The 55,546-nt window shown below is 74.5% G+C and carries 59 protein-coding genes (2 of these 59 cut by a window edge); 29 read left to right on the forward strand and 30 right to left on the reverse strand.

The genetic code is table 11. The annotated features are described in order from the left end of the window. Nucleotides 1-88: the start of a phosphotransferase family protein gene (locus O2W15_RS22975; protein WP_269181144.1), read on the reverse strand. 959 nt of this gene lie to the left of the window's left edge; 88 of the gene's 1,047 nt are visible here — the first part of the coding sequence; it begins with the start codon at nt 86-88; the stop codon falls past the left edge of the window. Nucleotides 89-426: 338 nt separating this feature from the next. Between O2W15_RS22975 and O2W15_RS22980 the strand changes: the two genes are divergently transcribed. The 7 genes from O2W15_RS22980 to O2W15_RS23010 all read left to right on the forward strand — a co-directional run bounded on the left by O2W15_RS22980 (nt 427) and on the right by O2W15_RS23010 (nt 5,269). Next, nucleotides 427-729 (forward strand): DUF4193 domain-containing protein, encoded by a 303-nt coding sequence (locus tag O2W15_RS22980; RefSeq protein ID WP_036336978.1) that lies wholly within the window; start codon nt 427-429, stop codon nt 727-729. Nucleotides 730-910: 181 nt separating this feature from the next. After that, entirely contained in the window at nt 911-1,843 is a 933-nt protein-coding gene (locus O2W15_RS22985; protein WP_269181145.1) for a hypothetical protein, read from the forward strand. A gap of 51 nt (nt 1,844-1,894) precedes the next feature. After that, the gene (dut, locus tag O2W15_RS22990; protein WP_269165210.1) at nt 1,895-2,422 is read left to right on the forward strand and encodes a dUTP diphosphatase; all 528 of its coding nucleotides are present in this window, start codon (nt 1,895-1,897) and stop codon (nt 2,420-2,422) included. 2 nt (nt 2,423-2,424) lie between these two features. After that, nucleotides 2,425-3,213, forward strand: coding sequence for a DUF3710 domain-containing protein (locus tag O2W15_RS22995; protein WP_269181146.1), 789 nt, complete (start codon nt 2,425-2,427; stop codon nt 3,211-3,213). Beyond that, the gene (locus tag O2W15_RS23000; RefSeq protein ID WP_269165208.1) at nt 3,210-4,007 is read left to right on the forward strand and encodes an alpha/beta hydrolase family protein; all 798 of its coding nucleotides are present in this window, start codon (nt 3,210-3,212) and stop codon (nt 4,005-4,007) included. Before O2W15_RS22995 ends, O2W15_RS23000 begins: the two co-directional genes overlap by 4 nt. Then, on the forward strand, nt 4,004-4,405 hold the full coding sequence (locus tag O2W15_RS23005; protein WP_052091504.1) for an OB-fold nucleic acid binding domain-containing protein: 402 nt from the start codon (nt 4,004-4,006) through the stop codon (nt 4,403-4,405). Before O2W15_RS23000 ends, O2W15_RS23005 begins: the two co-directional genes overlap by 4 nt. Before the next feature lie 48 nt (nt 4,406-4,453). Continuing rightward, nucleotides 4,454-5,269 (forward strand): DUF3159 domain-containing protein, encoded by an 816-nt coding sequence (locus O2W15_RS23010; RefSeq protein WP_269181147.1) that lies wholly within the window; start codon nt 4,454-4,456, stop codon nt 5,267-5,269. Between the two features lie 25 nt (nt 5,270-5,294). Here the strand turns inward: O2W15_RS23010 and O2W15_RS23015 are convergent, their stop codons facing one another. Both O2W15_RS23015 and O2W15_RS23020 read right to left on the reverse strand, forming a co-directional pair. Continuing rightward, complete coding sequence (locus O2W15_RS23015; protein WP_269165206.1) at nt 5,295-5,963, reverse strand: potassium channel family protein; 669 nt, start codon at nt 5,961-5,963, stop codon at nt 5,295-5,297. Continuing rightward, nucleotides 5,963-6,631: a potassium channel family protein gene (locus tag O2W15_RS23020; protein ID WP_269181148.1), complete on the reverse strand. Its 669-nt coding sequence runs from the start codon at nt 6,629-6,631 to the stop codon at nt 5,963-5,965. Before O2W15_RS23020 ends, O2W15_RS23015 begins: the two co-directional genes overlap by 1 nt. A gap of 190 nt (nt 6,632-6,821) precedes the next feature. Here O2W15_RS23020 and O2W15_RS23025 point away from each other — a divergent pair, with 190 nt between their 5' ends. Next, nucleotides 6,822-8,852, forward strand: coding sequence for an APC family permease (locus O2W15_RS23025; protein WP_269181149.1), 2,031 nt, complete (start codon nt 6,822-6,824; stop codon nt 8,850-8,852). A 76-nt stretch (nt 8,853-8,928) separates the two neighbouring features. Further along, a complete protein-coding gene (locus tag O2W15_RS23030; protein ID WP_269181150.1) occupies nt 8,929-10,149 on the forward strand; it encodes a class I SAM-dependent RNA methyltransferase in 1,221 nt (406 codons plus the stop codon). 15 nt (nt 10,150-10,164) lie between these two features. Here the strand turns inward: O2W15_RS23030 and O2W15_RS23035 are convergent, their stop codons facing one another. From O2W15_RS23035 to O2W15_RS23050, 4 genes are read right to left on the reverse strand one after another with little or no spacing between them, the layout of a single operon-like run. Continuing rightward, on the reverse strand, nt 10,165-10,938 hold the full coding sequence (locus tag O2W15_RS23035; RefSeq protein ID WP_269181151.1) for an SDR family oxidoreductase: 774 nt from the start codon (nt 10,936-10,938) through the stop codon (nt 10,165-10,167). Next, entirely contained in the window at nt 10,938-11,840 is a 903-nt protein-coding gene (locus tag O2W15_RS23040; protein WP_269181152.1) for a dihydrodipicolinate synthase family protein, read from the reverse strand. Before O2W15_RS23040 ends, O2W15_RS23035 begins: the two co-directional genes overlap by 1 nt. 3 nt (nt 11,841-11,843) lie before the next feature. Further along, the gene (locus tag O2W15_RS23045; RefSeq protein ID WP_269181153.1) at nt 11,844-12,854 is read right to left on the reverse strand and encodes a TAXI family TRAP transporter solute-binding subunit; all 1,011 of its coding nucleotides are present in this window, start codon (nt 12,852-12,854) and stop codon (nt 11,844-11,846) included. Continuing rightward, the gene (locus tag O2W15_RS23050) at nt 12,851-14,974 is read right to left on the reverse strand and encodes a TRAP transporter permease (protein WP_269181154.1); all 2,124 of its coding nucleotides are present in this window, start codon (nt 14,972-14,974) and stop codon (nt 12,851-12,853) included. The genes O2W15_RS23045 and O2W15_RS23050 overlap by 4 nt, the downstream gene beginning before the upstream one ends. Before the next feature lie 208 nt (nt 14,975-15,182). On the opposite strand from O2W15_RS23050, the gene O2W15_RS23055 reads away from it, so the two are divergent. Continuing rightward, nucleotides 15,183-15,881, forward strand: coding sequence for a response regulator transcription factor (locus tag O2W15_RS23055; protein WP_269165198.1), 699 nt, complete (start codon nt 15,183-15,185; stop codon nt 15,879-15,881). A 16-nt stretch (nt 15,882-15,897) separates the two neighbouring features. Further along, nucleotides 15,898-17,331, forward strand: coding sequence for a HAMP domain-containing sensor histidine kinase (locus O2W15_RS23060; RefSeq protein ID WP_269181155.1), 1,434 nt, complete (start codon nt 15,898-15,900; stop codon nt 17,329-17,331). On the opposite strand, the gene O2W15_RS23065 is transcribed toward O2W15_RS23060, so the two are convergent. Continuing rightward, a complete protein-coding gene (locus tag O2W15_RS23065) occupies nt 17,295-18,290 on the reverse strand; it encodes a TAXI family TRAP transporter solute-binding subunit (protein WP_269181156.1) in 996 nt (331 codons plus the stop codon). The two genes, O2W15_RS23060 and O2W15_RS23065, sit on opposite strands and share 37 nt — an antisense overlap. 100 nt (nt 18,291-18,390) lie before the next feature. Then, nucleotides 18,391-18,528 (reverse strand): hypothetical protein, encoded by a 138-nt coding sequence (locus O2W15_RS23070; protein WP_269165195.1) that lies wholly within the window; start codon nt 18,526-18,528, stop codon nt 18,391-18,393. Between the two features lie 243 nt (nt 18,529-18,771). On the opposite strand from O2W15_RS23070, the gene O2W15_RS23075 reads away from it, so the two are divergent. Then, a complete protein-coding gene (locus O2W15_RS23075; protein ID WP_269165194.1) occupies nt 18,772-19,041 on the forward strand; it encodes a hypothetical protein in 270 nt (89 codons plus the stop codon). Here the strand turns inward: O2W15_RS23075 and O2W15_RS23080 are convergent. Continuing rightward, on the reverse strand, nt 19,017-19,670 hold the full coding sequence (locus tag O2W15_RS23080) for a class I SAM-dependent methyltransferase (protein ID WP_269181157.1): 654 nt from the start codon (nt 19,668-19,670) through the stop codon (nt 19,017-19,019). The two genes, O2W15_RS23075 and O2W15_RS23080, sit on opposite strands and share 25 nt — an antisense overlap. A 96-nt stretch (nt 19,671-19,766) precedes the next feature. Between O2W15_RS23080 and O2W15_RS23085 the strand changes: the two genes are divergently transcribed. From O2W15_RS23085 to O2W15_RS23095, 3 genes are all read left to right on the forward strand, one after another. After that, nucleotides 19,767-20,135 (forward strand): hypothetical protein, encoded by a 369-nt coding sequence (locus tag O2W15_RS23085; protein WP_269165192.1) that lies wholly within the window; start codon nt 19,767-19,769, stop codon nt 20,133-20,135. Between the two features lie 101 nt (nt 20,136-20,236). Further along, entirely contained in the window at nt 20,237-22,162 is a 1,926-nt protein-coding gene (gene dxs / locus O2W15_RS23090) for a 1-deoxy-D-xylulose-5-phosphate synthase (protein ID WP_269181158.1), read from the forward strand. Beyond that, nucleotides 22,159-22,449, forward strand: a complete 291-nt coding sequence (locus O2W15_RS23095) for a thiamine-binding protein (protein WP_269165190.1) — start codon at nt 22,159-22,161, stop codon at nt 22,447-22,449. Before dxs ends, O2W15_RS23095 begins: the two co-directional genes overlap by 4 nt. Nucleotides 22,450-22,503: 54 nt before the next feature. On the opposite strand, the gene O2W15_RS23100 is transcribed toward O2W15_RS23095, so the two are convergent. Then, a complete protein-coding gene (locus O2W15_RS23100; RefSeq protein ID WP_269181159.1) occupies nt 22,504-23,094 on the reverse strand; it encodes a TetR/AcrR family transcriptional regulator in 591 nt (196 codons plus the stop codon). 77 nt (nt 23,095-23,171) lie between these two features. On the opposite strand from O2W15_RS23100, the gene O2W15_RS23105 reads away from it, so the two are divergent. After that, nucleotides 23,172-23,576 (forward strand): VOC family protein, encoded by a 405-nt coding sequence (locus tag O2W15_RS23105; RefSeq protein WP_269181160.1) that lies wholly within the window; start codon nt 23,172-23,174, stop codon nt 23,574-23,576. A gap of 109 nt (nt 23,577-23,685) precedes the next feature. Here the strand turns inward: O2W15_RS23105 and O2W15_RS23110 are convergent, their stop codons facing one another. Next, on the reverse strand, nt 23,686-25,764 hold the full coding sequence (locus O2W15_RS23110) for a 3-hydroxyacyl-CoA dehydrogenase NAD-binding domain-containing protein (protein WP_269181161.1): 2,079 nt from the start codon (nt 25,762-25,764) through the stop codon (nt 23,686-23,688). Then, the gene (locus tag O2W15_RS23115) at nt 25,761-26,966 is read right to left on the reverse strand and encodes a thiolase family protein (RefSeq protein ID WP_269181162.1); all 1,206 of its coding nucleotides are present in this window, start codon (nt 26,964-26,966) and stop codon (nt 25,761-25,763) included. The genes O2W15_RS23110 and O2W15_RS23115 overlap by 4 nt, the downstream gene beginning before the upstream one ends. 253 nt (nt 26,967-27,219) lie before the next feature. Between O2W15_RS23115 and O2W15_RS23120 the strand changes: the two genes are divergently transcribed. From O2W15_RS23120 to O2W15_RS23135, 4 genes are all read left to right on the forward strand, one after another. Then, entirely contained in the window at nt 27,220-28,287 is a 1,068-nt protein-coding gene (locus tag O2W15_RS23120; protein ID WP_269181163.1) for a sugar ABC transporter substrate-binding protein, read from the forward strand. A 71-nt stretch (nt 28,288-28,358) separates the two neighbouring features. Beyond that, nucleotides 28,359-29,165 (forward strand): ATP-binding cassette domain-containing protein, encoded by an 807-nt coding sequence (locus tag O2W15_RS23125; protein ID WP_269160459.1) that lies wholly within the window; start codon nt 28,359-28,361, stop codon nt 29,163-29,165. 9 nt (nt 29,166-29,174) lie between these two features. After that, nucleotides 29,175-30,458 (forward strand): sugar ABC transporter permease, encoded by a 1,284-nt coding sequence (locus O2W15_RS23130; protein ID WP_269181164.1) that lies wholly within the window; start codon nt 29,175-29,177, stop codon nt 30,456-30,458. A gap of 93 nt (nt 30,459-30,551) precedes the next feature. Further along, nucleotides 30,552-31,088, forward strand: coding sequence for a DUF1697 domain-containing protein (locus O2W15_RS23135; RefSeq protein ID WP_269181165.1), 537 nt, complete (start codon nt 30,552-30,554; stop codon nt 31,086-31,088). 3 nt (nt 31,089-31,091) lie between these two features. On the opposite strand, the gene O2W15_RS23140 is transcribed toward O2W15_RS23135, so the two are convergent. The 3 genes from O2W15_RS23140 to O2W15_RS23150 form a co-directional block, all read right to left on the reverse strand. Beyond that, nucleotides 31,092-32,354 carry a ribonuclease D gene (locus O2W15_RS23140; RefSeq protein ID WP_269165182.1) on the reverse strand — a complete coding sequence of 421 codons (1,263 nt, stop codon included), beginning with the start codon at nt 32,352-32,354 and terminating at the stop codon, nt 31,092-31,094. Beyond that, on the reverse strand, nt 32,351-33,061 hold the full coding sequence (locus O2W15_RS23145) for a LuxR C-terminal-related transcriptional regulator (protein ID WP_036338804.1): 711 nt from the start codon (nt 33,059-33,061) through the stop codon (nt 32,351-32,353). Before O2W15_RS23145 ends, O2W15_RS23140 begins: the two co-directional genes overlap by 4 nt. A 127-nt stretch (nt 33,062-33,188) precedes the next feature. Beyond that, nucleotides 33,189-33,806 (reverse strand): DUF3000 domain-containing protein, encoded by a 618-nt coding sequence (locus O2W15_RS23150; RefSeq protein ID WP_269181166.1) that lies wholly within the window; start codon nt 33,804-33,806, stop codon nt 33,189-33,191. Between the two features lie 157 nt (nt 33,807-33,963). Here O2W15_RS23150 and hemE point away from each other — a divergent pair, with 157 nt between their 5' ends. The 4 genes from hemE to hemQ are packed head-to-tail and all read left to right on the forward strand — an operon-like array spanning nt 33,964 to nt 38,061. Continuing rightward, a complete protein-coding gene (gene hemE, locus O2W15_RS23155) occupies nt 33,964-35,010 on the forward strand; it encodes a uroporphyrinogen decarboxylase (protein ID WP_269167569.1) in 1,047 nt (348 codons plus the stop codon). Beyond that, the gene (gene hemG / locus O2W15_RS23160) at nt 35,007-36,380 is read left to right on the forward strand and encodes a protoporphyrinogen oxidase (RefSeq protein ID WP_269181167.1); all 1,374 of its coding nucleotides are present in this window, start codon (nt 35,007-35,009) and stop codon (nt 36,378-36,380) included. The genes hemE and hemG overlap by 4 nt, the downstream gene beginning before the upstream one ends. Then, on the forward strand, nt 36,377-37,297 hold the full coding sequence (locus O2W15_RS23165; RefSeq protein WP_269181168.1) for a DMT family transporter: 921 nt from the start codon (nt 36,377-36,379) through the stop codon (nt 37,295-37,297). The genes hemG and O2W15_RS23165 overlap by 4 nt, the downstream gene beginning before the upstream one ends. A 47-nt stretch (nt 37,298-37,344) precedes the next feature. Continuing rightward, nucleotides 37,345-38,061 carry a hydrogen peroxide-dependent heme synthase gene (hemQ, locus tag O2W15_RS23170; RefSeq protein WP_269181169.1) on the forward strand — a complete coding sequence of 239 codons (717 nt, stop codon included), beginning with the start codon at nt 37,345-37,347 and terminating at the stop codon, nt 38,059-38,061. 302 nt (nt 38,062-38,363) lie between these two features. Here the strand turns inward: hemQ and msrB are convergent, their stop codons facing one another. Together msrB and O2W15_RS23180 are read right to left on the reverse strand one after the other, a co-directional pair. Continuing rightward, nucleotides 38,364-38,783: a peptide-methionine (R)-S-oxide reductase MsrB gene (gene msrB, locus O2W15_RS23175; RefSeq protein WP_269165177.1), complete on the reverse strand. Its 420-nt coding sequence runs from the start codon at nt 38,781-38,783 to the stop codon at nt 38,364-38,366. A gap of 88 nt (nt 38,784-38,871) precedes the next feature. Then, on the reverse strand, nt 38,872-39,420 hold the full coding sequence (locus O2W15_RS23180; RefSeq protein ID WP_269181170.1) for a hypothetical protein: 549 nt from the start codon (nt 39,418-39,420) through the stop codon (nt 38,872-38,874). A gap of 221 nt (nt 39,421-39,641) precedes the next feature. On the opposite strand from O2W15_RS23180, the gene O2W15_RS23185 reads away from it, so the two are divergent. Further along, nucleotides 39,642-40,100 (forward strand): hypothetical protein, encoded by a 459-nt coding sequence (locus tag O2W15_RS23185; RefSeq protein ID WP_036338783.1) that lies wholly within the window; start codon nt 39,642-39,644, stop codon nt 40,098-40,100. 98 nt (nt 40,101-40,198) lie between these two features. On the opposite strand, the gene O2W15_RS23190 is transcribed toward O2W15_RS23185, so the two are convergent. The 4 genes from O2W15_RS23190 to O2W15_RS23205 all read right to left on the reverse strand — a co-directional run bounded on the left by O2W15_RS23190 (nt 40,199) and on the right by O2W15_RS23205 (nt 42,734). Further along, nucleotides 40,199-40,402, reverse strand: coding sequence for a cold-shock protein (locus tag O2W15_RS23190; protein ID WP_014741881.1), 204 nt, complete (start codon nt 40,400-40,402; stop codon nt 40,199-40,201). Nucleotides 40,403-40,551: 149 nt separating this feature from the next. Next, the gene (locus O2W15_RS23195) at nt 40,552-41,007 is read right to left on the reverse strand and encodes a hypothetical protein (RefSeq protein ID WP_269181171.1); all 456 of its coding nucleotides are present in this window, start codon (nt 41,005-41,007) and stop codon (nt 40,552-40,554) included. A 126-nt stretch (nt 41,008-41,133) separates the two neighbouring features. After that, nucleotides 41,134-41,832, reverse strand: coding sequence for a hypothetical protein (locus O2W15_RS23200; RefSeq protein WP_269181172.1), 699 nt, complete (start codon nt 41,830-41,832; stop codon nt 41,134-41,136). Nucleotides 41,833-41,879: 47 nt separating this feature from the next. Continuing rightward, a complete protein-coding gene (locus O2W15_RS23205; protein ID WP_269181173.1) occupies nt 41,880-42,734 on the reverse strand; it encodes a LysR family transcriptional regulator in 855 nt (284 codons plus the stop codon). 68 nt (nt 42,735-42,802) lie between these two features. Between O2W15_RS23205 and O2W15_RS23210 the strand changes: the two genes are divergently transcribed. After that, nucleotides 42,803-43,711 carry an EamA family transporter gene (locus tag O2W15_RS23210; protein ID WP_269181174.1) on the forward strand — a complete coding sequence of 303 codons (909 nt, stop codon included), beginning with the start codon at nt 42,803-42,805 and terminating at the stop codon, nt 43,709-43,711. 26 nt (nt 43,712-43,737) lie between these two features. On the opposite strand, the gene O2W15_RS23215 is transcribed toward O2W15_RS23210, so the two are convergent. From O2W15_RS23215 to treZ, 8 genes are all read right to left on the reverse strand, one after another. Beyond that, a complete protein-coding gene (locus tag O2W15_RS23215; RefSeq protein ID WP_269181175.1) occupies nt 43,738-44,589 on the reverse strand; it encodes a hypothetical protein in 852 nt (283 codons plus the stop codon). Between the two features lie 30 nt (nt 44,590-44,619). After that, nucleotides 44,620-45,687, reverse strand: a complete 1,068-nt coding sequence (ligD, locus tag O2W15_RS23220; RefSeq protein ID WP_269181176.1) for a non-homologous end-joining DNA ligase — start codon at nt 45,685-45,687, stop codon at nt 44,620-44,622. 56 nt (nt 45,688-45,743) lie between these two features. Further along, nucleotides 45,744-47,303: an alpha/beta hydrolase gene (locus O2W15_RS23225; protein ID WP_269181177.1), complete on the reverse strand. Its 1,560-nt coding sequence runs from the start codon at nt 47,301-47,303 to the stop codon at nt 45,744-45,746. Nucleotides 47,304-47,442: 139 nt separating this feature from the next. After that, nucleotides 47,443-48,516, reverse strand: a complete 1,074-nt coding sequence (locus O2W15_RS23230) for an ATP-dependent DNA ligase (protein WP_269165169.1) — start codon at nt 48,514-48,516, stop codon at nt 47,443-47,445. 126 nt (nt 48,517-48,642) lie between these two features. Next, nucleotides 48,643-50,226 carry an HNH endonuclease signature motif containing protein gene (locus tag O2W15_RS23235; RefSeq protein ID WP_269181178.1) on the reverse strand — a complete coding sequence of 528 codons (1,584 nt, stop codon included), beginning with the start codon at nt 50,224-50,226 and terminating at the stop codon, nt 48,643-48,645. Nucleotides 50,227-50,313: 87 nt separating this feature from the next. Next, nucleotides 50,314-50,844 carry a putative immunity protein gene (locus O2W15_RS23240; protein ID WP_269181179.1) on the reverse strand — a complete coding sequence of 177 codons (531 nt, stop codon included), beginning with the start codon at nt 50,842-50,844 and terminating at the stop codon, nt 50,314-50,316. Nucleotides 50,845-50,901: 57 nt separating this feature from the next. Then, nucleotides 50,902-51,612, reverse strand: coding sequence for a dihydrofolate reductase family protein (locus O2W15_RS23245; RefSeq protein WP_269181180.1), 711 nt, complete (start codon nt 51,610-51,612; stop codon nt 50,902-50,904). Between the two features lie 2 nt (nt 51,613-51,614). Next, nucleotides 51,615-53,366, reverse strand: a complete 1,752-nt coding sequence (treZ, locus tag O2W15_RS23250; RefSeq protein WP_269181181.1) for a malto-oligosyltrehalose trehalohydrolase — start codon at nt 53,364-53,366, stop codon at nt 51,615-51,617. Nucleotides 53,367-53,583: 217 nt separating this feature from the next. Here treZ and O2W15_RS23255 point away from each other — a divergent pair, with 217 nt between their 5' ends. The 3 genes in view from O2W15_RS23255 to O2W15_RS23265 are tightly spaced (each overlapping or abutting the next) and all read left to right on the forward strand, a layout consistent with a single transcriptional unit that may run on beyond the window. Then, nucleotides 53,584-54,609, forward strand: coding sequence for an efflux RND transporter periplasmic adaptor subunit (locus tag O2W15_RS23255; RefSeq protein WP_269181182.1), 1,026 nt, complete (start codon nt 53,584-53,586; stop codon nt 54,607-54,609). Further along, nucleotides 54,606-55,334, forward strand: a complete 729-nt coding sequence (locus O2W15_RS23260; protein ID WP_269181183.1) for an ABC transporter ATP-binding protein — start codon at nt 54,606-54,608, stop codon at nt 55,332-55,334. Before O2W15_RS23255 ends, O2W15_RS23260 begins: the two co-directional genes overlap by 4 nt. Then, nucleotides 55,331-55,546 carry the start of an ABC transporter permease gene (locus tag O2W15_RS23265; RefSeq protein WP_269181184.1) on the forward strand. The gene runs 996 nt beyond the window's last position, so 216 of the gene's 1,212 nt are visible here — the first part of the coding sequence; it begins with the start codon at nt 55,331-55,333; the stop codon falls past the right edge of the window. Before O2W15_RS23260 ends, O2W15_RS23265 begins: the two co-directional genes overlap by 4 nt.

The following is a 55,546-nucleotide window of genomic DNA, read 5'->3' on the forward strand; positions in this document are numbered from 1 at the left end:
CCCGGACCGATCGCCACTTCTCGTGCCCGAGAGCAGTCGCCAGGTAGGGGCCGACGACCCCCGGATCAGCACCCACTGGAGTCCCCACGGCGGCAGGGTAGCCTCTGGCGCTCCTCGGCTCGGCCGGCCTCCCGGAGGTCCCGATGTGTCGGTCTCCGACACGTGGGCACAAACCGGGGCCGGACGGCGTTGGGCGGCTGGCTGGGTGCAGGACGCCGGGACGACCAGGAGGCGTGCTCGCCCACCGGTCGACCCGGACCAGTCCGGTGCACCACCGAGCGACCCGGGACAGGGGCCATGTGGCCCCCGGACCGGCGCGACACCCCCGGCCGCTCCTGGCGGCCGGCACCACCGCCGTCGGCGCCCGCCGCAGACGGCAGACGAGCGGGCCGTGCGCCCGCGACGAAGAGAGAGTGAGGGCACACCATGGCCCAGGACTACGACGCCCCCCGGCGCAACGAGGCCGACGAGCTCGGCGAGGACTCCCTGGAGGAGCTGAAGGCCCGTCGGGCCGAGGCGCAGTCCTCCTCGGTGGACGTCGACGAGACCGACTTCAACGAGGCCCTCGAGCTCCCCGGAGCGGACCTGTCGAACGAGGAGCTCACCGTCCGCGTGCTGCCCAAGCAGGAGGACGAGTTCACCTGCTCGCGCTGCTTCCTGGTGCACCACCGCAGCCGGCTGGCAGCCACCCGCAACGGGCAGCCGGTCTGCCGGGACTGCGCGGCCTGAAGAAGGACCCCGCTGCCCCCCCACCTCGCAAGCTCGGCGCGGGACCCTGCAGCGGGGCCGTTCCAGCACGTCACCTGCTCGCGGCGGGGCCCTGCACGGGGGCCGGTCGAGTACGTCGCCCGGCTCGCGGTGGGACCCTGCGAGGTGGCCGTTCGAGCACGTCACTGTCGAGGGGGAACCGATGAGCCAGCAGCCGCGTGACGTCCCGCCGCCGCGCCCCGTGGGCGGGACGCCGGTGGAGGGCGAGATCGTCGGCGCCGACAGCGGCCTCGGCGCCGCTGCGCGGGCTCTCGCCGACGCCGTGGCCGGGCTGCTCGGCCGGGACGAACCCGGCGTGGGCACCCGCGGACGGGACGGCGGCGGACCGGGCCGGACGGCCGCGGGAGCACGGGCGGCGACCGGTGTGCTCGCCGACGTCGTCTCCGCGGTCACCGCCGCGGCCCGGGACGCGCGGGCCGGCTCCGGGCGCGGGAGCTCCGCGGGCACGGACGACCGCGGTGGGACGACCCGTGGGGGCTCGGCCCCCTCCGGTGTGCTGGGCGACCTCCTGGACGCGGCTGCCCCCCGGCTCCCGATCCGGGACGGGGCCCGGCTGCGGCGGGCTCATCCCGGTGCCTCCGACGCGGAGATCGCCGACGCCCTCGTCGCCCGGGCGGCCCGGCTCACCGGTGGGGTCGGCGCCGCGACCGGCGGTCTGGCGGCGGCGCAGTGGTTCGCGCCACCGTCCCTGGTCGCCGTCCCGCTGGAGCTCGGTGCGCAGACCGTGCTGGTGGCCGCCGTCGAGGTGGTGCTGGTCGGGGAGCTGCACGAGCTGGCCGGCCGGCCGGCGCCGGGCGACGCCCGGGCCCGGGCCGGTGCCTACCTGGCCAGCTGGAGCACCCAGCGGGCCGTCGGGAGCACGTCCTCGGGCGGGCTGTTCGCCGCGTTGAGCACCGCCGGGACGGCTGCGCTGCGGCGTCGGATCACCCGCCGCCTGGCCCGGAGCACGACGTCGGTGGCACCTCTGCTGGTCGGTGCGGCCCTGGCCGCCCGCGGCAACCGCAAGGCGACGGGCGCGCTGGCCGACCGGCTGCGCGCCGACCTCGGGCTGCCGCCGTCCGCTCCCGGCGCCTGACCGCCGGGTCGGCCCGCACGGGCACCGGTCAGCGCGGCTAGCCTCGCCGCCGTGCCCGTTCCCCTGCCCGAGCAGCCCCCGGCCGGCGTGGCCGCCGCGGTCGACGTGCCCGTCGTCCTCGGCGCCGCCGCGGTCCTCCCGGCCTACGCCCTGCCCGGCGACGCCGGTGCCGACCTGTGCGTGGCCGAGGACGTCGTGCTCGCGCCGCACCAGCGCGCGCTGGTGGGCACGGGGGTCGCCGTCGCGATCCCCGAGGGGTTCGCCGGCTTCGTGCACCCCCGCTCGGGGCTGGCGCACCGGCTCGGGCTCAGCCTGGTCAACGCACCGGGCACGATCGACGCGGGCTACCGGGGCGAGATCAAGGTCAACCTGGTCAACCTCGACCCGACCACCACGCTGCGGCTCTCCCGCGGCGACCGGGTGGCCCAGCTGGTGGTGCAGCCGGTGGTGCGGGCCCGGTTCGTGCCGGTCCCCGAGCTGCCCGGCAGCGAGCGCGGCAGCGGCGGGCACGGCTCCACCGGCGGCGCAGCTGTGCTGGCCGCCGACCTGACCCCCTCATCTCTGGAAGGACGGGCCTGACGATGCCGTTCGGACGTCGACGCAACCGGATCGACCGCAGCCTGCGCGAGCGGGGCGTGCCCCCGGAACCCCAGGTGCGGGAGCGGGAGGAGACAGCGACCAACGGGCCGTGGGACGAGGCCGACGCCCCGGAGGACGGTCGGCCGCGCGTCGACCTCGGGTCCCTCCGGCTGCCGGCCCTCCCCGGCATGGAGCTGCGGGTGGACGTCAACGCCCAGCAGAAGGTGGTCGGGGCCAGCCTCCGGGCCGGCGACTCGCTGCTGCAGCTGTCGGTGTTCGCCGCTCCGCGTGCCGGCGGCCTCTGGGACGACGTGCGCGCCGAGCTCGCCCGCGGGGCGAGCGGGCAGGGCGGCCGGCTGACCGAGGTGGACGGGCCGTTCGGCCCTGAGCTGGTCGGGTCGATCCTGGTCGCGGCGCCACCGCAGGCGGGGGAGACCGGGGCACCGAAGCCGGTGCGCCGTGCCGCCCGCTTCCTGGGCGTCGACGGCCCCCGGTGGTTCCTCCGCGGGATGATCAGCGGCTCCGCGGCCGCCACGCCGGAGGCGGCTGCGCCGCTGGAGGCGGCGTTCCGGTCCGTCGTCGTCGTCCGCGGGCCGGAGCCGATGCCCGTGCGCGAACAGCTCCCCCTGACGCTGCCCCCGCAGGCAGCCCAGCAGGTCGCCCGCCGGCAGGCCGCGGGCCAGGCCGCGCGGCCGGTCGCCCGCCGGCCCGCCGCACCGGCCGCACCTTCGACGACGCCACCGGCGGCGTCCCCGGTCACGCCGCCCACCGAGCCGGGGACAGCCGGGTGACCGAGCCCGTCCGGCACGACTACGGCCCCGGGCCCGACCAGTTCGTGGAGGTGTCCCTGCCGGCCGGCGACGGCCCGGCGCCGGTCGTGGTGGTGGTGCACGGCGGCTTCTGGCGGGCCCGCTACGGCATCGAGCTGGCCCGTCCGCTGGCCGCCGACCTCGCCGCCCGCGGGTGGGCCGCGGTGGCCGTCGAGTACCGCCGGGTCGGTGCCGGTGGCGGCTGGCCCACCACGCTCCAGGACGTCGCCGCTGCGGTGGACGCCCTGCCCGACGTGCCGTCCGCGGCGCGCCTGGACCTCGGTGACGTCACCGTCCTGGGCCACTCCGCTGGCGGGCACCTCGCGGCGTGGACCGCGGGCCGCGGCCGGTTGCCCGCCGGGGCGCCGGGGGCCGACCCGCGGGTGCCGGTCAGCGCAGTCGTCGCCCAGGCCGGCGTGCTGGACCTGGGTGCGGCGGTTGCCGCTGACCTCGGGGACGGGGCCACGGTCGGCTTCCTCGGCGGCACGCCGGCGGAGCTGCCCGACCGGTACGCCGCGGCCGACCCGGTGCGGCTGCTGCCGACCGGGGTGCCGGTCCTGTGCGTGCACGGGGAGGAGGACACCTCCGTGCCGCTGGACCAGAGCCGGCGGTTCGCCGCCGCGGCGGCTGCGGTCGGGGACACCGTCGAGGTGGCGGTCGTCCCCGGTGACCACATGGCCGTGATCGACGTCTCCGGTGCGGCCTGGCGACGCACCGTCGACTGGCTGGCCGACCGTCGGACAGCGGCCGCCGGCCGCACTACCCTGGGATCGTGACCGAGACCAGGACCGGTGCCTCCACGGAGCCCGGCGCGCGGGGCTGGCTGTCCCGCAAGCTCCAGAAGCTCACCGCCGACGACCGGACCGTGGACGCCCAGGAGCTCCGCTCCGGGGTGGCGTCCGCCGGCTGCTCGGCGGTCAGCGCCTGCCGCAAGGGCGAGGTCGTGACGGTCACCGGCCGGCTGAAGTCGGTCGTCTACACCCCGCGCGAGACGGTGCCCACCCTGGAGGCCGAGCTCTTCGACGGTTCCGGGTCGGTCACGCTCGTCTGGCTGGGCCGCCGCCGGATCCCGGGCATCGAGCCCGGTCGCCGGCTCACCGCACGCGGGCGCTTCGCGGCCTTCGAGGGCCGGCAGGTCATCTACAACCCCTGGTACGAGCTGAGCGCCGGGTGACCCGGTCGTCGGTGCGGGCATGACCGGACGGCCCGGCGGGACCCAGCGGTGAGCGAGCCCGACCGCGGGGGAGTGACCTTCGACCGGCACCTGGTGCTGGACCAGCTGGGTGGCTGGCGCGGCATGCTCGACGCCTCGCTGCCCACGATCGCGTTCATCGTGGCCAACTCCGTGGGCGGCCTGACCGTCGGCATCTGGGCGGCCCTGGTCGCCGCGGTGCTGGTCTTCCTGCTGCGGTTGGTCCGCCGGGAGGGCATCCAGCAGGCCATCAGCGGGCTGTTCGCCGTCGCCGTCGCCGTGGCGATCACCGCGTACTCCGGGCAGGCCCGGGACTTCTTCGTGCTGGGCATCGTGCGCGGCGCCGCGATCGCCGTGATCCTGCTCGGCTCGATCCTCTTCCGCCGTCCCCTGGTGGGGGTGATCGCCGAGTTCCTGGCGCCCAGCCACCTGGGGGCGATGTCCGCCCACCGGCTGCCCACGCTGCGCGGTCGCGCGCGCCGGGACCCGGCCGCGACGCCCGTGCCGGTGGAGGGCGGCGCCACCGTGCCGGTGGCGCCCGGCCCCCGGGCTCCGGACCCCGAGCCGGAGCGGCACTGGCGAGAGGACCCGCGGATGCTGCGGGCCTACAGCTGGCTGACCGTGCTGTGGGCGGCGGTGTTCCTGCTGCGGGCCGCCGTGCAGGGCTTCTTCTACCTGCGCGACGAGGTCGAGCTGCTCGCGACGTCCTCGCTGGTGCTGGGCCTGCCGCTGACCGCCGCCCAGCTCGTGGTGACCCTGTGGGTGGTGGCCCGGCTGCACCGCCACCGCTCGGAGCCGCCGCTCGTCGAGGACCCCGCGGAGCCCGAGGACCGCCCCACCGCCTGACGGCCCCCGATGCGGGGTGGTGCGCTCAACAGCTCCCGTCGGGGCACATGATCGACTGCAGCTGCTCCTCGATGTCGCCGTGGGCGACGAACAGCAGCTCGTCCCCGGCCTCGAGCGGCTCGTCGGGATCGGGGGCGATGACGCGGTCGCCACGCAGGATGGTGGTGAGCACCGTCTCCCGGGGGAGTGGCACCTCGCGCACCGGCCGGCCCACCCACGGGGTGTCGTCGGCGAGGGTGATCTCGACCAGGTTCGCCGCGCCCTTGCGGAAGCTCATCAGCCGGACGACGTCGCCCACCGTGACCGCCTCCTCCACCAGGGCGGCGAGCACCCGGGGGGTCGACACGGCGACGTCCACGCCCCACGACTCGGTGTAGAGCCACTCGTTGCGGGGGTCCTTGACCCGGGCCACCACGCGGGCCACCGCGAACTCGGTCTTGGCCAGCAGCGAGACGACCAGGTTGGCCTTGTCGTCCCCGGTGGCGGCGATGACCACGTCGCAGGTGGCCAGCTGGGCCTCCTCCAGGGAGGAGACCTCACAGGCGTCGGCCTGGACCCACTCGGCGCCCGGCACCGACCGGGGCTTGACCCGGGAGCCGTTCTTCTCGATGAGCATCACGGCGTGGCCGTTGCCCAGCAGTTCGGTGGCGATGGACCGGCCGACCGCGCCGGCCCCGACGATGGCCACGCGCATCAGCGCTGCCCTCCGGTGTGACCCTGCTCGACGGCCTGGTGCACGCGCTCGGTGAGGTCGTCGGTGGCGGCGACGACGAGGTGGTCGCCGGTCTGCAGCACCGTGGTCGGGGTGATGAGCTGGGCCTCGCCGAAGCGCACCAACCAGGCCGCCCGGGAGCCGGAGGCGTTCTCCAGCTCGGCCAGCGGCCGGCCGACCCAGCCGTCGGTGACGGTGATCCGCATGAGCAGCACCTTGCCGGTGGGCTCCCGCCAGATCTCGGTCACCTTCACCGAGAGCAGCTCCCGCATCAGCCGGCCGACCGTCCACGGCACGGTGGCGACGCTGGGGATGCCCATCCGCTCGTACACCTCGGCCCGCTTGGAGTCGTAGATCCGGGCGACGACGTGCTCGACGCCGAACGTCTCGCGGGCGACCCGGGCGCCGATGATGTTGGAGTTGTCCCCGCTGCTCACGGCGGCGAACGCGCCGGCGGAGTCGATGCCGGCGTCCAGCAGGGTCTGCCGGTCGAAGCCGAGCCCGGTCACCTGGCGGCCGCCGAACTCGGGACCGAGCCGGCGGAAGGCCTCGGGGTCCTGGTCGATCACCGCGACGCTGTGGCCGATCACCTCGAGTCGCCGGGCGATCGCCGAGCCGACGCGGCCGCAGCCCATCACGACCACGTGCACCTGTGTCCCACCCCGTCCGCTGCATCCGTGCCGCCCCTGCGGACCGCCGGGGCGTACAGCGCGCGAACGTACACCCGAAGTGGGCCCGTCGCGGCACAGCAGGGGCCGGATCGCCGAGTGGGCAGCCCGTGTGAGTGAGGTCGCCCCGTCACGCCCCAACGGTGGGCTGCGCGTCCGTACCATCGCCGCCGTGCCAAGCCTGTCCGACCTCGGACAACTCCCGAAACGGCTCGTCCTCGGCCGGCCGGTCCGCAGCGACCGCGCCGGTGAGTCGTTGCTGCCCAAGCACCTCGCACTACCGATCTTCGCCAGCGACCCGCTCTCCTCCGTCGCCTACGCGACGCAGGAGATCCTCATCTTCCTGACGCTGGCCGGGACGACGTTCCTGTTCCTCACCCCGTGGCTGGCCGCGCTCGTGGTCGTGCTGCTGACCGTCGTCGTCCTCTCCTACCGCCAGGTGGTGCACGCCTACCCCTCGGGCGGCGGCGACTACGAGGTGGCGATGAAGAACCACGGCCAGTTCGCCGGCCTGGTCGTCGCCAGCGCGCTGCTCGTCGACTACGTGCTCACCGTCGCGGTGTCGGTCAGCTCCGGCACGGACAACATCATCTCTGCGTTCCCGGAGCTCGCCGAGCACCGCGTCCTCATCTCCGTCGTCCTGGTGGCCCTGCTCGTGGCGGTGAACCTGCGCGGGGTGCGGGAGTCGGGGAAGACCTTCGCCTTCCCGACGTACGCGTTCATCGCCTGCATCCTGGTGATGATCGGCACGGGGTTGATCCGGGAGCTCGTCACCGGCGGCGACGTGGTGGCCGAGAGCGCGGGCTACGCGATCCAGCCCGAACCGGGCTACGAGCAGGTGACCGGCCTGGCGCTGATCTTCTTCGTGCTGCGGGCCTTCGCCTCCGGGTGCACGGCGCTCACCGGGGTGGAGGCGATCGCCAACGGCGTGCCGGCGTTCCGCCCACCGAAGAGCCGGAACGCGGCGACCACGCTGGCGCTGATGGGCGGCATCGCGGCCACGATGTTCGCCGGCGTCACGGCGATGGCCCTGCTGGCGGACGTGAAGTACGTGGAGAACGCCTGCGACCTGGTGGGCTTCGACTGCGAGAACCAGCCGCAGCGGACCGTGATCGCGCAGGTGGCGGCGGCGACCTTCGGCGGCGCGGACTCCATCGGCTTCTACCTCGTCCAGGCGGCGACGGCGCTGGTGCTGGTCCTGGCGGCCAACACGGCGTTCAACGGCTTCCCGCTGCTGGGCTCGGTGCTCGCGCAGGACCGGTTCATGCCCCGCCAGCTGCACACCCGCGGCGACAAGCTGGTCTACAGCAACGGGATCCTGCTGCTCGCCGGCTTCGCGATCTTGCTGCTGATCGTCTTCGAGGCCGACTCCACCCAGCTGATCCAGATGTACATCGTGGGCGTGTTCACCAGCTTCTCGATCGGCCAGTGGGGCATGGTGCGGCACTGGAACCGCGAGCTGCGCAGCGAGACCGAGCCCGCCGCCCGCGGTCGCATGCAGCGCTCCCGGCTGATCAACGCCGTCGGCGGCACGCTGACCAGCGTCGTCCTCTTCATCGTCGTGGTGACCAAGTTCGTCGGTGGGGCCTGGATCGTGCTCGCGGCGATGCCGGTGATCTTCCTGCTGATGCGGGCGATCAACCGGCACTACTCGCAGGTGGCCGCGCAGCTGGTGCCCGACAGCGACGCGCGGACCAAGCCCAGCAGGGTGCACGCCGTCGTCCTGGTCTCCAAGGTCCACAAGCCGACGCTGCGGGCGCTGGCCTTCGCCCGAGCCACCCGGCCCGACGTGCTGACCGCCTTGACGGTCAACGTCGACGACGCCGACACCCGCGCGCTGCAACGGGACTGGGAGCGCTACGACATCCCGCTGCCGCTGACGGTGCTCGAGTCGCCGTACCGGGAGATCACCCGCCCCGTCCTGGACTTCGTCAAGGACATCCGGCGCACCGGCCCGAGGGACCTGGTCGTGGTCTTCGTGCCGCAGTACGTGCTGGGCCACTGGTGGGAGAACCTGCTGCACAACCAGAGCGCGCTGCGGCTGCGCACCCGGCTCCAGTTCCTGCCCGGGGTCATGATCACCAGCGTGCCGTGGCAGCTGGAGGGCTCCCAGGACCGGGAGGGCGGGAACGGCAGCGGTCCGGCCCCCGGCGACCTGCGGCGCGGCCTGACGTCCGAGACCGAGCAGACGCCGTATGGCTGACAAAGGACCCCGCTTCCCCCCACCACTCGCAGGCTCGCGGCGGGCCCCTGAAGCGGGGCCGAAGGGACTGGGCTGGGTGGGTCGTCGGTTCGAGGTGACCGTCGGCCCGGTGGCGCATGGCGGGCACTGTGTGGCCCGGCACGAGGGTCGCGTCGTCTTCGTCCGGCACACGCTGCCCGGCGAGCGGGTCGTCGTCGAGGTGACCGAGGACCGGCAGAAGGGCTTCTGCCGCGGCGACGCCGTCGAGGTGTTGGAGCCGGCGCCGGACCGGGTCGAGCGGCCCTGCCCGTACAGCGGCCCCGGGCGGTGCGGGGGCTGCGACTGGCAGCACGTCAGCCACGCCGGCCAGCTCGGGCTCAAGGCCGACGTCGTCCGTGAGCAGCTGTCCCGGCTCGCCGGGCTGGACGTCGACGTCACCGTCGAGGCGCTGCCGGGTGGGCCGCTGCGCTGGCGGTCCCGGGCCCGGTTCGCGGTCGACCGCACCGGCTCGCCCGGGTTGCGCCGGCACCGCTCGCACGACGTCGTCCCGCTCGACGACTGCCCGATCACCGCCGAGCCCGCCGCCCAGGCGGTGCTGGCCCGGCGCTGGCTGGACGCCGGTGCCGTGGACGTCGCCCTCGACTCGGCCGGTGTGGTGACGACGACGACGCTGGACCGCCGCGGCCGGCCGCTGGAGACCCAGGTGCTGCGGCCCGGCGCAGAGGTGCCCGAGGAGCCGGCCGGGCGGGCGCAGCGGACCGCCGGTGGCCGGGACTGGGAGGTCGAGGGCACCGGCTTCTGGCAGGTGCACCCGGCCGCCGCCGATGCGCTGGTGGGCGCCGTCCTCGGCTTCGCCGCGGTGCAGCCGGGGGAGACGGTGCTGGACCTCTACGCCGGTGCCGGCCTGTTCGGTGGGGCACTGGCGCCCGGGGTGGGCGCCGGGGGCCGGGTGGTCTGCGTGGAGTCCGACGCCGCGGCCTGCGCGGCTGCCGACGCGAACCTCGCCGACCTGCCGCAGGCCGAGGTCTGGCAGGGCGACGTGGACGCTCCCGGGCTCACCGAGCTGCTCGGCGACCTCGGCCGCCCCGACGTCGTCGTGCTGGACCCGCCGCGGGCCGGGGCCGGCAAGGACGTCAGCCGGGTGCTCGCCGGTGCCGGTGCCCGCGCCGTGGTCTACGTGGCCTGCGACCCCGCGTCCCTGGCCCGCGACGTCGCCGCGTTCGCCGAGGCGGGCTACCGGCTGGCGGAGCTGCGGGCGTTCGACTGCTTCCCGATGACCGCCCACGTGGAGTGCGTCGCCCTGCTGGTCCCGGCCTGAGCCGGGACCAGCAGGTCAGAGGCTGCGCACCAGGCCGCCGTCGCAGCGCAGCGCCGTGCCGGTGACGTAGCTCGCGGCGTCGCTGCACAGGAACGCCGCGACCGCGCCGAACTCGGCGGGTCGGCCGTACCGCCCCGCCGGGATCGTGCCCCGCGACGCGGCCCGCACCTCCTCCAGCGACTGCCCGGTGCGGCCGGCCGCTGCCTGGTCCAGCTCGGCCACCCGGTCGGTGGCGATCCGCCCGGGCAGCAGCAGGTTCACCGTCACCCCCTCGGCGGCGACCTCGGCGGCCAGTGTCTTGAGCCAGGCGGCGAGCGCCGCCCGGCCGAGGTTGGACGCCGCCAGGTTGGGCAGCGGCGCGGCGACCCCACTGGAGCCGACGGCCAGCACCCGGCCCCAGCCGCGTTCCCGCATGCCGGGCAGCACCGCGGCGACCAGCCGGCGGTGCGGGGCCACCAGTGCGTCGACCGCCGCCGTGACGTCGTCGTCGGTGAGGTCGGCCGCCCGACCGGGCCGGGGGCCGGGCCCGTTGAGCACCGCGACGTCCACCGGCCCGAAGGCCGACTCGGCGGCGGCCACCAGCCGGGCCGGCCCGTCGGCGGTGGTCAGGTCCACCTCGACGCCGACGGCGCGCGGGAGCTCGGCGGCGATCTGCTGCGCCCGGTCCCCGCGCCGGCCGGCGACCGCGACCTGCGCGCCCTCCGCCGCCAGTGCCCGGGCCACCGCCTCGCCCAGCCCGCCGGTCGAGGCCGCCACCACCGCGGTGCGCCCGTCCAGTCCGAGGTCCATCAGCGCACCCCGGCCGGGACGGCGAGCGCGTCCACCTGGCGCACCAGCTGGTCGCGCAGCGCCGCGGGCATCGGTGGCGACGGTGGCCGCACCGCCGCCTCGGCGACCAGCCCACGACGCCGCAGGCACTCCTTGCGGATGGCCAGTCCGATGCCCGGCTGCTGCTCGAAGGCGATCAGCGGCAGGTGGGGCAGGAAGGCCTCGCGGGCGGCGGCGAACCCGTCGGTGGCGAACGCTCGGGTGCAGGCCACCAGGCCCTCCGGGAAGGAGAACCCGGTCATCGCCCCGGCCGCACCGACGGCGAGCTCGTCGAGCAGCCCGAGCCCGCCCAGGCCGCCGAACACCGGGACGTCCAGCCGCGCGGTGAGGCCGGCGACGGCGGCCGCGGTGGGCGGGGACTCCGCCTTGACCGCGGCGACGAACGACAGGCCGGTGAGCGCCCGCACCAGGTCGTCCCCGCCGATCCGCACGCCGCTGGCCACCGGGTAGTCCTGCACCACCACGGCCGCCCCGGTCGCGTCGTGCACCGCCTGCAGGTGCGCCCGCAGCACGTCGGCGCTGGGGGAGTGCACCTGCACCATGACCGCCGCCAGCCGGTCGCCGGCGACCTCCTGGGCCATCCGGACCTCGTCCAGCAGCGGTGCGGTGGCCAGCGACGTCGCACCGACCACGAGCGGCAGCGAGACGGCGTCGACCACCGCGCCGAGCACCGCCCGACGCTCGGCCACCGACAGCCGGGCCGCCTCCCCGAACACCCCCAGCACGGTCAGCCCGGTGGCGCCGGCGCTCTCCAGGTGCCCGGCGAGCCGGGTCAGGCTGTCCCGGTCGACCTCCAGGGCCGGCCCGTGGAACGGGGTGGCCAGCACCCCCCACACGCCCGGTGCCAGTGCGACGTCGCCCACGCCTCAGCCCTGCTCGTCGAAGTAGGCCTCGGCGCCCGGGTGCAGCGGCACGTCGCCGGTGTCGGTGGCGGTCTCCGCGGAGATGTTCTCCGCCTCCGGGTGCACCGCGGCCAGGTCGTCGAGGTTCTCGAAGATCGCCCGGGTCACGTCCTGGGCGACGTCCTCCGGCATGGCGTCGCTGACCACCAGCAGGTTCGGGACGGCGATCGTGGCGACGTCCTCGGGCAGGCCGTAGGTGTCGGCCGGGATGCTGCCCTCGGTGTAGGCCTCGCCGTAGGCCTCCTGCATCTTGGGCAGCTCCTCGTCCAGCGGGAGCGCCACCACGTCCTCGCCCATCGAGGTGACCAGGTCGGTGATGCCGCCGGTGGGCAGGCCGCCGGACCAGACGAGCGCGTCGATCGAGCCGTCCTTCATGCCCTGCACGCTCTCCGGCAGGCCCAGCCGCTGCTGGTCGACGTCGCCGGTGCCCAGGTCGTTGACCTCCAGCAGCCGGGTGGCGATCACCTCGGTGCCGGAGTTCGGGGACCCGGTGGAGACCGTCTTGCCGGCCATGTCCGCGATGGACTCGATGCCGGCGTCGGCGCGGACGAAGACCTGGGTGTAGTTGCTGTAGATCCGGGCCAGCGCCTGCACCGACTGCGGCTCGCCGGCGAACCCGGCCTCGCCGTTGACCGCGTCGGCGGCGGTGTCGGCCAGCGAGAAGCCGATGTCACTGTCACCGGCGCAGACCAGCCGGATGTTCTCCGCCGAGGCGTTGGTGGCCTCCGCCGTCGCCTCGGTGCCCTCGACCTGGTCGGTGAGCACCGCGGCGATGCCGCCGCCGAGGATGTAGTAGACGCCGGTGGTGTTGCCGGTGGCGATGGAGAGCCGGCCACCGCCGGCCGGCTCGGCGCAGCCGGCGCTCTCGCCCTCGGCGGAGCTGCCACCGCCACCACCGGCCTCGCCGCAGCCGGCGAGGGCGAGTGCGGTGGCTGATGCGACGGCGAGCAGGACGGGGGTGCGGGGCCTTCTCACGAGGTGACCTCCTGGGTCGGGATGGGCGGTGCGTTCCGGGTGGCGGACGGCGGGGCCGTCTCCGGCCCGTCGTCGGGGGGCGGCTGGGGGGTCGGGGGAGCGGGGTGCCTGCGGAGGCCGACGAGATGCACCACCACGGCGAGCACGAGCGCGGCCAGGCCGATCAGCACCGTGGTCGTCTCCAGGTACAGCAGCAGGAGCGCGGCGGCGAGGGCGAGCACCCGCTCCGGCGCCCGGGCCGGGCCGATCAGCCACTTGCCGGTGACGACGGCGAGGGCGGCGACGGCGAGTGCGGACACGGCGGTCGCGAACACCACGGTGCCCAGCCCGCCCTCGCCGACCAGGCCCTGGCCGTTGCTGGTCAGCACGAAGGCCAGCGGCACGAGGAAGGCGGGCAGCGTGTACTTGCCCGTCATGATCATCGTCTTGTAGGCGTTGCCGCCGGTGATCGCGGCGGCGGCGACGGCGGCCAGCGCCGTCGGCGGGCTCACCTCGGAGAGCACCGCGTAGTAGAAGATGAACATGTAGGCCTCGGGGGTGGCCACGCCCAGCGAGGTCAGCGCCGGGGCGATGACCACGGCGGCGATGATGAACGAGGCCGTCACCGGCACCGCCAGCCCGAGCACGAGCACCGCGAGAGCGGCCAGCACGCAGGTGACCATGAGCTGGGCGGTCGCGTTGCTGGAGACCAGCCCGGCCAGGTCGACGATGATCGAGGACAGGTCGAGGCCGAGCCCGGTGAGCGTCAGCACCGCCACGATCAGCCCCGCGGCAGCTGTGGTGGCCGCGACCGGCAGGACGCCGGCGGCCCCCTTGGCCAGCGCGTCGAACACCCGGGGCGGGGTCATCCGCCGGCTGCGGTCCAGGAACGACAGCAGGAACGCCAGCGCCGTGGCGTAGACGACGGCCTTGAACGCGGACTGGTCCAGCGCCAGCAGCAGCACGATCACGAACAGCGAGCTGAAGTGGTAGCCGAACCGGCCGAGCAGCCGCCAGAAGCTCTGCCGCTGCAGCGGCACCTCGCGGACGCCGAACCGGCGGGCGTCGAACTCCACCGCAAGGAAGATGCCGAGGTAGTACAGCAGCGTCGGGATCAGCGCGTAGCCGAGCACCTGCAGGTAGGAGACCCGGAGCAGCTCGGCGATGATGAAGGCGGCCGCGCCCAGGGTCGGCGGGGAGAGGATCGCCCCGATCCCGGCGGCGGCCAGCACACCACCGGCGGACTCGCGCGGGTAGCCGGCCTTCTTGAGGATGGGCCAGGCGACGCTGCCCAGGCTGACCGCGGTCGCGGTCCCGGACCCCGAGACGGTGCCCAGCAGGAAGCCGGCCAGGGTGACCGTGCGGCCCGGCGCCGACCGCGACCGGCGGAAGGCCGCGAAGCTGATGTCGATGAAGAACTGGCCGGCGCCGGAGAACTCCAGCACCGCCCCGTAGATCGTGAACAGGATGATGTAGGTGGCCGCGACGTCCAGCGGCACGCCGTACAGGCCCTCGGTGCCCATCACGAACTGCGAGGTCAGCCGGGGGTAGTCGTAGCCGCGGTGGCCGATCAGCCAGCCGTTGGGGATCAGGTCGCCGAGGTAGGCGTAGCCGATGAACAGCAGGCAGATCACCGGCAGCACCGGGCCGACGGTCCGCCAGGTCGCCACCAGCACCAGCGCGCACAGCGCCAGTCCGCAGACCACGTCGATGACCAGCGGCCGGAAGCCGCGGGAGATGTAGGCGTCGAAGCCGGCCAGCAGCGGCCAGATCGCCACGAACAGCGACGCAGCCGCCAGGCCCCAGTCCAGCACGCTGGGCCGGTCGGGGCCCTCGCTCCTCCCGCGCAGCACCCGGACGGCGGGGCGGTAGAGCAGGAAGGTCAGCGGCAGGACGACGGCGAGGAAGATGATCCGGTACTGAAGTGCGGGCACCGGGAAGAAGACGTTCCACAGCGCGTAGACCGAGAGCAGCGCCGCCACCACGCTCACGGCGAGCCGGAGCGGCCCGGTGAGCACCCGGGCCGGCTTCTCCGCATCGGCCTCGGCGGGCACGTCGCCCAGCGCGCCGGGTCGCGCCGGCTCCTCCGTGGGCTCGCTGCCCGGGCGCGATGGTGTCGTCCCCGGCGATGGCGTGGCCACGGGCGATGGCGTGGCCGGAGGCGCCGGCGTCGAGCCGACGGCTCGTTCGCCGGGGCTCCCGGCGTCGGTTCCCTGCACGGACACGGTGTGGCCTCCCTCACGTTTGTTGGAGGGACCGTGACAGCATTCGACGTCGGAGCCCAGCGTCGGGCGAGGACTTGACGTCCTCCTGACGTCGCCGGGCCCCCGGGAGCGCGGAGGAGGGGATGTGCGGGTCCTGCTGGTCGAGGACGACGACCGCGTGGCGGCGGCGCTGGGCGACGTGCTGCGCCGGCACGGGGTGCTGGTGCAGCGGGTGTCCTCCGGGCAGGAGGCGCTGGTGCCGCGCGCGGTCGACCTCGTGCTGCTGGACCTGGGGTTGCCCGACATGGACGGGCTGGCGGTCTGCCGGGCGCTGCGCCGGGTCGTCGACGTGCCGATCATCGCGGTCACGGCGCGGGCAGAGGAGCGGGAGCGGATCGCCGGGCTGCGGGCCGGGGCCGACGACTACGTCGTCAAGCCCTACAGCAGTGCCGAGCTGCTGGCGCGGATGGAGGCCGTGCTGCGCCGCAGTCACCGCGCGGCCCCGTCCCCGCCGGTCGCGCTCGCCGAGCCGCCGGCGGCGCCGGTGCTGCGTCACGGTGCGCTCGAGGTCGACCCGGGCGCCCGGCGGGTCACCCTGGCCGGGGGCGAGCTGAAGCTGTCCCGCAAGGAGTTCGACCTGCTCGTCGTGCTGGCCGGCGCCCAGGGCACCGTCTGCTCCCGCGAGACGCTGCTGGACCGGGTCTGGGGCGCGACGCTGTTCGGCTCGACCCGCACCCTCGACGTGCACGTGGCGACGCTGCGCGCCAAGCTCGGCGACCCGGAGCTGATCGAGACCGTCCGCGGCGTCGGCTACCGGATGCGCGCCGCCGTCCCGCTGCCGTGAGCCGGGAGGTGGCCCGGTGCGGCGCCGGCTGATCGCGCTCTTCCTCGGCCTGGTCGCCGTGCTGCTGCTGGCCGTGGAGGTGCCGCTGGCCGCCAGTTACGCGCAGGCCCGCACCCAGGAGCTGCTCATCGACCGCACCGGCGACACCTCCCGGCTGGCCCGCCTCGCCGCCCCGGCGCTGGCCCGGGACGCGGTGCGGACCCTGCAGCCGGAGCTGCGGGCGTACGGCGAGCTCTACGGCGTCCTGGTGCAGGTGCACGGCCCGGACGGGGAACTGCTGCTCAGCTCGGCGCCGGACGCACCCGAGGCCGCCGCGGCGGACAGCATGGGGCAGGCGCTGGCCGGCCGCCGGTCCAGCCCGCCGCCCACCGTCCTGCCGTGGCGGACGGCCCCGGTCGCCGTCGCCGAGCCGGTGCTGCGCGGCAGCGAGGTGGCCGGCGCCGTGGTCACCGTGTCGCCGACCGGTCGGGTGGTGCAGCAGGTGGTGGTCCACTGGGCGCTGCTGGCCGCCGCGGGGCTGTTCGCGCTGGCGCTGGTGGCGCTGGCGACCGCACCGCTGTCCCGGTGGATCCTGCGCCCGGTGCACCGGCTGGACGACGCCGTGCACACCCTCACCACCGGCGACCTCGACGCCCGCGCGAAGGTCGGCCCCGGGCCCCCGGAGCTGCGTCGGCTGATCGCCGACTTCAACCGGATGGCCGAGGCGATCCGCACCTCCAGCGCACAGCAGCGGGCCCTGGTCGCCGACGTCTCGCACCGGCTGCGCAACCCGCTCACCGCGCTGCAGCTGCGGGTCGACGCACTGGAGGCCGGGCTGGTGCCCGGCGCGCGGGCGGACCACCGCCTGGCGATGGCGGAGATCGAGCGGCTCACCCAGGTGCTCGACGACACCCTCGCCATGGCCCGGGCCGAGGACGACGCCAGCCCGCTGGTGGCGGTGGACGTGCGCGAGTGCGTCCGGGACCGGCTGCGGATGTGGAGCGACGCCGCTGCCGCCGGGAACACCGAGGTGCTGCTGACCGGCGCCGGCACCTGCTGGGTGCTGGCCCCGCGAGGTGCGCTGGACCAGGTGCTCGACGCCGTGCTGTCCAACGCGCTGCGCTTCACCCGCGGCGGCACCGTCGACGTCCAGGTCGAGCTGACCGGGGACGCCGAGGTCGAGGTCCGGGTGGTCGACGACGGGCCGGGGCTCACCCCGGAGGAGTGCGCCGTGGCGACCCGCCGCTTCTGGCGCGCGCCCGACCAGCAGAACGTCCCCGGCTCCGGGCTCGGGCTGGCGATCGCGACGGCGCTGACCGAACGCTGCGGTGGCCGGCTCGCCGTCTCCCCGGCCCGGCCGCACGGGTTGTGCGTCGCCGTCCGGCTGCCCCGGCTGGACGCGGCACCGTCACCCGTCCGGCCGGCTCCGGCGGCTCAGCCGCCACTGACGCCGGGCTTGGCGGCCCGGTAGTAGGCGGCCGCCCCCGGGTGCAGCGGCACCGGGGCGGTGGTGATGGCGCTGCGCTGGTCCAGGTGCCGCGCCGCCGGGTGGGCGCCGACCAGGTCCGGCCGGGCGGCGAACAGCGCGGCGGTGAGCGTCTCGGCGAGGTCGTCGGGCATGTCCGCCCGCACCAGCAGCAGGTTGGGGACGCCGATGCCCGGCACGTCGGCGGGCAGGCCGTACACGCTGGCCCGGATCGTCTGCTCGACGACGTACTCACCGTGGTCGGCGCGCATGCCGACCAGCAGGTCGTCGGTGGGCAGCAGCCGCACCGGGGTGCTGTCGACCAGGTCCTGGACTCCGTCGGTGGGCAGACCGCCGGACCAGAAGAAGGCGTCCAGCCGGCCCGCCGCCAGCTCGCCGGCCGACTCCTGCACGCCCAGCCGCTGGGTGCGGACGGCGCGGTCACCGGACACCCCGGCGACCGCCAGCAGCCGCAGCGCCGTCACCTCGGTGCCCGAACCGGGGGCGCCCACCGACACCCGCTGGCCGGCGAGGTCGGACACCCGCTGGGCGGGGGACCCGGCCGCGACGACGACGTGCACCGCGTTGGTGTAGAGCCGGGCGATGGCCCGGAGGGGGACCGGTGCGTCGAAGGGGCCGGTGCCGGCGGCGGCCTCGGCGGCGGTGTCGGCCAGCGCGAAGGCGACCGCCGCGTCGCCGGTGGCCAGCCGCTCGATGTTGTCCACCGACCCGCTGGTGACCGCCGCGGTGACGGCCGTGTCCGGGAGCTCGGCACCGAAGGCGTCGGCGAGACCCAGCCCGTAGCGGTAGTACACCCCGGAGGACTCGCCCGCGGCGACGACCAGCTCGGCGGGTGGGTCGGCGACGTCCGGGTCCGTCGCGCAGCCGGTGAGCACGGTCCCGGTGAGCACGGCCACCGCGGCGGCCGCTCCGGCCAGCCGGCCGCGGGATCGGCCGCTGGTCACCACATGCCACTCCTCCTGCCGCGCGGTCGGCGCCCGTGCCGGCCGGCGCCGACCCTAGCCGCGCGGCTCCCCGGCCGGTGAGCGTGCGGCTGTGGGAGGGTCAGAGAGGGCTGCGGCTGGTGTCCTCGCGCGGCAGGACCCACCGGTCATCGGCCTTGCGGATGAGGAAGTCGGCGAGCAGGAACGCCTCGTGGACGGCCTCGGTGAGCAGGTCACGGACGTTGCGGTAGGTGGTCACGTCAGAACCTCCAGTGCTGCCGAGTGCGTGCGGGCCAGGCGGTCCCCAGGCCGGCCCGTCGGTCGATCCGTGTGTCCTGGGTCACGACTGGTATCGGCGGTCGGGAGCGTCTCCCGTACCGCGATCCGGTCGGCTCTCACTCTGGCGTGGTGGGTGGTCCGGGCCGGTCCGTCGGCCTGTGCCGGCGCGTCCCACCAGTCGTGGGAGAGGGCCAGTCCGGCTCGCTCTGCCCAGGCTGGTGCGGTGGCTGATCCGACGGGTGGCGAGCGGTCGGCCGGCTGGGCGCGTTCGGCGTACGCCTGGCTGCTGGTGCGCCCGGTGAGTCGCGGGTTCTGGGCCGCGGCGCTGGTGTTCCTCGTCCTGGTCACCGTCAGCAACGCGGTCGACGGCGACTGGCTGTCGGTGGCTCTGGGGAGCCTGCTCGCCGCGGTGGTCGGCCTCCGGCTGTGGGACCTGCGCGGCGCCTCCGGGGACCTGCCCGCGTCGGGTCAGGACCGCACGGCCAGCAGGTAGGCCTGCCGGGTCCTCTCGTGCGGTGGCTCGGGTTCGCGCAGCACCTGGGTCCGCACGGGGAGCCCGGCGGCGGCGAGCCGGTCGGCGACCCGGGCAGGGTCCAGCCGCCAGCCGTGCAGCGAGATCGGGTGGCCGTAGCCCTGCCGGTGGTGGACCGGCTCGTCCGCACCCGCCTGGAACGCGATCACCAGCGGCGCACCTGGTCGCAGCACCCGGGCCAGCTCGGCGAACACTGCGGGCTGTCGCGCCGGCGACGTGTGGATGACCGAGTACCAGGCGAGCGCCCCGGCGAGGTCGCCGTCCGGCAGGTCGAGGGCGGTCAGCGACCCCACGTCGAAGCGCAGCTCCGGGTGCGTGCGCCGGGCGACGGTGACCATGCCGGGGGAGAGGTCGACGCCGAAGGCGTCCAGCCCGAGGTCGGCCAGGTGGGCGGTGACCCGTCCCGGGCCGCAGCCGAGGTCACCGACCGGACCACCGCCGCCGGCGTGCACGAGCTCGGCGAAGAGGCCGAGCACCGCCCGGTCCACCGGACTGCCGGCGAGGTCGTCGCGGAGCAGCGCCGCGTAGTCGACGGCGACGGTGTCGTAGGCCGCTCGGGTCTCCGCCAGCTCACCAGGGGGCTCGGTCACGCCGCGGACGGTACGACGCGACACCGACAGGTCACGCTTCGAACACGTGTGCGATCCGCGGTCGAGGCGGACGGAGCCTCGGCGCACACTGACCGGGTGGACGTCGCACTGCCCCCGGGCTGGCCGGACGAGGTCCGGCCGCCCGGCGCCCCGGACTGGGAGCGGACCGCGGTCAGCTGGCTGTTCGACCTGGTGCCACCGGACTACCGGTCCCACGAGGTGCTGCGCCGCTACCCGGTGCTGCTGGCCCGGTTCGCCGGTGACCACGTCGCCGCGGGGCTGGAAGCGGCGCGGGCCGGCTGGCGCACCGTCCGGGTGGAGCTCGCCGACCAGCTCCCGCCGGAGGCGATGGAGGCCGCGATCAGCGCCTACGAGCGGGAGGGTGCCCGGCTCACCCGGGCCGCGCGCGGGGTCGAGGTGGTCGCCGGGGCGTTGCGCGGCGAACGCTGGGTGCCCCGGCTCTAGGTCCGTCTCCCGCCGGGCACGTCGCCGGTTCGCCGTTACAGTGGACTTTCACCGGTTGCGCCCCACCGGACGCGCCGACGTCGAGAGGACCCTGCCCCGTCGTGTCGTTGCTCAGCTCGTTGACCGGGCCCGCTGACCTCCGGGCACTGCGCCCCGACCAGCTGCCGGTGCTGGCCGGCGAGATCCGTGACGCTCTGGTGGCCGCGGTCGCCAAGACCGGTGGGCACCTGGGCCCGAACCTCGGCGCGGTCGAGCTGACCATCGCCGTCCACCGGGTCTTCGAGTCCCCGCGCGAGCCGATCGTCTTCGACACCGGGCACCAGGCCTACGTGCACAAGCTGCTCACCGGCCGGCTCGACGGCTTCGCCCAGCTCCGCCAGCGCGACGGGCTGTCCGGCTACCCCAGCCGGGCCGAGAGCGAGCACGACTGGGTGGAGAACAGCCACGCCTCGACGTCGCTGTCCTACGCCGACGGGCTGGCCAAGGCCTTCGCCGTCCGCGGTGACGTCCGGCCCGTGGTCGCGGTGATCGGCGACGGCGCGCTCACCGGCGGCATGGCCTGGGAGGCGCTGAACAACATCGCCGCCGCGCAGGACCGCCCCGTCGTCATCGTGGTCAACGACAACGGCCGCTCCTACTCCCCGACGATCGGTGGGGTGGCCGACGCACTCGCCACGCTGCGGCTGCGCCCCGGGTACGAGGAGGCGCTGGCCGCCGTCCGGCAGGCCCTGCACCGCGCACCCGTCGTCGGTACGAAGCTCTACGACGCCCTGCACGCGATCAAGAAGGGGCTCAAGGACGTCCTGGCCCCGCAGGGCATGTTCGAGGACCTCGGCATGAAGTACGTCGGCCCGGTCGACGGCCACGACGTGGAGATGATGGAGTCGGCGCTGCGCCGGGCCCGCTCCTTCGGCGGGCCGGTCATCGTGCACGCCGTCACCACCAAGGGCTTCGGCTACCCGCCGGCGGAGACCGACACCATCGACGCCTGGCACTCCACCGGCGTCTTCGAGCCCGACAGCGGGCTCTCCTCGGCCGCCAAGGGCCCGGAGTGGACCGACGTCTTCGCCGACGAGCTGGTGCGGATCGGCACCGAGCGCTCCGACGTCGTGGCGATCACCGCGGCGATGCTGCACCCGACCGGTCTCGCCCCGTTCGCCGAGCGGTTCCCGGAGCGCACCTACGACGTGGGCATCGCCGAGCAGCACGCACTGACCTCGGCCGCCGGGCTCGCGATGGGTGGCCTGCACCCCGTCGTCGCCATCTACTCGACGTTCCTGAACCGCGCCTTCGACCAGCTGCTGATGGACGTCGCGCTGCACGGCCAGCCGGTCACCCTCGTGCTCGACCGGGCCGGCGTGACCGGCTCCGACGGCGCCTCGCACAACGGCATGTGGGACATGTCGATCTGCTCGATCGTCCCCGGGCTGCAGCTGGCGGCGCCGCGGGACGAGGCGACGATGCGCGAGGCGCTCCGCGAGTCGGTGCAGGTCTCCGACGGGCCCACCGTCATCCGGTTCCCGAAGGGCGCGCTGCCGCCGGAGGTACCGGCGATCGAGCGGCGCGGCCGGGTCGACGTGCTGCGTCGCGGCACGACCCCCGAGGTGCTGCTGGTCGCCGTCGGCTCCCTGGTGCCGATGTGCCTCGCGGTCGCCGAGCGCGCCGCCGACCACGGCATCGAGGTCACCGTCGTCGACCCGCGCTGGGTGATGCCGGTCGCCGACGAGCTGGTCGCGCTGGCCGGCGAGCACCGGCTGGTGGTCACCGTCGAGGACGGCGGCCGGGCCGGCGGTGTGGGCACGCTGCTCTCCCAGGCGCTGCAGGACGCCGACTGCGACGTGCCGGTGCGCACGCTCGGCCTGCCGCAGCAGTTCTTCGAGCACGGCAGCCGCGGTCAGGTGCTGGCCGACGTCGGGCTCACCGAGCAGGACGTCGCCCGCCGGATCGTGGAGTGGGCCGCCCGCGTCGCCGACCGCGCCGCGGCGTCGACCGTGCCGCAGCCCGAGGGCGCCGAGGGCCAGCAGTGAGCGGCACCGTGATCGCCGAGATCCAGGTCGCGCCGTCGCCGCCCGGCACCCCGGACGACCCGCACGCCTTCGTCGAGGCCGCGATCCGGGTGATCCAGGCCTCCGGGCTGCGGTCGGAGGTCGGGGCGCTGGGCACCACGCTGGAGGGCGACGCCGACACGGTGTGGGCGACCCTGCGGGCCGCGCACGAGGCGATGGTCGCCGCGGGCGCGAAGGGTGGCATCTCGCACGTGAAGATCGCCTCGGTGGACCGCACGATGGACAGCCTCACCCACAAGTTCCGCTGAGCCCTGCCCGTCCGGCTCGCACGCCCGTGGCGGGACCGCCGCGGGCAGGCCGGCTCAGTCGGTGCGCAGCGCTCGGAGCATGGCCTGCAGCGGCAACCATGCGTCGCTGGTCGCCGCGGTGGGGTCGGGGCTGGCGGCGATCCACAGTGCCGCCTCGTTCATGGCCCCGGACAGCAGCGCCGCCGTCGCGGCGACCGGGTGTGCACCGATGGCGCCGGCGGCGGCCAGTTCGGTGAGGGCGTCCTCGAGCAGTCGGCCGGAGTGCACCGCATCCATGGCGCGCCACTCGGCCCACCCCAGCACCGCCGGTGCGTCGACGAGCAGGATGCGCCGCGTGGCCGGGCCCGAGCTCGCCGTCAGGAACTCGCGGCAACCGGCTTCCAGGCCACTCCACGGGTCGTCCGCCGCCTCGGCGGCGCGGGCGACCGCCTCGGCGACGCCTTCCTGCAGGCGGCTGAGCACCGCGCGGAACAGCGCCGACTTGCCCGCGTAGTGGTGGTAGACCGCGCCACGGGTGACGCCGGCCTCGGTCGCGACGAGTTCGAGGCCGACATGGGCGTAACCATCCCGGGCGAACAGCTGGGCGGCGACCTCGAGCACGCGCGCTGCAGTGGCGTCGCTCTCGGCGCGGGAACGGCGCGGCACGGCTCCTCCTTGTGACGTACACGCTGTACGTATAGGGTCGCTGCCCTTACAGACACAGTGTACGTAAAGGAGCCGAGATGGCACTGACCAGCGTGTACCCCGTCTTGATGAGCGCTGACCTCGACAGGTCGGCGCGCTTCTTCCGCGAGCACCTGGCGTTCGGGCCGACCTTCGAGTCGGACTGGTACGTCAGCCTCCGGCGCGATCAGTGGGAGCTCGCCGTGCTGGCCGCGGACCACCCGACCGTGCCGGCGACGCACCGGGGCCGCCCCGCCGCCGGGGTGCTGTTGAACGTGGAGGTGGACGACGTGGACGCCGAGCACCAGCGGATGGTCGTCGAGGGTGGGCTGACCGCCGTCCTACCGCTGCGCTCCGAGCCGTTCGGCCAGCGCCACTTCATCGTGGCCGGTCCGGACGGCGTGCTGGTGGACGTCATCACGCCCATCCCGCCGGAGGGCGAGTTCGTCGAGCAGTTCCGCTGACGCAGGACCTCCCCGGGGTGGCCCGTGATCGCCGTCCTCGCGCCCCGGGTGCCGACCTCACGCTGCGACGTGAGGTCGGCACCTGGGAGGTGGGGCCGGCGACCACCGACTACGCGGGGAGCGAGGCCACGCCCCTCGGGAGGAACCGCTGACCGGTGACGGCCTCCGACACCCCGGCGCGGTCGAGGTACGCGCTGATCCCGCCCAGCCAGAACGGCCAGCCGGCGCCGAGCAGCATCGCCAGGTCGATGTCCTGCACGGCCTGGACGACGCCCTCGTCGAGCATCAGCCCGATCTCCTCGGCCAGCGCCCGCTCGGCCCGAGAGCGCAGCTCGTCGGCGGTCAGCGGCGAGTCACCCGCGTCGATGCCGGCCAGCTCCGGGTCGATGACGCCGGGCTCGAAGAAGACCGAGGTCTTGCCCATCTCGACCATCCGACGCAGCCCCGCGCCGACGCCGAAGCGGTCGGGGAACGCCTCGTGCATCCGCTCCGCCACGTGCAGCGCGACCGGCGGACCGACCAGCGTCAGCAGCTCGAACGGCGTCATCGGCAGGCCCAGCGGCTCCAGCGCCGTCTCCGCGACCGCCACCGGCGTGCCGGCGTCCACGGCCGCGGTGACCTCGCCGAGGAACCGGGTGAGCAGCCGGTTGACCACGAACGCCGGGGCATCGGCGACCAGCACGCAGGACTTCCCCAGCGCCTTGCCGACGGCGAAGGCGGTGGCCAGCGTGGCGTCGTCGGTGCGCTCGGCGCGCACCACCTCCAGCAGCGGCAGGACGGCGACCGGGTTGAAGAAGTGCAGGCCGACGACCCGCTCGGGGTGCTGCAGCCGCGCGGCCATCTCGGTCACCGACAGCGCCGAGGTGTTGGTCGCCAGCACGCACTCGGCAGAGACCACCGCCTCCACCTCGGCGAACACCTGCTGCTTGACCGACAGCTCCTCGAACACCGCCTCGATCACCAGGTCGGCGTCGGCGAAGGCGCCCTTGTCCAGCGAGCCGGTGACCAGGCCCTTCAGCCGGTTGAGGGCGTCGGGGGAGAGCCGCCCGCGGCCGGCCAGCTTCTCCAGCTCGCCGTGCACGTAGCCGACGCCCTTGTCGACGCGGGCCTGGTCGACGTCGGTGAGCACCACGGGCACCTCGAGCCGGCGCACGAACAGCAGCGCCAGCTGGGAGGCCATCAGCCCGGCACCGACGACGCCGACCTTCGTCACCTTCCGGGCCAGTTTGCGGTCCGGCGCACCCGCGGGGCGCTTGGCCCGCTTGTTGACCAGGTCGAAGGCGTACAGGCCGGCCCGCAGCTCCTCGCTCATCAGCAGGTCGGTGAGCGCGTCGTCCTCGGCCGCCGTCCCGGTGGTGAAGCCGGCGTCGCCGGCCCGGGCCAGGTCGAGCAGCTCCACCGCACGCAGCGCCCCGGGGGACGCATTGCGGGTGCGGGCAGCGACGAGCTGCCGGGCGCGGGAGATCGCGTCGTCCCAGGCCGTCCGGTCGACCTCGGGACGGCGGACGGCGACGTCCCCGGTGAGCACCCCGGCCGCCCACGCCAGCGAACGCTCCAGGAAGTCGGCCGGCTCGAACACCGCGTCGGCCATGCCCAGCCTCGCGGCCTTCGGCGCCGGGGTCACCTTGTTCTGCGCCAGCGCGTTCTCCACGATCACGGTGACCGCCGCGTCGATCCCGATCAGCTCCGGGAGCAGCTGGGTGCCGCCCCAGCCGGGCACCAGGCCGAGGAAGACCTCGGGGAAGGCCACGACGGCGGTGCTGGCGATCGTCCGGTGGTGGCAGTGCAGCGCCAGCTCCAGGCCGCCGCCGAGCGCCGCGCCGTTGACGAACGCGAACGTCGGGATCGTCGACTCCTTGAGCCGGCGGAACACCCGGTGCCCGGTCTCGGCGATCTCCCGGGCGTCGGCGGCCGAGGTGATCGACGGGACGCCGGAGAGGTCGGCGCCGACGGCGAAGATGAACGGCTTCCCGGTGACGGCGATGGCAGCCGGGGCGGGGGAGTGGGCGGCGATCTCGTCCAGGGCGGCGTCCAGCGAGGCCAGCCCGCCGGGCCCGAACGTGGAGGGCCGGGTGTGGTCGTGCCCGTTGTCCAGGGTGATCAGCGCGAGCTCCCCGGCCAGCCCAGGCACCCGCAGGTACCGGACCAGCGCACGGGTGACGACCTCGTCGGCGAAGACGGCGCTCATGCCGCAGCCCCTTCCCAGTTCGGGTTCTCCCAGATCACGGTGCCGCCCATGCCGATGCCGATGCACATGGCGGTCAGGCCGTAGCGGACGTCGGGTCGCTGGGCGAACTGCCGGGACAGCTGCGTCATCAGCCGCACGCCCGAGGAGGCCAGGGGGTGACCCACGGCGATCGCGCCGCCCCACGGGTTGACCCGCGCGTCGTCGTCGGCGATGCCGAAGTGGTCCAGGAACGCGAGCACCTGGACGGCGAAGGCCTCGTTCAGCTCGAACAGGCCGATGTCGGTGATCGACAGCCCGGTGCGGGCCAGCGCCTTCTCCGTCGACGGGATCGGCCCGACGCCCATCACCTCGGGCTCGACCCCGGCGAAGCCGAAGCCGACCAGCCGCATGCCGACGTCGAGCCCCAGCTCCTCGGCGACCTCCTCGGCGGCGAGCAGGCACCCGGTCGCGCCGTCGTTCAGCCCGGCGGCGTTGCCGGCGGTGACGTGACCGTGTGGGCGGAACGGCGTCTTCAGCGTCGACAGGCCCTCGAGCGTGGTTTTCGGCCGTGGCGGCTCGTCGACCGTGGCCAGGCCCCAGCCGGCGTCGGCCGAGCGGGTCGCCACCGGCACCAGCTCCGGGCCGATCTGGCCCGCGGCCACCGCCGCGGCGTACTTCTGCTGGCTGGCCAGCGCGAAGGCGTCGGCCCGCTCCTTGGTCAGGTGCGGGAACCGGTCGTGCAGGTTCTCCGCGGTCGAGCCCATCACCAGCGCGGAGCCGTCGACGATCTTCTCGCTGACGAACCGCGGGTTCGGGTCGACGCCCTCGCCCATCGGGTGGTGCCCCATGTGCTCGACGCCGCCGGCGATCGCGACGTCGTAGGCGCCGAAGGCGATGCCGCTGGCCGTCGTCGTCACCGCGGTCATCGCCCCGGCGCACATCCGGTCGATGGCGTAGCCGGGCACGCTCTTCGGCAGCCCGGCCAGCAGTGCAGCGGTGCGGCCGATGGTCAGGCCCTGGTCGCCGATCTGGGTGGTGGCGGCGATGGCGACCTCGTCGACCCGCTCGGCCGGCAGCGACGGGTTCCGGCGCAGCAGCTCGCGGATGCAGCGCACGACGAGGTCGTCGGCGCGGGTCTCGGCGTAGATGCCCGCCGGACCCGCCTTGCCGAACGGGGTGCGCACGCCGTCGACGAAGACGACCTCACGCAGTTGGCGTGGCAACCGCTCTCCAGATGACACAGGACCTCCGCGATGAGCTCGGTGCCGCCCCGGACAGGGCGGCACCGCGAAGTTACCCGCTGGTAACCGCAGGCTCCAGACCCTCCGGGGTGACCGGCCGGTTCTAGATCACGGTCCGGCAACAGTGCCGCCATGTGCTTGCGGTCACACCCGAGGCAGTAAACGATCACTTCCGGAAATCTCCCGGATCCAACGAAGGAACGGCAGGTCGAACATGGCGCGACAGCGCACCCTGATGACTGCTCTCGCAGCCTCACTCGTCTTCTCGATGGCCGCCTGCGGCAGTGACGACGACGGCGGCGGCGGCGGTGGCGGTGGCGGCGGCGAGGCCGCCGGCAAGGTCGGGGTGATCCTCCCCGACACCGCGTCCTCGGCGCGCTGGGCGAGCGCGGACGCCCCGCTGCTGGAGGCCGCGTTCGAGGAGGCCGGCGTCGAGGCCGACATCCAGAACGCGCAGGGCGATGCCCAGCGGATGGCGACGATCGCCGAGCAGATGATCACCGGTGGGGTCACCGTCCTGGCGATCGTCAACCTGGACTCCGCCTCCGGCGCCGCCATCCAGCGGCAGGCCGAGCAGCAGGGCGTCCAGACGATCGACTACGACCGGCTCACCCTCGGTGGGGAGTCCGACTACTACGTCTCCTTCGACAACACCGAGGTCGGCCGCCTGCAGGGCGAGGGCCTGGCCCAGTGCCTCGGCGACGAGCCGGCGAACATCGCGTTCCTGAACGGGTCGCCGGACGACAACAACGCCACGCTGTTCTCCGAGGGCGCGCACGAGGTCCTCGACCCGATGACCCAGTACACGGTTGCAGCCGAGCAGGCCGTGCCCGAGTGGGACAACCAGCAGGCCGCGACGATCTTCGAGCAGATGTACACCCAAGCCGGCGGTGACATCCAGGGCGTGCTGGCCGCCAACGACGGCCTCGCCAACGCGGTCATCTCCATCCTGGGCCGCAACAACGTCGCCGGCACCGTGCCGGTGACCGGGCAGGACGCCACCACCGAGGGCCTGCAGAACATCCTGGCCGGCAACCAGTGCATGACCGTCTACAAGCCGATCGAGGCGGAGGCCACCGCGCTGGCCGAGCTCGCGGTGGCCCTGGTCAACGGTGAGACCCCGGAGGTCGACGGCGAGGTGGAGGACGTCGAGGGCGACCGCACCGTCCCGGCCGTGCTGCTGGACCCGGTCTCAGTCTTCCGGGACAACGTCAAGGAGGTCGTCGACGACGGCTACGTCGACGCCGCCGACCTGTGCACCGGTGAGTACGCCGCCGCCTGCACCGAGCTCGGCATCCAGTAGTCCACCTGCCAGCAGGGGCGCCCTCTCCGGGGGGCGCCCCTGTCGGCCTGTCCAGCCGAGAAGGGACTCACGTGTCCGCTCCAGAGCGCGATCACGGCACCACGGCCGTCGGCCGGCCCACCCTCGAACTGCGGGGGGTGGACAAGAGCTTCGGCGCCGTCCAGGTGCTGCACGACGTCCACCTCACCGTCTACCCCGGGAAGGTCACCGCACTGGTCGGTGACAACGGAGCGGGCAAGAGCACGCTGATCAAGGGCATCGCGGGCATCCACCCGTTCGACTCGGGCGAGGTGGAGTTCGAGGGCGAGCGAGTCACGCTGCACAGCCCCCGGGACGCCGCCAAGCTCGGGATCGAGGTGGTCTACCAGGACCTCGCGCTGGCCGACAACCTCGACGTCGTCCAGAACATGTTCCTGGGGCGGGAGCGCAAGCGCGGCGTTCTGCTCGATGAGCAGTCGATGGAGGTGGCGGCCCGGGAGACGCTGGCCAAGCTGTCGGTCCGCACCCTGAAGTCCGTCCGGCAGCTGGTGTCCAGCCTCTCCGGCGGACAGCGGCAGACCGTGGCCATCGCCAAGGCCGTGTTGTGGGAGTCCAAGCTCGTCATCCTCGACGAGCCGACCGCGGCACTGGGCGTGGCGCAGACCCGGCAGGTGCTCGACCTGGTCCGCCGGCTGGCCGACGCCGGCCACGCCGTCGTCTTCATCACGCACAACATGGTCGACGTGTTCGAGGTCGCCGACCGGGTGGCCGCGCTCTACCTGGGGCGAGTAGCCGCCGACGTCCCGATCGACCAGGTCGACCGCACCCAGGTCATCGAGCTCATCACCTCCGGCCGATCCGGTGACCTGGGCCTCTCGGCCGAAGACCTCGAGGACTGAGAGGACGTCATGTCGAGCAACACACTGACCGCCGCCGAGGCGAGCGGTCCGCAGAAGCCCGCCGCGGGCTTCGAGGGCGACCGGCAGGACAACACGCTCGGCGGCGCCGTCCGGGGCTACCTGGACAAGCTCCGCGGCGGTGACCTGGGGGCGCTTCCGGCCGTCCTGGGCATCATCACCCTCGGCATCCTGTTCACGGTGCTGCGGCCGGGCACCTTCCTGACCCCGCTGAACCTGGCCAACCTCGCCGTGCAGGCCACCCCGATCATCGTGCTCGCGATGGGCCTGGTCTTCGTCCTGCTCCTGGGCGAGATCGACCTGTCGGCCGGCGTGGTCAGCGGGGTCTGCTCGGCGGTCCTGGCCCAGGTGCTGGTGCAGAGCGGGTTCGGCTGGCCGGTCGCCGTCCTCGCCGCGATCGCCACGGGTGCGGTGATCGGGGTGTTCACCGGCAGCCTGGTCGGCATGGTCGGCATCCCGTCGTTCGTGGTGACCCTGGCGCTGTTCCTGGGCTGGCAGGGCGTGACCCTGCGGCTGATCGGCCAGGGCGGCACGGTGCCGGTGCGGGAACCGGTGATCCGGGCACTGGCCAACGAGAACCTGCCGCTGGCGGTCGGCTGGGCGCTGGCCGTGCTGGTGGCGGTCGGCTACGCCGCGATCGAGCTCTGGCGCTGGCGGGCCAAGCGTGCCCGCGACCTGGCCCACCAGCCGCTGGTGCTGGTCGTCCTCCGGGTGGTGCTGATGGCCGTGGTGGTGATCGGCGTGACCGCGATCCTCAGCCAGGACCGGGCGCTGTCGGCGGCGGTCGACCTGGCCGGCATCCCGTACGCCATCCCGCTGGTCATCCTGCTGCTGCTGGTGGTCACGTTCGTGCTGTCCCGCACCAGCTTCGGCCGGCACATGTACGCGGTCGGCGGCAACGCCGAGGCAGCCCGCCGGGCTGGCATCAACGTGACCCGGATCCGGGTGCTGGCCTTCGTGATCTCCTCCAGCCTGGCGGCGATCAGCGGCATCCTCGCCACCTCGCGGCTGAGCTCGGTGACGCCGGACGCCGGCGCGGGCAACACGCTGCTGTACGCGGTCGGTGCCGCGGTCATCGGTGGCACCAGCCTCTTCGGCGGTCGGGGGCGGGCCCGCGACGCGCTGCTCGGTGGCCTGGTCATCGCGATCATCGCCAACGGGCTGGGGCTGCTCGGGGTGGCGGCGTACCTGAACTTCGTCATCACCGGCGGGGTGCTGCTGCTGGCCGCATCGGTGGACGCGCTGGCCCGCCGCCGGGCGGCCACGGCACGCTGATGCCGTGACGACGGGCCGGCCACGGGCACGGCGTGCAGTGGCGCGCGCCGTGCCCGTGGTGCACGAGCTGACAGTGCGGCGGAGCCCGACGGCATGAACAGGTACGTGCTGCTGCTGCGGGGGATCAACCTCGGCCGCACCCACCGGGTCGGGATGGCGGACCTGCGGGAGCTGCTCGTCGCCGCGGGGCACCGGGAGGTGCGCACGCTGCTGCAGAGCGGGAACGTCGTGCTCGAGGCGTCCGCGCCGGCCGAGGAGCTGGGCCGGTCGGTGGAGCAGGCGCTGGAACACCGGTTCGGCTTCTCGGTCCCGGTCGTCGTCCGCACCGCCGAGGAGTTCCTCGACGTCGTCACCCGTGACCCCCTCGGCGCCGTGGTGACCGACCCCACCCGCTACGTCGTCGCCTTCGCCGCCGCCGAGCTGCCGGTCGAACTGGGGGAGTGGTTGCGCACGGTCGACGCGGGGGACGACGCCTTCGCGGTGCAGGGCCGTGAGCTGTTCCTGTGGTGCCCGCACGGCCAGCTGGCCAGCCCGCTCGCCGGAGCCCTGGCCCGTCGGGGCGGCGGGCCGGTGAGCACGACCCGCAACTGGCGGACCGTGCTCAGGCTGGCCGACCTGCTCCGGGGCTGACCGTCAGCCGGCGGCGATCGCCTCGGTGAGCAGGCTGCCGGTGAGCTCGACCTGCCACTCCCGCGCACCGCCGGCGCGCAGCACCTCGGCCACGGCCGCCGCGTCGGCCGGCCTGGGCGGCGCCCACATCAGCCGACGCACCAGGTCGGGGGAGAGCAGGTTCTCCACCGGTACCGACCACTGCTCCGACACCTGGGCCAGCGCGGCCCGGGCGGCCTTGAGCCGGGCGGCGGCGGCGGGGTCGCGGTCGCCCCAGCGGTTCACCGGCGGCGGCCCGTCACCGGGGCGGCTGTGCGGCGGCAGCTGGTCCTCCGGCAGCTCGCGGCCTCGGTTCAGCGCGCCGAACCAGGTGTTCACCAGCTTCCGGTTCGCCCGACCCCGGAACACCGGGAGCTCCAGCAGCGCGCCCTCGGTCTTCGGGTCGGCCTGCACCGCGGAGACGATGGCGGCGTCGGGCAGCACCCGGCCGGGGGCGATGTCGCGCCGCCGGGCGAGGTCGTCCCGGGCCTGCCACAGCGCCCGCAGCATGCCCAGCTGGCGGCGGTTGCGCAGGCCGTGCATCCCGGAGGTCTTCCGCCACGGGTCGACCTTGGGTGCCGGGGGACCGGCGGCCAGGATCGCGGCGAACTCCTGCCGGGCCCACTCGGTCTTGCCCTGCTCCGCCAGGATCTCCGCCAGGGCGTCCCGGAGCTCCACCAGCACCTCGACGTCCAGCGCGGCGTAGACCAGCCAGTCCTCGGGCAGCGGGCGGGTGCTCCAGTCGGCCGCCGAGTGCCCCTTCTGCAGCGAGAGGCCCAGCAGCGACTCGACGACGGCGCCCAGCCCCACCCGGGGCAGCCCGGCCAGCCGGGCGGCGAGCTCGGTGTCGAACAGCCGGGTGGGCACCAGACCGAGCTCGGCCAGGCAGGGCAGGTCCTGGTTGGCCGCGTGCAGCACCCACTCGGCGTCGCCGATCGCGGTCTGCACGGCCGTCAGGTCCGGCAGCGGCACCGGGTCGATCAGGCCGGTGCCGGCGCCGGCGCGGCGGATCTGCACCAGGTAGGCGCTCTGGCCGTAGCGGTAGCCGGAGGCGCGTTCGGCGTCCACGGCGACCGGGCCGCTGCCGGCGGCCAGTGCGTCGGCGTAGGCGACCAGTGCGGTCGAGGTCTCGACGACCGGGGGCAGCCCGTCGCGCGGGGCGAGCAGCGGCGTCGCCGGCGGGCCCTCGTCGAGGGCGGGCTCCACCCCGGGGTCGGTGGGCACCTCGGTGCCCGGGTCGGTGGTCACTCGATGACCCCCGAGCGCAGGCCCAGCGCCACCATGTGCGCCCGGTCGCCGGTGCCCAGCTTGCGCGCGATGCGCGCCAGGTGGCTCTTCACGGTCAGTGCGGACAGGTCCACCTTCTCGCCGATCTCCTTGTTCGTGTGCCCGTCGGCGACGAGCCGCAGGATGTCCCGTTCCCGGGCGGACAACTCCCCGACAGCTTCCTCCACCCCGCTCCGGGTGAGCCCCCGGGCCAGGCTGGTGGCGATCCCGGGGTCGGCGAAGACCTCCCCGGACAGCGACGCCCGCAGCCCTCCGGTCACCGTGGCCAGCGGGCTGGTCTTGAGCAGGTAGCCCTGCACCCCGGCCAGGAAGGCCGCGCGGACGACGGCCGGGTCGGTGACCGAGGTCAGCACGACGGTCACCGGCCAGCCCTCGGTGCGCAGGGTCGGGAGCAGTTCCAGCCCGCGCCCGTGGTCCCCGCCGCGGCCGGCGGCCTCCGGCTCGACCTCGGGCAGGTCGACCTCCAGCACGCACAGTGCCCGCGGGCCGGAGACGTGCGCGCGGACCCGAGCCTCCTCCAGGGAGGCGGCCTCCTCGACGTCCCGGGCGCCCAGCGTGCGCAGCCGGCCGGCCAGGGCCTCCCGGACGAGCGGGAACGGGTCGACGACCAGGGCGCTGGCGTGCGGACCGAAGAGGACGCCGTCGGACCACGGCTGGCCCTGGGGCATCGACCCTCCCGTCGTCGGACCGGGTCGACGACCAGGTGATCAACGGGTGATCACCCGGCGAACGGCCCGGCGTGTCCGCGCACTCGGCCGACGTCCGATTACGCCGAGTGGAGTACGGACGCCGAGTCTAGGCGTCGTCGGGGCCGGTCTGCTCGGTAGCGGCGAGCAGCCGGATCCCCGGTGGGGGCAGGCCGGCGGCCGTGCCGAGCACCTCGAGGAAGGCGGTGAGGTGCCGGTCGAGGTCGGTGCCCTCCGCCGTCCAGGAGGCGCGGATCTCGACGTCGACCGAGTGCTCCGGGGCGGCGATCGAACCGAAGCGGGTGGAGGCGGTGCGGGTGACCGTGCCGCCGACGGAGTGGTGGGCGGCCCCGGACTCGGCCAGCGCGTCGGTCAGCCAGCTCCAGGCGACCTCGGAGAACATGCTGTCGTCGACCATGTCGGAGTCGGTGCTGGCCGAGACGTAGCCGACGCAGCGGGTGGTGCCCTGCCAGGCGTCGTGCCCCTCCGGGTCGTACAGCAGGATGAACCGGCCGCTGGCCAGCTCCTCCTCCTCGTCCTCGGGGTGGGCGACCCGCACGCCGATCGCGGAGGACCACGGGGCGAGTCGTTGCGGCGCCGGGATCTGCTCGACGACGACCTCCGGCCGGGGGCGCACCGTGGCCAGTGCTTCCAGGGCGGCCTGGAACGCGACCGGCCGCTCCGGCGGCGGGGTGCCGTCGTCGAGGCGTTTGCGCTGCTGGGCCACCTGCGCAGGGTAGGTCGCCCACGACCGGAGTGCCCGCCCCGACGCGCCGCCCCGCCCAGCCGACGCACAGCCGTGACCTCCGCTGCGCCCGGCCCGCTGGAGGGATCCGGTGGAGGGGCGGAGCCGCCCACGGTGACGTCTGGGAGGATCGGCGTCCGTGGGAACAGCTGCAGGACCGGCCGCCGACTCCGATCTCGTCCGAGCGACGCGTGGCCTGCCGGTCTCGCGCACGCCGGTCTGGTTCATGCGCCAGGCCGGCCGCTCGCTGCCGGAGTACCGCGCGCTGCGTGAGGGCACCGCGATGCTCCAGGCCTGCCAGGACCCCGACCTGGTCACCGAGATCACGATGCAGCCGGTCCGCCGGCACGGCGTCGACGCGGCCATCCTCTTCTCCGACATCGTGCTGCCCCTGGTGGTGGCCGGGGTCGACATCGAGATCAAGCCGGGCGTCGGGCCGGTGATCGCCTCGCCGTTGCGCACCGTCGCCGACGTCGACGCGCTCCCCGCCCTGGAGCCCGACCGGCTGGAGTTCCTGGCCACCGCCGTCCAGCGGCTGGTCGCCGAGCTCGGTGCCACGCCGCTGATCGGCTTCGCCGGGGCGCCGTTCACCCTCGCGACCTACCTGATCGAGGGCGGCCCCTCCAAGGAGCACGCCCGCACCAAGGCGTTCATGTACGCCGAGCCCGCGGCCTGGCAGCGGCTGCTGGAACGGCTCGCGGTCAGCGCCGCCACGTTCCTGCGCGTGCAGGTCGACGCCGGCGCCAGCGCGGTGCAGCTCTTCGACTCCTGGGCGGGGGTCCTGTCCGCGGCCGACTACGCCGGGCGCGTGCTGCCGCACTCGCGTGCCGTCTTCGACGGGCTGGCCCGCCCGGAGGTGCCCAAGGTGCACTTCGGCGTGGGCACGGGGGAGCTGCTGCCGCTGATCGGCGACGCCGGTGCCGACGTCGTCGGCGTCGACTGGCGCGTGCCGCTGGACGAGGCCGCCCGCCGCGTCGGCCCCGGGTACTCACTGCAGGGCAACCTCGACCCCGCCGTCCTGCTGGCCGACCGGGAGACCGTCGACCGCGAGGTGCGCCGCATCGTCGAGCAGGGCCGGGCCGCCCGTGGGCACGTGTTCAACCTCGGCCACGGCGTGCTGCCCGACACCGACCCGGGCGTGCTCACCCACGTCGTGGAGCTGGTGCACGAGCTGACCGCGAGATGAGCCCCCGCCGGCTGGTCGTCGTCGGTGCCGGGATCACCGGGCTCACCGCAGCGTTCGAGTGGCGCCGCGCGCACCCCGACGGCGAGGTCGTCGTCCTGGAGGCCGGTGACCGCATCGGCGGGAAGCTGGACCGGGTCGACCTCGCCGGTCGCTGGTACGACACCGGCCCCGAGGCGGTGCTCGCCCGCGTGCCCGAGGCCGTCGAGCTCATCGAGCAGCTCGGCCTGGCCGACCAGCTGGTGCCCGCGCAGACCACCCAGGCCGCCATCGTGCTGCCCGAGGGCCGCTTCCCGCTGCCGGCCGGCACGCTCCAGGGCGTGCCGACCACCGCCGACGGCCTGGACGGTGTGCTCACCCCCGCCGGGGTCGCCCGGGTGCGGGCCGAGGCAGAGCTGCCCCCGCTGCAGCTGGACGGCGACGTCTCCGTCGGCGGCCTGCTGCGGGAGCGGCTCGGCGACGAGGTCGTCGACCGGCTCGTCGAGCCGCTGCTCGGCGGCGTCTACGCCGGCCGCCCCGACGACCTCTCCCTCGCCGCCACCATGCCCGCGCTCGCCGCCGAGCTGCCGGCTGCCACCTCCCTGCTGGGGGCCGCCGTCGCCGCCCGGGACGCCGGAGCCCGCAGCCGCGGCGACGTCGACGGCCCGGTGTTCGTCACGGTCCGCGAGGGCATCGGTTCGCTGCCCGACGCCCTGGTGCGTGCCTCGGGCGCCGAGGTGCGGCTGCGGACCCGGGTCACGGCGCTGCGCCGCACCCCCGCCGGCTTCGAGCTGGACGTCGACGGCGGCGGGACGCTGACCGCCGACGCCGTCGTGCTCGCCACCCCGGCCGGCCCGGCCGCCCGGCTGCTCGCCGACGTCGCCCCCGATGTCGTACAGCCGCTGCAGGGCATCCCGTACGCGTCGATGGCCGTGGTCGCCATGGCCTTCCCCGACCAGCCGGTCGCGGCCGGCTCGGGGCTGCTCGTGCCGCCGGTGACCGGCCGGCTGGTCAAGGGCGTCACCGTCTCCTCGTCGAAGTGGCCGCACCTGTCCGGCCCCGAGGGTGCACCGGTGCTCCGGGTCCGGTCGTCGGTGGGCCGCTTCGGCGACGACGCCGCCCTGCAGTGGGACGACGCCGAGCTCACCGCCGCCGTGGTCGCCGACGTCGCCGAGCTGCTCGACCTCGAGCGGCCCGAGCCGGTGCAGACCGAGCTGGTGCGCTGGGTCGACGGGCTGCCGCAGTACCTGGTCGGGCACCCGCGGCGGGTCGCTGCGATCCGCTCGGCGGTCGACGCCGTCCCCGGGCTCGCGGTGGCCGGGGCCGCCTACGGCGGCGTCGGGGTGCCGGCCTGCGTCCGCGACGCCCGCCGGGCGGTCCACGCCCTGCTGTGAGTGCACCGGCCCGCGTCCGGAGCGCGGCGATCGCCGTCGCCCCCGTCGTCTTCGTGCTGCTCTGGAGCACCGGGTTCGTCGGCGCCAAGTACGGGCTGCCCTACGCCGAGCCGTTCACCTTCCTCGCGCTGCGGCTGGCGCTGGCGGGGGTCTTGCTGGCGGCGCTCGCCGTCGCGTTGCGGGCGGCGTGGCCGGCCGGCCGGACGTCGGCCGGTCGGGCCGGGGTCGCGGGGCTGCTGCTACACGCCGGATACCTCGGTGGGGTCTTCTTCGCCATCGACTCGGGCCTGCCCGCCAGCGTCGCCGCGGTCACGGTGAGCCTCCAGCCGGTGCTGACGGCGGCGCTGGCCGCCCGGCTGCTCGGCGAGCGGCTGTGGGCCGTGCAGTGGCTGGGGTTGGTCCTCGGCGTCGGTGGCGTGGCGCTGGTCCTCGCCCCGGGGCTCGCCGGGGCGGCGGGGGAGCAGGGCACGGTCCCGCCGGTCGGCGTCGTCTCGTGCCTGGTCGCGCTGCTGTGCGGGACGGCGGGCACGCTGTGGCAGAAGAAGCACGGCGACCACATCCCGCTGCTGTCGGGCACCGCCGTGCAGTACGCCGCCGCCGCCCTCGCGCTGGTCGCCGTCGCCGGCCTCACCGAGAGCATGGCCATCCAGTGGACGGCCGACTTCGTCCTCGCCCTCGTCTGGCTGGTGCTGCCGCTGTCCCTGGGGGCGGTCCTGTTGCTGCTCCTCCTGCTACGGCGCGGCAGCGCCTCCGGGGTCTCCAGCCTCCTGTACCTGGTCCCGCCGGCGACCGCGGTGGAGGCCTACCTGCTGTTCGGCGAGGAGCTGCTGCCGCTGTCGCTGTTCGGGGTGGTGGTCACGACCGTCGGCGTCGCGCTGGTGCTGCGCCCGCCAGGACGCCGGACGGCCGTCGGCTGACCGGATCCCGACGACGCGGTCCCCGCCGGGCGCGCGACAATGAGGACATGAGCGAGCAGACCGAAGAGCGCAGCATCGGCAAGCGGGCGAACGAGCTGAACGCCCTCATCCGCTACACGATGTGGTCGGTGTTCAAGCTGGCCCGCCCCCTCGACGACGACCAGCGCAGCGTCGCCGCCGACGAGGTCACCGCGCTGTTCGAGGAGCTGGCCGGCAAGGACGTCGTCGTCCGCGGCGTCTACGACGTTGCCGGTCTGCGCGCCGACGCCGACCTGATGATCTGGTGGCACGCCGAGACCCCGGAGGCGCTGCAGGAGGCCTACGGCCGGTTCCGCCGCACCGCCCTGGGCCGCCGCCTCGAGCCGGTCTGGTCGCAGATGGCGCTGCACCGCCCCGCCGAGTTCAACCGGAGCCACGTGCCGGCGTTCCTCGCCGACGAGGAGCCGCGCCGCTTCGTCTGCGTCTACCCGTTCGTGCGCTCCTACGAGTGGTACCTGCTCCCCGAGGAGGAGCGGCGGGACATGCTCAAGGAGCACGGCATGCAGGCCCGGCCCTATCCCGACGTGCGGGCCAACACCGTCTCCTCGTTCGGGCTCGGCGACTACGAGTGGATGCTCGCCTTCGAGGCCGACGAACTGCACCGCATCGTCGACCTGATGCGCGACCTGCGCGCCAGCCGGGCCCGCCGGCACGTGCGCGAGGAGGTGCCGTTCTACACCGGCACCCGCAAGCAGGTCGCGGAGCTGATCGCGGACCTGCCGTGATGGTGCACATGGTCATCGCTCCGCGATGACACCGCGGCCAGGAGTCGTGCCCGGCTGGCGTTGAGCCGTTCCCGGCGGTCCTGCCGGGGACCCTCCGGGCCCCGCGTCAGGATCGCCGAGCCGCTGGCCGCCGTCCCCGGCGGGACCCTCCGGGCCCGCGCCGGGTCCCGCGGGGTCGCTGGCGCGACAGAGCGGCGGGTACGTACTCGTTCCCCCGAACTCGTACTCCCATGCTCGTTGCCCGGTCGTGCAGAGAGGCCCGTACCCCGACTGGGGTACGGGCCTCTCTGTCGTGCTGGGTGTCAGCTCTTGCTGGGGTCCAGCTTGATGCTGACGGAGTTGATGCAGTAGCGGTCGCCGGTGGGGGTCTGGGGGGCGTCGGCGAAGACGTGGCCGAGGTGGCTGTGGCAGCTGCCGCAGAGGACCTCGGTGCGTCGCATCCCGAGCGCGGTGTCGTCGCGGAGGACGACGTTGTCCTGCTCGGAGGGCTCGTAGAACGACGGCCAGCCGCAGTGCGAGTCGAACTTCGTCTCGGAGCGGAAGAGCTCGGCGCCGCAGGCCCGGCAGGAGTAGGTGCCGACCGCCTTGGTGTCGACGTACTCGCCGGTCCACGGCCGCTCGGTACCCGCCTGGCGGAGCACGGCGTACTCCTCCGGCGACAGCTGGGCGCGCCACTCCTCGTCGCTCTTGACGACCTGGGGCTGGTGGGCGGAAGTGGTCATGACCCCACGGTACGGCGGCTCCGCCACCCGTGCCGGAGCCCCTGCCGCCCTGGTCAGCGGCGTTGCGGTCAGGCGCCGGAGGCTGCGGTCAGCCGCGCGGCCACCAGCGGGCGAGCCGGGTGAGCTGGTCCTCGACCACCGGACGGAGCTGGATGCTCGTGCTCGCCGTGGCACCCGAGGTGCCACGCAGCAGGACCTCGTGCGCGCCGGCCTGCAGCGCCGTCGGCGCCCGCACGGGGATGGCGACGGTGCCGTCCGGGCCGGCGACCGCAGTGCCGAGCTGGCCTCGGAGGCGTGCGGGCAGCTCGGCGGTGACCTTCTCCTCCGGCGAGAACCCCGTCCCGAGAACGGTCACCTCCTCCTCCCGCAGTGGCCACGGGTCGCTGACCGTCGCGGCGGGTCCGGCGTCGGCGGCGACCGTCGAGCCCGGGTCAGCGGCCGTGGCGAGCGGGTCGGCCACGAGGTCGCCGGGACCGTCCAGCCCGTCGACCGCCGTCGAGGGGACGACCACGGGCACCGGGTCGGCGCCGGAGGCAGCGCCGGCCGGCCCGACGGTGGACGCCACGAGGGTCAGACCGAGGAGGGAGCCGAGGACCGGGCCGAGGACGACGGCGCGGGGCGTGCTGCGTCGGGACACGGGTCTCCTCGAGCGGGCGGCGCGAGCTCGCGTGCGGGGCGGTGGACACCCCGATCCTGTCATTGCCCAGCGCAAGGGTCGATCAACATCCGGTAACGAAGTTCGCCCCGCTAAGCAGCGGCCGGGTGACTGGCGATGTGCGGCTGCGCTGCCCTGGTCCGGTGCTCGTACCGTGGGCGCGGCGCCGCGTCCGGTGGCGCCGCCGTCCGCCGAGAGGACCCATGAGCACCCCGCAGCCCCTGGCCGATACCTGGTTCACCCGCGATCTCCCCGTGCTGCGGGCGATCGTCCGGCTGATCGACGAACCGCCGCACGGCAGCGCCCCCTACCTCGGCGCGGTCGTGCCGGCCAGCGGCCTGCCCAAGCCGCAGGTCGTCTCGGCGGCCAACGCGCTGGTCACCGCCGGCTACGCCGAGGCGCTCACCAACCACGCCGGCGAGATCGTCCGGTTCACCGCCGTCTCGGGGGAGGCTCGCCGGCTCACCGGTCTCTGGCCGACACCGCAGAGCGAGTGGGACCGTCTGCTGGAGCAGGCCGGCGCCCGGGCTGCCAGCGCGATGACCGACGTGGAGCGGGAGCGCTGGCGGGCCTTCGCCGACGCCGCGGCTGCGATCGGGCCCGACGACGGAGCGTTGCTGATGTCCGCCCTGATCGGCGGGTACGTGCCCCGGGCGCGCTGACCACCGGGGCCGGACACGACAGTGCCCCCGTCCGGTTTCCCGGGCGGGGGCACTGTCGGTGGTTCGAGAGGGCTGCGTTCAGCTCCTCGGTCTGGAGATCAGACCGGGTTGACGTTCGCCGCCTGCGGGCCCTTCTGGCCCTGCTCGATGTCGAACGAGATGCGCTGGCCCTCATCGAGCGAGCGGTACCCGCTGGTCTGGATGGCCGAGTAGTGGACGAAGACGTCCGGGCCGCCGCCGTCCGGGGTGGCGAAGCCAAACCCCTTCTCTGCGTTGAACCACTTCACTGTTCCTTCGGGCATTGCTCGCTCCTAGCTGAGGTCGTGCGTCGGGGTCCTGCCAATGCGCAGGGCCTTCCCGACGAGTACGACCCTAGCGGGTTCTGTCGATCTGTGGGAGGTCAGGGGCAAGAAGATCCCCGGCGAGCCGATCCGGGCCGTGGCGGGGAGGGTCAGAGCAGGCGTCCGGAGGCGTCCCGGGAGGCGTCCTCCGACCAGGCCTGGCGGGCGTAGGCGTTCGGTGCGTAGGCGTCGGGCGCGCGGCCCTCCTGCGCCGGGCCGGTCCTGGTCCGCCTCCTCCCGGTCGGACGGGGAGCCGCGGCGGCGGGCAGCGCCAGGGGCCCCGGCCGCCAGGCCTGCACGGTGAGCGGCTCGGGGGCCGCCCACTCCTCGAGTGCCAGCCGGGCCCGCTCTTGCGCGACCGTCCGCAGGTGGCGGCGCCAGCGGTGTCCGGCGAGGTCGATCCCCACCAGCACGGCGACGAGCACGGCGACGGTCAGGAAGGCGTTGGTCAGCGCGGTGGCGACGTCCAGGGGCGTGAGCTCGGGCCAGCTGACCTGCTCCAGCTGGTACCCGACGACCTCGATGACGACGTACAGCACGCCGTACACCAAGAGCGCGACCCGCATGACCCTGCTCCTCCGCCTGTCTGACCGTGGGACCGAACGGTTCCTCAACGACAGGAGTTGCCCGGGACGCGAGCCCGGCGGTCGTCCGGGAGTGGCCGCGTCACCCGTTCGAGGCAGGGTGGCTGGTCAGGGGCCGCTGCGGCGCTCTGCCTCGGCCAGCCAGTCGGTGAGCGTCGTGCGCGCCCGCCGGTAGGCATCGGTGAACGTGCTCCGGTTGAAGACCTCGAGGTCGATGAACTCGCCTAGGCGCGGCAGGTCGGTCTTCATGAAGGCGGCGGGAGGCCGGAGCTGGTCGGCGCGCCCGGCGACCACCGCCTCCCGATGGCGCTGCTCGCGGAGCGACTCGAGGTCCAGGTCTGCGTAGTGGGCGCCGATCTCATCACGCAGCGTCCGGAGGTAGTCGAGCATCACCTGCACCTCACCGGCCACCTCGGTGCCCCGGACGTGCCGTTCGCGCTCCACCTCCTGGAGGTGGCTCCGGGCCGTGGAAAGGCCGGCGACCTGGGCCTTGGCATTGGTGGCCGACCGGTCGGCTGCCAACAGGGAGCGGGTCAGGTGTACGCGCTCCACTCCGGCCTTGAGCTCCTGCAGCGCGCCGGAGAGGACCCGGGTCCTCTCGTCGAAGTGGGCACGGCGGGCACTGTGCCAGCTCAGCGCGACGGAGAGCACGCCGGTGACGAGGACGGCCGTGATGAGGGTGAGCACGGCCTTCGCGAGTTCCACACGCGCGTCGATGCGATCGCCGGCCCAGCTGAATAGGACGACGGCCACCGTGACGAGCACCAGAAGCGTGATGACAACCCACGGCAACAGCGCCTTCCGCATCGGTCGAGCATGGCACCGGACCCGCCTCCCGAGAACCTGGCGCGCACTTAGCTTCGCCGGTAGAGCTCGGTGAGCAGGGCGACGGCGGCCGGTGACGCCGGGTGCGGGTCGTCCCGCCACCAGGCCAGCCGGACGGCGACCGGCTCGGCGTCCCGGATCGGCCGGTAGGTGACCCCGGGGCGCTGGTACTGGGCGGCGGTCGCCTCCGCGGTGACCCCGACGCAGCGGCCGGTGGCGATCACGGTGAGCCAGTCGTCGACGTCCTGGGTGTGCGAGATCGCCGGGCGTGCCCCCTCGGGCCACAGCTCCGGCGTCGTCGTGCCGGTCCGGCGGTCGACCAGCAGGGTCCGTTCGGCGATCTCGGCCATCCGCAGCGACCGGCGGCGGGCCCAGGGGTCGTCGGTGGCGACCGCGCACACCCGCCGCTCCACCCCGACCAGCGCGCTGTCGAAGCGCTGCGGGTCCGGCGTGACCCGGAGGACGGCGACGTCGCAGGCCCCGTCGGCCAGGCCGGCGGTGGGGGAGTTGGTGCGCACCAGGCGCAGTTCGGTGCCCGACTGTTGGACCGCCCAGCGACGCTGGAAGTCCAGGGTGTGCCGGCCCATCGCCGACCAGGCGTGCCCGATCCGCAGCCGGGTCGCGGTACCGCCGGCCTCCTCGACCAGCTGACCGACCTCGGCGAGGACCCGCCGGGCCCGGTCGAGCACCCGCTGTCCCGCCGTGGTGAGGGTGACCTCGCGTGCGGAGCGCCGCAGCAGCCGGGTGCCGAGCTCGCCCTCGAGGGCGGCGAGGCCGCGGGACACGGCGGCCTGGGAGACGCCGAGCTCGATGGCGGCGTCGGTGAAGGTGCCGGTCTCCACGATCGCGACCAGGCACCGCAGGTGCCGCAGCTCCACGGTCATGCGTGCAGCGTATGCATCCCGCGGTGATTGCATTTTGCGCATGCACCCGTCGGGGTCAGGGTCGACCGGTGAGCAGCGCCCAGCAGATCGACCAGGCCGCAGCCGACCAGCGGGCAGGAGGTCTGCCCGGCCTCCCCTCAGGGGCGGGCGTCGGTGTGGCGCTGATGCTGAGCAGCGCGCTGGCGAACCAGGTCGGCGCGGCGGTCGGGGCGCTGGCGTTCCCGGTGATCGGTGCGGTCGGCGTCGTCGCTGTGCGGCAGTGGGTGGCCGGGATCGTGCTGGTGGGCGTCGTCCGGCCGCGGCCGTGGCGGCTCACCGCGGCCCAGTGGCGGCCGGTCCTGCTGCTGGCCGTGGTGTTCGCGACGATGAACCTGTCGCTGTACGCGGCGATCGAGCGGATCGGCCTGGGCCTGGCGGTGACGCTGGAGTTCCTGGGTCCGCTCGGCGTGGCGCTGGCCGCCTCCCGGCGGCGGCGCGACCTGGTCTGCGCGCTGGTGGCCCTCGCGGGCGTGGTCGCGCTCAGCCGGCCGCAGCCGACGACCGACCACACCGGGATCGCCCTGGGGCTGCTGGCCGCCGCCTGCTGGGCCGGCTACATCCTGGTCAACCGGCAGCTCGGTGCCCGGGTGCCCGGCGGCACCGGTCCGGCCACCGCGGCGGGGCTGTCGGCGCTGCTGTTCCTCCCCGTGGGGATCGTCGTGCTGGTCGCGCACCCGCCGTCGCTGGTGGTCGCGGGGTACGCCGTCACCGCGGGCGTGCTGGCCTCCGCCGTCCCGCTGTTCGTCGACCTGCTGGCGCTGCGCCGGGTGCCCGCCGGCGCCTACGGGGTCTTCATGAGCATCCACCCGGTGATCGCCACCGTGGTCGGCCTGGTCGTGCTGGGGCAGGGGCAGCCCTGGGACGCCTGGCTGGCCATCGCCGCGATCGTCGGCGCCAACGTCGCCGGTCAGCTGCCCGCCCGTCGCCCGGCCGGCTGAGCGCCACCGGCGTCTGCGGCGGCCCGTCAGGGGGACGGCGGCCGGTCGTCGTCCTCGCGGCTCGCCTCGTGACCGGCCTCGCGGCCGGCCTCGCGGCCGGCCTCGTGACCGGCCTCGGACTGCTGCTCCGCCCGGCGCTGCGCCCGCAGGGCGTCCTGCTCGCGCCGGCGGCGGATCTCCCGACGGGCCAGGTAGGCGGCCAGCAGGACGGGCCAGACGAACTGGGCCTTGTCGGCGATCCACCGCACCCAGGCCGGGGCCTGCCAGTCCGGCAGGTCCACGTCGGGCAGGTCCACGTCGGGCCAGGGGATCGACGGCAGGTCCCAGTCGGGCCACGGGATCGACGGCAGGTCCCAGTCGGGCCAGGGGAGTGCGACGGTCAGCCGGACGGCGAGCAGCCCGAGCAGCAGCGGGAGGACCACCTTCGCCACGCCGCCGGCGACGGCGAGCACGGCGTACCGGCGGGGGTGCTGACGGATCCGCTCCTCCCGGAGCGCGGCCGGGGACCCCGTCTCCGGTTCCAGGTCGATCCCGCCGGTGCCGAGCGCCGCGCGCACGGCGGCGCCGTCTGCGGGCGGGTACCAGGTGGCCCGCTTCGGCTTCCCGAGGCCGGTGTACTGCACCGTGACCGAGCCGACGTCCTGCTCCACGTCGGCCGGCTGGTCGTCCGGGCTGACGTCGTCCTCGCTGACGTCGTCCTCGCCCTTGAGCCGGTCACCCGGCTTGAGCCGCACGGTGTCCTCGCTGGACTTCTTGGCGGCCACCACCTGCCCGTCGACGCGCCACCGCACCGTCCGCGAGACGGAACCGGTCGTCTCCACCCGGTGCCGGCGCCCCTCCGCCACCAGGTCCCAGGCCTGCGTCGGGTGATCGGCCACGGTGCGACGCTAGCGCGGCGAGCCCTCGGCTCAGTCCTCCGCGGCGGGGACCTTCTTCGCGCGGCTGGGCTGCACCCGCATCGGCTCGCCGGGCATCTTGGGGTAGTCCGGCGGATAGGGCATCTCACCCAGCCCGTGGTCGCGCTCCTGCTGGTCGGCCAGCTCGACCAGCGGCGTGATGTCGAAGGCGTGGTCGGCGAGGCCGGCGTGCTTGTCACCGACGGCGGCGAACCGGGCCGGCATGGTGAGCACGTCGAAGTCGAAGGGCGAGACGTCGGGCAGCTCGTCCCAGTCGACCGGGGCGCTCACCGGCGCGTGCGCCTTGGCCCGGATCGAGTAGGCGCTGGCGATCGTGCGGTCCCGGGCCATCTGGTTGTAGTCGATGAAGATCTTCTCGCCGCGCTCCTCCTTCCACCAGTTCATCGTGACCCGGTCGGGGATGCGTCGTTCCAGCTCGCGGCCGAAGGCGATCACCGCCCGGCGCACCTCGGGGAAGGTCCAGCGCGGCTGGATCGGCACGTAGACGTGCACGCCCCGGCCGCCGGACGTCTTCGGCCACCCCTCCATGCCGAACTCGTGCAGCAGCTCGCGCACGTGCGGGGCGACCCAGACGGCGTCGGAGAAGTCGGTGCCCGGCTGCGGGTCGAGGTCGATCCGGATCTGGTCGGGGGACTCGACGTCGCCCTTGGACACCGGCCACGGGTGGAACGTCAGCGTCCCGAGGTTGGCGCACCACGCGACGACGGCGACCGAGTCCGGGGCGATCTCGTCCGCCGTCCGCCCGCTGGGGAAGGTGATGTGCGCCGTCGGCACCCACTCGGGGGCGTTCTTCGGCACCCGCTTCTGGTAGAACGCGTCGCCGGTGTTGTCGACCCGGGTGGAGAGCCGGGCGCCCTCGAACACCCCGCCCGGCCAGCGCTCCAACGTCGTCGGCCGGTCGCGCAGCGCGAAGAGGATGCCCTCGCCGACGGCGACGAAGTACTCGACGACGTCGATCTTGCGGATGCCCTTGTCCCCGAAGTACGGCTTCTCCGGGTTGCTCACCCGCACCTCGTGGCCGTCGAGCTCCAGGACGACGGCGTCCTTGCTGCTGGCCATGGGGCTCCGTTCGGGTCAGGCAGGACCGGGTGGGAGGCCGATCCTGCCGGAGCCGGTCACGCGGGGCAGGTCAGCCCGTCCTGCGGGACGGCGAGATCGATCAGGTAGGCGTTCACGGCCGCCGTCACGCAGTCGGTCTTCGGGTAGGCAGTGTGCCCGTTGCCCTGCCAGGTGAGCAGCACCCCGTTCTCCAGGTCCTCCGCCAGGTCGACGGCGCCGGCCACCGGGGTGACCGGGTCGCCCTGCGTGCCGATGACCAGGATGGGCGGGCTGCCCGCGGCGTCCCGCTCCGGCAGGGGCGTGCGCGGGGCCTCCCAGGCCGAGCAGGTGTAGAGCCCCAGGGCGGCGTCGGCGCCGAAGAGCGGGTACCGGGCGTTCCAGTCCGCCACCAGGGCCTGGACGTCGGTGGCCGCGTACTCCTCGTCGGTGTCGGCGCAGTTCACCGCCAGGTTCGCGTCGACCACGTTGCTGTAGGTGCCGTCGTCGTTGCGGCCGGTGTAGGTGTCGGCCAGGGTCAGGATGCCGGCGGCGTCACCGTCGCGGGCGGCGGCCAGCGACTGGGTCAGCTGCGGCCAGGCCGAGGGCTGGTAGAGCGCCGAGCGGACGCCACCCAGGATCAGGCCGGGCGTCGCCTGCCGGGTCTCACCCTCCCGGCTGCTCGGGATGGGGGCCGCCGCGGCCTGGGCGAGCAGGTCGTTGAGGAAGGCGCGCGGGTCGGGGCCGAGCGGGCAGCCGCTGATCAGCGACAGGCAGTTGGCGGCGAAGGCGTCGTACGCGGCCTCGAAGCCCTGAGCCCGCGCCTCGGCCGCCTCCTGCGCGGTGGCGTCGGGGTCGACCGCGCCGTCGAGCACCATGGCGCGCACCTGCTCGGGGAACAGTTCGGCGTAGGTGGAGCCCAGCGTGGTGCCGTACGAGTAGCCCAGGTAGTTGAGCTGGTCGTCACCGAGGGACTGCCGGACCAGGTCCATGTCGCGGGCCGCGTCGACCGTGGTGAAGGCGCCCAGCGCCTCCTGGTACTCCTCGGCGCAGCCGGCGGCGACCTCCTCGACCTGGCTGAACAGGGCGTCCTGGGAGGCGGCGTCGGTGGCCCGCGGGTCGGCTGCGAACAGCTCGTCCTTCTGTTCGTCGGAGATGCACTCGACGGGGGTGGACAGCCCCGTCCCGCGTGGGTCGAGGCCGACGATGTCGAACTGGTTGACGACCGCCTCGGGGAGGGTCAGCGCAGCCTGGATGGCCGCATCGGCCGCGGACTGTCCGGGGCCACCGGGGTTCACCATCAGCGAGCCGATCGGGTAGGTCTGCCCGGCGAGGCTGGCCCGCACCAGGAACAGCTGCAGGGTGCCGCGTTCGGGGTCGTCGTAGCTGACCGGCACCGTCGTCGTCCCGCAGGAGAAGAGGAGGTCGCGCTCCGAACCGGGCCGCCCGGCGATGATCGGGTCGATCTGGCTGTCGCAGTCGGTCCAGTCGATCAGCTGCGGCTCCGGCTCTGCCGGCGCCTCCGGAGCGGCGCTGGTCGCGGCCGTCTCGCCCTCGTCGGAGGAGGTGCACCCGGCGAGGGTCAGGGCGAGGGCGAGGAACGCTCCTCCGGTGGTGGCCAGGCGGCGGTGCGCGGTCATGATCGGCAAGGGTAGGAGGCGAACCTGGGAGTGGCAGCCAGGTACGGCGTGGGAACCGCTCAGCGCGCCGCGAACCCAGCCGCCCGCTGCTCACCCCGCCCCGCTGCTCACCCCGCCCCGCTGCCCACCCACCCGGTGCTCAGCCGCCCAGGACCTCGGCGAGGTCGTAACGGACCGGGACCTCCAGCTGCTCGTAGGTGCACGACCGGGCGTCCCGGTCGGTCCGCCAGCGCAGGAAGTGGCCGGTGTGCCGCAGCCGGCTGCCCTCCAGCTGGTCGTACTTGATCTCCACCACCAGCTCCGGCCGCAGCGGCACCCAGGAGAGGTCCTTGCCGGCGTTCCAGCGGCTGGTCGCCCCCGGCATCCGGTGCTCGCCGTCCTCACCCGTCTGGGCGTTGGCCCAGTCCTGCCACGGATGTCCGTCCAGCGCCTCGGCCCGGTAGGGGGCGAGCTCGTCGACGAGCTCGGCCCGGCGCTTCATGGTGAACGACGCCGCGACGCCGATGTGCTGCAGCGTGCCGGCGTCGTCGTAGAGGCCCAGCAGCAGCGAGCCGACCACCGGCCCGCTCTTGTGCCAGCGGAACCCGGCCACGACGCAGTCCGCCGCCCGGACGTGCTTGACCTTGGTCATCACCCGCTGGTCGGGGGAGTAGGGCTGGTCGCCCCGCTTGGCGATGACGCCGTCCAGGCCCGCGCCCTCGAACTCGGCGAACCAGCGCTGCCCCACCTCCGCGTCGGAGGTCACCGTGCTGACGTACACCGGCGCCTGCGCGCCGGCCAGCGCCTCGCGCAGCCGGGCCTGCCGGTCGGCGTACGGGGAGTCCATGAGCGAGTCGTCCCCCAGGGCGAGCAGGTCGAAGGCGACGAAGGACGCCGGGGTCTCCTCGGCCAGCCGGGTCACCCGCGAGGCGGCCGGGTGGATCCGCTGCAGCAGCGACTCGAAGTCCAGCCGGTCCCCGCGCGGGACGACGATCTCCCCGTCGACCACGCAGCGCTCGGGCAGCTGAGCCTTCACCGCCTCGACGACGTCGGGGAAGTAGCGGGTCAGCGGGCGCTCGTTGCGGCTGCCCAGCTCGACCTCGTCGCCGTCCCGGAAGACGATGCACCGGAACCCGTCCCACTTCGGCTCGTAGAACCAGCCGTCGCCGGTGGGCAGCGTGGCCACCGGCTTGGCGAGCATCGGCTTGACCGGGGGGTTCACGGGCAGGTCCATGCCGGCCAGTCAAGCAGTCGGGACGACGCCGAGGCAGCCGGTCCGAGCCGCAACAAGCGGGCGGCAGGCATCGACGGCATGACCGGGCCGCGCAAGTCGGCTGCGCGGCCTGGCCTCGTCCACTGATCAGAAGGGCGGTGGGTCGTCGACCGGTGGTGGTGCTTCCGGTGGTGGTCCGGACTCTCGGGTCGGGGTCTCCGGTGGTCGGGAGTCGGGTGGGCGCTGGCCGGGTGGTCGGGTGATGCGGGTGACGCCGGAGGGGGTGGTGACGTGCAGGGTGCCGTTGCTGTCGAGGCGGTACTGCCAGCCGGGGGCGAAGGTCTTGAGCCGGTGGTGGGAGCGGCACAGGCAGCAGAGGTTGGTGCAGTCGGTGGGGCCGCCGCAGGCGTGGGCGGTGACGTGGTCCAGGTCGGTCCAGCCGACGCGTTGGCCGCAGTTGGGGAACCGGCAGCGCCGGTCGCGGGTGGTCACGAACGACCGCTGGCGGGCGGTGGGGGTGTAGGCGGTGGTGGCCGGTGGCGGGCCGAGCACCGGGCAGCCGCACGGCTGGCTGCCGCTGCCGCTGCCGCTGCCGCTGCCGCTGCCGCTGCCGCTGCCGCTGCCGCTGCCACTGCCGCTGGCGTCGCGGTCGCTGCCACGGTCGGGGTGGTGCGGGCAGCCGCGGCGGGACAGGCGGGCCAGTTCGGCCGGGGTGATCGTGGCCAGCAGTTCCCCGTCGGGCCCGGTGAGGGCGAAGGTGAGGCTGCCGCCCTCGGGGGGGCTCAGGCCGAGGGCGCCGACCCGGGCGAGCAGTTCACGCAGGTGGGCGGCGGTGATCGGCAGCCCGTTCACCTCACCCGGGGCACTGTTCACCCCGGCCAGGGCGTGCAGGTCAGCGGTGACCGTCACGTTCGCGGCCACGTGCGGGAGGCCGGAATCGGCGGGACGGCGGATCAACGTGGACAGCACGTGCGCCCGCAGGGCGCCGATCGGGCGGTCGTCGCCGTCGGCCTTGAGCATCCGGGCGAGCTGGTCGACCAGGTCGTGGCACTCCACGGCCTCGTCGGTGGGCAGGTCCGCGGACAGTGTCGACCGGCCGTCGGTGGGGGAGGGGTACACCCGCACGTCGGCGTTCTTCGCGGCGGCTTCCCGGCGCTCGTCGGCTGCGGCGGCGTCGAGGCGGAGCAGTTCCTCGGTGGCCCGCTTCTCCAGCCGGGCCACCGACAGCTCGGTCGCCTCACCCAGCAGTGCGCCCTCGACCTGCCCGGCGATCACGGCCGGAGTGTGTTCCAGGACGTCGGCGAGCACCTGGGCCCGCCGCTCGTCCAGCTGTCCGGCGGCCAGGGCGGCGAAGGTGGCGGGCAGCTTCTCCGACCAGGTCAACGCCCGCCGCAACCGCACCGCCGCCGTCCCACGGCCCAGGTTGAGGACGGTGGACAGCTCGGCGAGGAAGAACTCGCTGATCTCCGCGCCACCGGTCTCACTGGCCCAGCCCGGCCGGCGGGCACCGGGACCGTCCGGGTCCAGCGCCGCGGGCCGCCGACCGGCCAGGGCCAGGATCAGCTCGGCCTCCTCCGCGGCGTCCATCGCCCGCTGGCGCTGCACCGACCGCAACCGGGCCGCCAGCCGCTCATCGGGCGACACCACCCCCTGGTCGCGGTGCCACTCTCCGGTGAAGCAGACGTCGACCGCCACACCCCAGAACCCTGGTGGCATCGCCGTCGTCGTCATGCACTCGAACATACGTACGGGGTCTGACAGTTCCGGGCGCCGGTCGACATGGCGATCGGCCGCCGGCGGCGGGCATCCGCAGGGCTCTCAAGGTCGGCGGAGCGCGGCGTCCAGCTCGCGGAGCAGTTCCCCGACGCGGCCTCCACCAGGAGGGGCCGCGGGGTAGCGGCTGAGCACGTCCACGATGACGGGCGTCGCGCGGTGGCTCGCTCGCTCGAGCTGGTGGGCACCCACCGCGCGGTCGTCGCCGGCCATGAGCTCGGCCACCCTCGCCGCGTGTGCCGCGGCCCCGAGGACGTGCTTGACCTGGTGGGCGTCGGCCAGTGGGTGCAGGTACGCGGCTGACGCTGCGTGCATCGCTGCCCGTGCCGCGTCGACGGCGGCTCCTCTACCGGCGTCGCGGGCAGCTCTGTGGGCGGCCCAGCCGGTGTCCCGCAGGCGCTTTCCGCGCTCGCCGCCATGGGCGAACGTCCAGGCGGCGTCGATGGCTTCGCGCGGCCTGAGATCTGCCGGTCGAGCGCGCTCGAAGACCTCGAGCACCTCCTGTGCGCTCTCCGCGGCGTACCTGGTCACCGCACGGAGTTCCTGCATGCTGAGCGCCGTCCCGGTCTCCGCCACGGCGTCATCCTGGCCCACTCACCGACCGGGACCACCCGGCCTCCGGAGGCCGGTGTCTCAGCGCAGGGAGTAGCGGGTGAAGAGGACGTCGTCCTCGGTGAGCGCCTGCACGAGCTCGGCCCGGGGCGGCGCCGGGAGAGCCGACGGCAACAGGCCGGGACCGCCGCCGACCAGCAGCGGGGCGATCGACAGGTCCAGCTCGTCGACCACTCCCGCGCCCAGGGCGGCGGCGAACAGCGCCGGACCGCCCTCGCACAGCACCTGTTCCAGGCCCCGTCCGGCCAGGGCGTCCACCGCGGTCGGCAGGTCCACGGCGTCGTCGCCGCAGACCAGCACCTCGACGCCGGCCGACGCGAGTGCCACCCGCCGGTCGGCATCGGCCGCGGCGCAGGTGACCAGGAGGGTCGGCGCCACCGCGTCGGTGACCAGTTGGTCGTCGGGGGCCAGCGAGGCCCGCCGGGACACGATCACGACCGGAGCCACCGACGGGCGGCCGAGCTGGGCGCGCAGCCGGCCGACGGGGGAGTCGGGGAGCACCGGCCGGTAGCCCTCGGCCGCCGCCGTCCCGGCGCCCACCAGCACCGCGTCGGAGAGCGCGCGCAGCGTGCGGAACACCCGCCGGTCGCCGTCCGAGCCCAGCCCGCCGCTGCGGCCGTCGACGCTGATGGCGCCGTCCAGCGAGGCGACGAAGTTGACCCGCAGGTGCCGACCGGCCGGCACCCGGTAGGCGTCGGCCAGCTCGGCTGGGTCCCGGGGGAGCCGGTCCACGCTCAGTGGGTGGCGAGGACGACGGCGCTCTCCGCCGGCACCGTCACCTGCGCCCCGTCCAACTCGGGCAGCTCCCCGCTGGCGAACAGCACCTGGGTGGCCGGGGTGTCCAGGTCGATCTCCCGCCGCTGGTCGGACAGGTTGGCGACCACCCGCAGGGAGCCGCGGTGCACGACCAGCCACCGGTCGGCGTCGTCCCAGTGCGCCTGCACCGCGGACAGGTCGGGGTCGACGAGCTCCGGGTGCCGGCGGCGCAGCGCGAGCAGCGCCTTGTGCACTGCGAGCACGTGCGTGTGCGGCTCCTGGGCCAGCTCCGACCAGTCCAGCTTCGAGCGGGTGAAGGTCTCCGGGTCCTGCGGGTCGGGCACCACGGCGGCGTCCCAGCCGTGCTCGGCGAACTCGCCGATCCGGCCCTCGGCCGTGGCCCGCCCCAGCTCGGGCTCCGGGTGGCTGGTGAAGAACTGCCACGGGGTGGAGGCGCCCCACTCCTCGCCCATGAAGAGCATCGGGGTGAACGGGCTGGTCAGCACCAAGGTGGCGCCGACGCCGAGCAGGCTGGGGGAGAGCGAGGCGGAGATCCGGTCACCGACCGCCCGGTTGCCGATCTGGTCGTGGTCCTGCAGGTAGGCGAGGAACTTCCAGCCCGGGAGGGCCGCGGTGTCGACGGGCCGGCCGTGGTGCCGCCTGCGGAAGCTGGACCAGTCGCCGGCGTGGAAGAAGGCGCCGGTGAGCACCTTCGCCAGCCCGCCGAGCCCGGCCGCCTCGAAGTCGGCGTAGTAGCCCTGCCCCTCGCCGGTCAGCTGGGTGTGCAGCGAGTGGTGGAAGTCGTCGCTCCACTGCGCGTCCAGGCCGGTGCCGCCGGCCACCCGGGGCGTGACCATCCGCGGGTCGTTGAGGTCGCTCTCCGCGATCAGCGTGAGCGGGCGGCCCTCGGCGACCGAGAGCTTTGCGACCTCGCCGGCCATCTCCTCGAGCACGTGCGTGGCCCGCTCGTCGACCAGCGCGTGCACCGCGTCCAGCCGCAGTCCGTCGGCGTGCATGTCGCGCAGCCACATCAGGGCGTTGTCCAGGATGTAGCGCCGCACCTCGTCCGAGTCGGGGCCGGAGAGGTTGATCGAGTTGCCCCAGGTGTTCGCACCCTCGGCGAAGACCGGGAAGAACTCCGGGAGGTAGTTGCCCGACGGGCCGAGGTGGTTGTAGACGACGTCCTGGATGACGCCCAGCCCTCGCTGGTGGCAGGCGTCGACGAAGCGCTGGTAGCCCGCGGGGCCGCCGTAGGTCTCCTGCACCGCGTACCAGGCGACGCCGTCGTAGCCCCAGTTGTGCGTGCCGTTGAAGCCGTTCACCGGCAGCAGCTCGACGAAGTCGATGCCCAGGTCGACCAGGTGGTCCAGGTTCCGAGCCGCCGCGTCGAAGGTGCCCTCGCGGGTGAAGGTGCCGATGTGCAGCTCGTAGACCACCCCGCCGGCGAGCGGGCGCCCGGTCCACGCAGTGTCACCCCAGCGGTACGCGGACGGGTCGTAGCGGCGGGAGAGCCCGTGCACGCCGTCGGGCTGACGCCGGGAGCGCGGGTCGGGTCGGGGCGTCGGGTTGTCGTCGAGCAGGTACCCGTAGTCGGCCTCGGGGGAGGCTGCGACCGTGGCGCGCCACCAGCCGGCGTCGTCCCGCTGCATGTCGTGCACCTCGCCGTCGACCTGCAGGCGGACCCGCTCGGGCAGCGGCGCCCAGACGGCGAAGTCGACGGGCTCGGACATGCGGGGGCCTCCAGGGCGGTGCGGGGGACGGGCAGGTCGATCATGCCCGGGCGCCCGGCGGTCAACCGTCGCCGGCGCCCACGTCTCGCGCCGGACGTCGTCCACCTGCAGGACGACCTGGTCAGCGCGGCGTTTCCGTCGCCGGGATGACCACAGCGGGGTCGCTGCACCGCTACGTTCGGCGACGCTTCCGTTCCGCGCGACGAAGAGAGCCGACATGACGGTGGTCCGGACCTGGGTCCTGCCCGTGCTGAGAATCCTGATCTGGGCGGTGATCGCGGTGGCCCTGGTCGTCCTCGCCTTCCGCGGCAGCGGCGACACCGGGCCCGCCGGCGCCACCAGCGCCCCCGGCGTGGACCTGGGGTCACCGTCGATCCCCGTCGCCCGCGGCACGGTGACCAACACCGTCTCCGTGCAGGGCGCCATCGCCGCCGACCCCGCCGTGCCGGTCAAGGCCACCAGCGCCGGGACGGTGAGCCGGCTGCACGTCAGCGCCGGGGCGACGGTGGCGGCCGGCGACAAGCTGCTCGACGTCCGGTACGAGGAGGAGCGCGACCCGGTCGTCGGGACGGACGCCGAGGGCAACCCGACCTCGACGCCGCGGGACCCCCTGGTCAAGGTGGTGACCGTCACCGCCCCGGCGGCCGGCCGGCTGGCCACCCTCGACGTCCTCAAGGACCAGGTCGTCGCCGTCGGGGACGCCGTCGGCACCATCTCCCCGGGCACCCTCTCGGTGACCGCGTCGCTCTCCCAGGCCGACCAGTTCCGCCTGCTGAGCCCGCCGAGCACGGCCGAGGTCACCGTCACCGGCGGTCCGGCGCCGTTCACCTGCACCGGGCTCACCCTCGGTGCCCCGCCGGGAGAGGGCGACCAGGCCGACGCCGGCGTGGACCCGATGACCGGCATGCCGATCGCCGCGACCACGACCGCCCGGTGCGCCGTCCCGGCCGGGGTGACCGTCTTCGCCGGGATGGCGGCGACCGTCGCCATCCAGGCCGGTGAGGTCGCCGACGCGCTGGTGGTGCCGGTGACCGCGGTGCAGGGCTCCGTGCAGAACGGCATGGTGTGGGTGCCCGGTGCCGACGGCGCCCCCGAGGAGCGGCCGGTCACCCTGGGGCTCACCGACGGTCAGCAGGTGGAGGTCACCGGCGGCCTGACCGAGGGCGAGTCGGTGCTGGAGTTCGTGCCGGTGCCCGACGACGCGGCCGCCGACCCCTACGGCATGGGCGGGCCGTACGGGTGAGCCTGCTGGAGCTCTCCGGGATCGGCCGGGACGTGCGGCTCCCCGACGGGAGCCTGCTGCCGGTGCTGGCCGGCGTCGACCTGAGCGTCGCGGCCGGCGAGCACGTGTCGATCGTGGGCCGGTCCGGCTCGGGGAAGTCGACCCTGCTCAACGTGCTGGGGCTGCTGGACAGCCCGACCGCCGGCAGCTACCTGCTCGACGGGCAGCCGACCGACTCCCTCGGCGGACGGCGGCGGTCCCGGCTGCGGGGGGAGACCTTCGGCTTCGTCTTCCAGCAGTTCAATCTCCTGCCGCGGCGCACCGCGGAGGAGAACGTCGCCGCCCCGCTGCTCTACGCCCGCGGCCGGGACTTCCTCACCCGCAACCGGGCGGCCCGGGCCATGCTCGACCGGGTGGGGCTGAGCGCCCGCGCGCTCTCGGTGCCGGAGAAGCTCTCCGGCGGTGAGCAGCAGCGGGTGGCGATCGCCCGGGCACTGGTCCGTGGGCCGCGGGTGGTGCTCGCCGACGAGCCGACCGGCGCGCTGGACGTCGAGACCGGTGCCGCCGTGATGGCGCTGCTGGCCGAGGTGACCGCCGAGAACGGCGCCGCCCTGGTGACGATCACCCACGACCTCTCGGTGGCCGCGCTGGCCGGGCGCCGCTTCCGGCTGGACGCCGGCCGGCTCACCCCGGTGGCGACCGGGAACGCCCTCGCCGCCGCGACGAGCGACCGGACCGACGCATGACCGGGCTGCTCGGCACCTTCAGCGAGGCGTGGGGAGAGGTCCGGGTGCACAAGGCCCGGGTCCTGCTGTCCCTGGTCGGGGTCTTCCTGGCCGTGCTGGCGATGACCACGGTGACCGCGCTGGGCCAGATCGCCGCCCAGGTACAGCAGGAGCAGGCCGAGGCCAGCGGCGGCCGGACGGCGACCATCGGGGTCTCGGCGTACGACCCGATG

This window comes from Modestobacter sp. VKM Ac-2979 (assembly GCF_026967995.1).
Lineage (GTDB): Bacteria > Actinomycetota > Actinomycetes > Mycobacteriales > Geodermatophilaceae > Modestobacter.

Bases quoted from the DNA above. Each gene is read 5' to 3' on its own strand.
- O2W15_RS22980 (WP_036336978.1), top strand. From the start codon at position 427: ATGGCCCAGGACTACGACGCCCCCCGGCGCAACGAGGCCGACGAGCTC.
- O2W15_RS23035 (WP_269181151.1), bottom strand. From the start codon at position 10,938: ATGGACCTCGGACTGGACGGGCGCACCGCGGTGGTGGCGGCCTCGACC.
- O2W15_RS22985 (WP_269181145.1), top strand. From the start codon at position 911: ATGAGCCAGCAGCCGCGTGACGTCCCGCCGCCGCGCCCCGTGGGCGGG.
- O2W15_RS22995 (WP_269181146.1), top strand. From the start codon at position 2,425: ATGCCGTTCGGACGTCGACGCAACCGGATCGACCGCAGCCTGCGCGAG.
- O2W15_RS23015 (WP_269165206.1), bottom strand. From the start codon at position 5,963: ATGCGCGTGGCCATCGTCGGGGCCGGCGCGGTCGGCCGGTCCATCGCC.
- O2W15_RS23145 (WP_036338804.1), bottom strand. From the start codon at position 33,061: ATGCCCCAGGGCCAGCCGTGGTCCGACGGCGTCCTCTTCGGTCCGCAC.
- hemG (WP_269181167.1), top strand. From the start codon at position 35,007: ATGAGCCCCCGCCGGCTGGTCGTCGTCGGTGCCGGGATCACCGGGCTC.
- O2W15_RS23120 (WP_269181163.1), top strand. From the start codon at position 27,220: ATGACTGCTCTCGCAGCCTCACTCGTCTTCTCGATGGCCGCCTGCGGC.
- O2W15_RS23255 (WP_269181182.1), top strand. From the start codon at position 53,584: ATGACGGTGGTCCGGACCTGGGTCCTGCCCGTGCTGAGAATCCTGATC.
- msrB (WP_269165177.1), bottom strand. From the start codon at position 38,783: ATGACCACTTCCGCCCACCAGCCCCAGGTCGTCAAGAGCGACGAGGAG.
- O2W15_RS23205 (WP_269181173.1), bottom strand. From the start codon at position 42,734: ATGACCGTGGAGCTGCGGCACCTGCGGTGCCTGGTCGCGATCGTGGAG.
- O2W15_RS23110 (WP_269181161.1), bottom strand. From the start codon at position 25,764: ATGAGCGCCGTCTTCGCCGACGAGGTCGTCACCCGTGCGCTGGTCCGG.
- O2W15_RS23105 (WP_269181160.1), top strand. From the start codon at position 23,172: ATGGCACTGACCAGCGTGTACCCCGTCTTGATGAGCGCTGACCTCGAC.
- O2W15_RS23135 (WP_269181165.1), top strand. From the start codon at position 30,552: ATGAACAGGTACGTGCTGCTGCTGCGGGGGATCAACCTCGGCCGCACC.
- O2W15_RS23230 (WP_269165169.1), bottom strand. From the start codon at position 48,516: ATGGACCTGCCCGTGAACCCCCCGGTCAAGCCGATGCTCGCCAAGCCG.
- O2W15_RS23225 (WP_269181177.1), bottom strand. From the start codon at position 47,303: ATGACCGCGCACCGCCGCCTGGCCACCACCGGAGGAGCGTTCCTCGCC.
- O2W15_RS23130 (WP_269181164.1), top strand. From the start codon at position 29,175: ATGTCGAGCAACACACTGACCGCCGCCGAGGCGAGCGGTCCGCAGAAG.
- O2W15_RS23190 (WP_014741881.1), bottom strand. From the start codon at position 40,402: ATGCCCGAAGGAACAGTGAAGTGGTTCAACGCAGAGAAGGGGTTTGGC.
- O2W15_RS23185 (WP_036338783.1), top strand. From the start codon at position 39,642: ATGAGCACCCCGCAGCCCCTGGCCGATACCTGGTTCACCCGCGATCTC.
- O2W15_RS23195 (WP_269181171.1), bottom strand. From the start codon at position 41,007: ATGCGGGTCGCGCTCTTGGTGTACGGCGTGCTGTACGTCGTCATCGAG.
- treZ (WP_269181181.1), bottom strand. From the start codon at position 53,366: ATGTCCGAGCCCGTCGACTTCGCCGTCTGGGCGCCGCTGCCCGAGCGG.
- ligD (WP_269181176.1), bottom strand. From the start codon at position 45,687: ATGGCCAGCAGCAAGGACGCCGTCGTCCTGGAGCTCGACGGCCACGAG.
- O2W15_RS23200 (WP_269181172.1), bottom strand. From the start codon at position 41,832: ATGCGGAAGGCGCTGTTGCCGTGGGTTGTCATCACGCTTCTGGTGCTC.
- hemQ (WP_269181169.1), top strand. From the start codon at position 37,345: ATGAGCGAGCAGACCGAAGAGCGCAGCATCGGCAAGCGGGCGAACGAG.
- O2W15_RS23235 (WP_269181178.1), bottom strand. From the start codon at position 50,226: ATGACGACGACGGCGATGCCACCAGGGTTCTGGGGTGTGGCGGTCGAC.